This window comes from Streptomyces sp. PA03-5A (assembly GCF_033792725.1).
Lineage (GTDB): Bacteria > Actinomycetota > Actinomycetes > Streptomycetales > Streptomycetaceae > Actinacidiphila.
On the sequence record NZ_JARAVL010000058.1, the window covers coordinates 1 to 43,830 of the forward strand.

At 73.5% G+C, this 43,830-nt stretch carries 48 protein-coding genes, 2 tRNA genes, 1 other RNA gene and 1 pseudogene; 32 read left to right on the top strand and 20 right to left on the bottom strand.

The annotated features are described in order from the left end of the window. Both PV410_RS41475 and ffs read right to left on the bottom strand, forming a co-directional pair. Positions 1-1,330, bottom strand: a 1,330-nt coding sequence (locus PV410_RS41475; protein ID WP_500331849.1) for a DNA polymerase III subunit gamma and tau, incomplete at its 3' end; no start/stop codon positions are given. Positions 1,331-1,441: 111 nt separating this feature from the next. Next, an RNA gene (gene ffs / locus PV410_RS41480) (signal recognition particle sRNA small type) lies at positions 1,442-1,538 on the bottom strand. 72 nt (positions 1,539-1,610) lie between these two features. Here ffs and PV410_RS41485 point away from each other — a divergent pair. The 4 genes from PV410_RS41485 to PV410_RS41500 all read left to right on the top strand — a co-directional run bounded on the left by PV410_RS41485 (position 1,611) and on the right by PV410_RS41500 (position 3,904). After that, positions 1,611-1,698, top strand: a tRNA-Ser gene (locus PV410_RS41485). 261 nt (positions 1,699-1,959) lie between these two features. Next, positions 1,960-2,436 (top strand): hypothetical protein, encoded by a 477-nt coding sequence (locus PV410_RS41490; protein WP_500331851.1) that lies wholly within the window; start codon positions 1,960-1,962, stop codon positions 2,434-2,436. A gap of 49 nt (positions 2,437-2,485) precedes the next feature. Beyond that, positions 2,486-3,019 carry a SigE family RNA polymerase sigma factor gene (locus PV410_RS41495; protein ID WP_500331853.1) on the top strand — a complete coding sequence of 178 codons (534 nt, stop codon included), beginning with the start codon at positions 2,486-2,488 and terminating at the stop codon, positions 3,017-3,019. 9 nt (positions 3,020-3,028) lie between these two features. Next, on the top strand, positions 3,029-3,904 hold the full coding sequence (locus tag PV410_RS41500; protein WP_500331855.1) for a hypothetical protein: 876 nt from the start codon (positions 3,029-3,031) through the stop codon (positions 3,902-3,904). 76 nt (positions 3,905-3,980) lie between these two features. Here PV410_RS41500 and PV410_RS41505 read toward each other — a convergent pair whose 3' ends face one another. After that, entirely contained in the window at positions 3,981-4,829 is an 849-nt protein-coding gene (locus tag PV410_RS41505) for an alpha/beta fold hydrolase (RefSeq protein WP_500331857.1), read from the bottom strand. Positions 4,830-5,029: 200 nt separating this feature from the next. On the opposite strand from PV410_RS41505, the gene PV410_RS41510 reads away from it, so the two are divergent. The 4 genes from PV410_RS41510 (at position 5,030) to PV410_RS41525 (ending at position 7,510) form a co-directional block, all read left to right on the top strand. Beyond that, on the top strand, positions 5,030-5,533 hold the full coding sequence (locus tag PV410_RS41510) for a MarR family winged helix-turn-helix transcriptional regulator (protein ID WP_500331859.1): 504 nt from the start codon (positions 5,030-5,032) through the stop codon (positions 5,531-5,533). Between the two features lie 124 nt (positions 5,534-5,657). Beyond that, complete coding sequence (locus PV410_RS41515) at positions 5,658-6,209, top strand: SigE family RNA polymerase sigma factor (RefSeq protein ID WP_500331861.1); 552 nt, start codon at positions 5,658-5,660, stop codon at positions 6,207-6,209. Further along, positions 6,202-6,777 carry a hypothetical protein gene (locus PV410_RS41520; RefSeq protein WP_500331863.1) on the top strand — a complete coding sequence of 192 codons (576 nt, stop codon included), beginning with the start codon at positions 6,202-6,204 and terminating at the stop codon, positions 6,775-6,777. The genes PV410_RS41515 and PV410_RS41520 overlap by 8 nt, the downstream gene beginning before the upstream one ends. 97 nt (positions 6,778-6,874) lie before the next feature. After that, positions 6,875-7,510 (top strand): hypothetical protein, encoded by a 636-nt coding sequence (locus PV410_RS41525; RefSeq protein WP_500331865.1) that lies wholly within the window; start codon positions 6,875-6,877, stop codon positions 7,508-7,510. A 76-nt stretch (positions 7,511-7,586) separates the two neighbouring features. Here the strand turns inward: PV410_RS41525 and fmdA are convergent, their stop codons facing one another. From fmdA to PV410_RS41540, 3 genes are all read right to left on the bottom strand, one after another. Next, positions 7,587-8,834: a formamidase gene (gene fmdA, locus PV410_RS41530; protein WP_500331867.1), complete on the bottom strand. Its 1,248-nt coding sequence runs from the start codon at positions 8,832-8,834 to the stop codon at positions 7,587-7,589. A 76-nt stretch (positions 8,835-8,910) separates the two neighbouring features. Beyond that, positions 8,911-9,540: an AmiS/UreI family transporter gene (locus tag PV410_RS41535; protein ID WP_500331869.1), complete on the bottom strand. Its 630-nt coding sequence runs from the start codon at positions 9,538-9,540 to the stop codon at positions 8,911-8,913. Between the two features lie 137 nt (positions 9,541-9,677). Further along, positions 9,678-9,956 (bottom strand): FmdB family zinc ribbon protein, encoded by a 279-nt coding sequence (locus PV410_RS41540; protein ID WP_500331871.1) that lies wholly within the window; start codon positions 9,954-9,956, stop codon positions 9,678-9,680. 560 nt (positions 9,957-10,516) lie between these two features. Here PV410_RS41540 and PV410_RS41545 point away from each other — a divergent pair. Beyond that, positions 10,517-10,948 (top strand): hypothetical protein, encoded by a 432-nt coding sequence (locus PV410_RS41545; RefSeq protein ID WP_500331928.1) that lies wholly within the window; start codon positions 10,517-10,519, stop codon positions 10,946-10,948. Between the two features lie 139 nt (positions 10,949-11,087). On the opposite strand, the gene PV410_RS41550 is transcribed toward PV410_RS41545, so the two are convergent. Beyond that, entirely contained in the window at positions 11,088-12,197 is a 1,110-nt protein-coding gene (locus PV410_RS41550) for a hypothetical protein (RefSeq protein WP_500331873.1), read from the bottom strand. Positions 12,198-12,312: 115 nt separating this feature from the next. Further along, positions 12,313-12,714 carry a VOC family protein gene (locus PV410_RS41555; RefSeq protein ID WP_499513022.1) on the bottom strand — a complete coding sequence of 134 codons (402 nt, stop codon included), beginning with the start codon at positions 12,712-12,714 and terminating at the stop codon, positions 12,313-12,315. A 167-nt stretch (positions 12,715-12,881) separates the two neighbouring features. On the opposite strand from PV410_RS41555, the gene PV410_RS41560 reads away from it, so the two are divergent. Next, positions 12,882-13,232: a hypothetical protein gene (locus tag PV410_RS41560; RefSeq protein WP_500331875.1), complete on the top strand. Its 351-nt coding sequence runs from the start codon at positions 12,882-12,884 to the stop codon at positions 13,230-13,232. 33 nt (positions 13,233-13,265) lie between these two features. Here the strand turns inward: PV410_RS41560 and PV410_RS41565 are convergent, their stop codons facing one another. Further along, positions 13,266-14,537 carry a ferritin-like domain-containing protein gene (locus PV410_RS41565; protein ID WP_500331877.1) on the bottom strand — a complete coding sequence of 424 codons (1,272 nt, stop codon included), beginning with the start codon at positions 14,535-14,537 and terminating at the stop codon, positions 13,266-13,268. A 310-nt stretch (positions 14,538-14,847) separates the two neighbouring features. On the opposite strand from PV410_RS41565, the gene PV410_RS41570 reads away from it, so the two are divergent. Further along, a complete protein-coding gene (locus tag PV410_RS41570; protein WP_500331879.1) occupies positions 14,848-15,360 on the top strand; it encodes a cysteine hydrolase family protein in 513 nt (170 codons plus the stop codon). A gap of 81 nt (positions 15,361-15,441) precedes the next feature. Next, the gene (locus PV410_RS41575; RefSeq protein WP_500331881.1) at positions 15,442-15,747 is read left to right on the top strand and encodes an ANTAR domain-containing protein; all 306 of its coding nucleotides are present in this window, start codon (positions 15,442-15,444) and stop codon (positions 15,745-15,747) included. A gap of 14 nt (positions 15,748-15,761) precedes the next feature. Here the strand turns inward: PV410_RS41575 and PV410_RS41580 are convergent, their stop codons facing one another. From PV410_RS41580 to PV410_RS41595, 4 genes are all read right to left on the bottom strand, one after another. Continuing rightward, positions 15,762-16,622, bottom strand: coding sequence for a SigB/SigF/SigG family RNA polymerase sigma factor (locus PV410_RS41580; RefSeq protein WP_500331883.1), 861 nt, complete (start codon positions 16,620-16,622; stop codon positions 15,762-15,764). A 196-nt stretch (positions 16,623-16,818) separates the two neighbouring features. Beyond that, positions 16,819-17,109: a DUF3817 domain-containing protein gene (locus PV410_RS41585; protein ID WP_500331885.1), complete on the bottom strand. Its 291-nt coding sequence runs from the start codon at positions 17,107-17,109 to the stop codon at positions 16,819-16,821. A 2-nt stretch (positions 17,110-17,111) separates the two neighbouring features. Further along, positions 17,112-17,546 carry a hypothetical protein gene (locus PV410_RS41590; RefSeq protein WP_500331887.1) on the bottom strand — a complete coding sequence of 145 codons (435 nt, stop codon included), beginning with the start codon at positions 17,544-17,546 and terminating at the stop codon, positions 17,112-17,114. Positions 17,547-17,562: 16 nt separating this feature from the next. Continuing rightward, positions 17,563-18,231, bottom strand: coding sequence for a DJ-1/PfpI family protein (locus PV410_RS41595; protein WP_500331889.1), 669 nt, complete (start codon positions 18,229-18,231; stop codon positions 17,563-17,565). A gap of 178 nt (positions 18,232-18,409) precedes the next feature. Between PV410_RS41595 and PV410_RS41600 the strand changes: the two genes are divergently transcribed. From PV410_RS41600 to PV410_RS41610, 3 genes are all read left to right on the top strand, one after another. Beyond that, entirely contained in the window at positions 18,410-19,351 is a 942-nt protein-coding gene (locus tag PV410_RS41600; protein WP_500331891.1) for a GlxA family transcriptional regulator, read from the top strand. A 186-nt stretch (positions 19,352-19,537) separates the two neighbouring features. Next, positions 19,538-20,512, top strand: a complete 975-nt coding sequence (locus tag PV410_RS41605; RefSeq protein WP_500331893.1) for a lysylphosphatidylglycerol synthase transmembrane domain-containing protein — start codon at positions 19,538-19,540, stop codon at positions 20,510-20,512. Between the two features lie 164 nt (positions 20,513-20,676). Then, the gene (locus tag PV410_RS41610) at positions 20,677-22,050 is read left to right on the top strand and encodes an amidase (RefSeq protein ID WP_500331895.1); all 1,374 of its coding nucleotides are present in this window, start codon (positions 20,677-20,679) and stop codon (positions 22,048-22,050) included. A gap of 31 nt (positions 22,051-22,081) precedes the next feature. Here the strand turns inward: PV410_RS41610 and PV410_RS41615 are convergent, their stop codons facing one another. Further along, complete coding sequence (locus PV410_RS41615; protein ID WP_500331897.1) at positions 22,082-23,452, bottom strand: serine hydrolase domain-containing protein; 1,371 nt, start codon at positions 23,450-23,452, stop codon at positions 22,082-22,084. A 193-nt stretch (positions 23,453-23,645) separates the two neighbouring features. Here PV410_RS41615 and PV410_RS41620 point away from each other — a divergent pair, with 193 nt between their 5' ends. Genes PV410_RS41620 through PV410_RS41630 form a run of 3 tightly spaced genes read left to right on the top strand, consistent with a single transcriptional unit; the run spans position 23,646 to position 27,606 of the window. Further along, positions 23,646-24,338 (top strand): FadR/GntR family transcriptional regulator, encoded by a 693-nt coding sequence (locus tag PV410_RS41620; RefSeq protein ID WP_500331899.1) that lies wholly within the window; start codon positions 23,646-23,648, stop codon positions 24,336-24,338. Next, positions 24,335-25,747, top strand: coding sequence for a tocopherol cyclase family protein (locus PV410_RS41625; RefSeq protein WP_500331900.1), 1,413 nt, complete (start codon positions 24,335-24,337; stop codon positions 25,745-25,747). The genes PV410_RS41620 and PV410_RS41625 overlap by 4 nt, the downstream gene beginning before the upstream one ends. Then, the gene (locus PV410_RS41630; protein WP_500331902.1) at positions 25,744-27,606 is read left to right on the top strand and encodes a GMC family oxidoreductase; all 1,863 of its coding nucleotides are present in this window, start codon (positions 25,744-25,746) and stop codon (positions 27,604-27,606) included. The genes PV410_RS41625 and PV410_RS41630 overlap by 4 nt, the downstream gene beginning before the upstream one ends. A gap of 4 nt (positions 27,607-27,610) precedes the next feature. Here the strand turns inward: PV410_RS41630 and PV410_RS41635 are convergent, their stop codons facing one another. Together PV410_RS41635 and ctaD are read right to left on the bottom strand one after the other, a co-directional pair. Beyond that, positions 27,611-28,126 (bottom strand): PaaI family thioesterase, encoded by a 516-nt coding sequence (locus PV410_RS41635; RefSeq protein WP_500331904.1) that lies wholly within the window; start codon positions 28,124-28,126, stop codon positions 27,611-27,613. A 10-nt stretch (positions 28,127-28,136) separates the two neighbouring features. Further along, positions 28,137-29,816 (bottom strand): aa3-type cytochrome oxidase subunit I, encoded by a 1,680-nt coding sequence (gene ctaD / locus PV410_RS41640; RefSeq protein ID WP_500331906.1) that lies wholly within the window; start codon positions 29,814-29,816, stop codon positions 28,137-28,139. 95 nt (positions 29,817-29,911) lie between these two features. Here ctaD and PV410_RS41645 point away from each other — a divergent pair, with 95 nt between their 5' ends. Next, on the top strand, positions 29,912-30,454 hold the full coding sequence (locus tag PV410_RS41645) for a sigma-70 family RNA polymerase sigma factor (protein WP_500331908.1): 543 nt from the start codon (positions 29,912-29,914) through the stop codon (positions 30,452-30,454). Beyond that, positions 30,451-31,494: a CU044_5270 family protein gene (locus PV410_RS41650; protein WP_500331910.1), complete on the top strand. Its 1,044-nt coding sequence runs from the start codon at positions 30,451-30,453 to the stop codon at positions 31,492-31,494. The genes PV410_RS41645 and PV410_RS41650 overlap by 4 nt, the downstream gene beginning before the upstream one ends. 62 nt (positions 31,495-31,556) lie before the next feature. Here PV410_RS41650 and PV410_RS41655 read toward each other — a convergent pair whose 3' ends face one another. Beyond that, positions 31,557-33,776 (bottom strand): family 2 encapsulin nanocompartment cargo protein terpene cyclase, encoded by a 2,220-nt coding sequence (locus tag PV410_RS41655; RefSeq protein WP_500331912.1) that lies wholly within the window; start codon positions 33,774-33,776, stop codon positions 31,557-31,559. A gap of 143 nt (positions 33,777-33,919) precedes the next feature. After that, a complete protein-coding gene (locus tag PV410_RS41660; RefSeq protein WP_499513006.1) occupies positions 33,920-34,345 on the bottom strand; it encodes a DUF7144 family membrane protein in 426 nt (141 codons plus the stop codon). Between the two features lie 142 nt (positions 34,346-34,487). Between PV410_RS41660 and PV410_RS41665 the strand changes: the two genes are divergently transcribed. Continuing rightward, entirely contained in the window at positions 34,488-35,084 is a 597-nt protein-coding gene (locus tag PV410_RS41665) for an HhH-GPD-type base excision DNA repair protein (protein ID WP_500331914.1), read from the top strand. Positions 35,085-35,086: 2 nt separating this feature from the next. Here PV410_RS41665 and PV410_RS41670 read toward each other — a convergent pair whose 3' ends face one another. Then, positions 35,087-36,637, bottom strand: coding sequence for a helicase HerA-like domain-containing protein (locus tag PV410_RS41670; protein WP_500331916.1), 1,551 nt, complete (start codon positions 36,635-36,637; stop codon positions 35,087-35,089). A gap of 97 nt (positions 36,638-36,734) precedes the next feature. Between PV410_RS41670 and PV410_RS41675 the strand changes: the two genes are divergently transcribed. Then, on the top strand, positions 36,735-37,031 hold the full coding sequence (locus tag PV410_RS41675) for a type II toxin-antitoxin system VapB family antitoxin (protein ID WP_499513003.1): 297 nt from the start codon (positions 36,735-36,737) through the stop codon (positions 37,029-37,031). 132 nt (positions 37,032-37,163) lie between these two features. Next, positions 37,164-37,841, top strand: a complete 678-nt coding sequence (locus PV410_RS41680; protein WP_500331918.1) for a LytR C-terminal domain-containing protein — start codon at positions 37,164-37,166, stop codon at positions 37,839-37,841. A gap of 89 nt (positions 37,842-37,930) precedes the next feature. Here the strand turns inward: PV410_RS41680 and upp are convergent, their stop codons facing one another. After that, positions 37,931-38,563 carry a uracil phosphoribosyltransferase gene (gene upp / locus PV410_RS41685; protein WP_500331920.1) on the bottom strand — a complete coding sequence of 211 codons (633 nt, stop codon included), beginning with the start codon at positions 38,561-38,563 and terminating at the stop codon, positions 37,931-37,933. A 145-nt stretch (positions 38,564-38,708) separates the two neighbouring features. Here upp and PV410_RS41690 point away from each other — a divergent pair, with 145 nt between their 5' ends. The 9 genes and pseudogenes from PV410_RS41690 to PV410_RS41730 form a co-directional block, all read left to right on the top strand. Next, complete coding sequence (locus tag PV410_RS41690) at positions 38,709-38,918, top strand: hypothetical protein (protein ID WP_499513000.1); 210 nt, start codon at positions 38,709-38,711, stop codon at positions 38,916-38,918. A 221-nt stretch (positions 38,919-39,139) separates the two neighbouring features. Continuing rightward, positions 39,140-39,682 carry a tRNA adenosine deaminase-associated protein gene (locus PV410_RS41695; RefSeq protein ID WP_500331922.1) on the top strand — a complete coding sequence of 181 codons (543 nt, stop codon included), beginning with the start codon at positions 39,140-39,142 and terminating at the stop codon, positions 39,680-39,682. Between the two features lie 38 nt (positions 39,683-39,720). Continuing rightward, positions 39,721-40,176 carry a tRNA adenosine(34) deaminase TadA gene (gene tadA / locus PV410_RS41700; protein WP_500331924.1) on the top strand — a complete coding sequence of 152 codons (456 nt, stop codon included), beginning with the start codon at positions 39,721-39,723 and terminating at the stop codon, positions 40,174-40,176. A 10-nt stretch (positions 40,177-40,186) separates the two neighbouring features. Next, positions 40,187-40,273: transfer RNA gene (locus tag PV410_RS41705), tRNA-Ser, on the top strand. A 563-nt stretch (positions 40,274-40,836) separates the two neighbouring features. Then, positions 40,837-41,001 (top strand): hypothetical protein, encoded by a 165-nt coding sequence (locus PV410_RS41710; RefSeq protein WP_018558266.1) that lies wholly within the window; start codon positions 40,837-40,839, stop codon positions 40,999-41,001. 31 nt (positions 41,002-41,032) lie between these two features. After that, entirely contained in the window at positions 41,033-41,329 is a 297-nt protein-coding gene (locus tag PV410_RS41715) for a Dabb family protein (RefSeq protein ID WP_500331925.1), read from the top strand. Positions 41,330-41,490: 161 nt separating this feature from the next. Further along, positions 41,491-42,357 carry an RNA polymerase sigma factor SigF gene (locus tag PV410_RS41720; protein WP_499512995.1) on the top strand — a complete coding sequence of 289 codons (867 nt, stop codon included), beginning with the start codon at positions 41,491-41,493 and terminating at the stop codon, positions 42,355-42,357. A 169-nt stretch (positions 42,358-42,526) separates the two neighbouring features. Beyond that, positions 42,527-43,432 carry an RNA polymerase sigma factor SigF gene (locus PV410_RS41725; protein WP_500331927.1) on the top strand — a complete coding sequence of 302 codons (906 nt, stop codon included), beginning with the start codon at positions 42,527-42,529 and terminating at the stop codon, positions 43,430-43,432. A 65-nt stretch (positions 43,433-43,497) separates the two neighbouring features. Next, positions 43,498-43,830 (top strand): annotated as a pseudogene (locus PV410_RS41730) (hypothetical protein); the annotation flags it as partial.

Below are 43,830 nucleotides of genomic sequence, written 5' to 3' on the forward strand. Positions count from 1 at the left end.
GGGCCGGTGTGGATGCGGGTGCGGGTGTGGCGGGGGGTGCGGCTTCGGCGGGCCGGGCCGGTCCGCCCATCGCCGCGCGCGCCGCGGCGGGGCCGCCGCCGGGCGGGAGCGGCTCGCCGAACTCCACGACCGGGGCCGCCGGGCCGCCCGCGGGGGCCGCGAAACCACCGGCGGAGGCGCGGCGTTCCAGCCGGTCCAGGCGGGCCTGCAGCGACCGCTCGTCGTCGTAGGCCGCCGGCAGCAGCACGCGGGCGCAGATCAACTCCAGCTGCAGACGCGGCGAGGTCGCCCCGCGCATCTCCGTGAGCCCGCTGTTGACCAGGTCCGCGGCACGGCTGAGCTCCGCCGCCCCGAACACCCCGGCTTGGGCCCGCATCCGCTCCACGACGTCGGCGGGGGCGTCGATCAGCCCCTTCTCCAACGCGTCCGGCACCGCCGCGAGGATCACCAGGTCCCGCAGCCGCTCCAGCAGGTCGGCCACGAAGCGCCGCGGGTCGTGCCCGCCCTCGATCACGCGGTCCACGACCTCGAACGCCGCCGCGCCGTCCCCGGCGGCGAAGGCGTCCACGACGTCGTCCAGCAGCGCGGCGTCGGTGTAGCCGAGCAGCGAGGTCGCCATGGCGTACGTCACACCGGCCTCACCCGCACCGGCGAGCAACTGGTCCATCACGGACATCGAGTCACGCACCGAGCCGGCCCCGGACCGGACCACCAGCGGGTACACCCCTGCCTCGACCGGGATCGCCTCCCGCTCGCAGACCTCCGCCAGGTAGTCGCGCAGCGTGCCGGGCGGCACCAGCCGGAACGGGTAGTGGTGGGTGCGCGACCGGATGGTGCCGATGACCTTCTCGGGCTCGGTGGTCGCGAAGATGAACTTCAGGTGCTCCGGGGGCTCCTCGACCACCTTCAGCAGGGCGTTGAAGCCCGCCGAGGTGACCATGTGCGCCTCGTCGATGATGTAGATCTTGTAACGGCTGCTCGCCGGCCCGAAGAAGGCCTTCTCCCGCAGGTCGCGGGCGTCGTCCACACCGCCGTGCGACGCCGCGTCGATCTCGATCACGTCGATCGACCCCGGGCCGTTGCGGGCCAGGTCGCGGCACGACTGGCACTCCCCGCACGGCGTCGGCGTCGGGCCCTTCTCGCAGTTCAGGCAGCGCGCCAGGATGCGGGCGCTGGTCGTCTTGCCGCAGCCGCGCGGCCCGCTGAACAGGTACGCGTGGTTGACCCGGTTGTTCCGCAGCGCCTGCTGCAGCGGGTCCGTGACGTGCTCCTGCCCGATGACCTCGGCGAAGGACTCGGGACGATAGCGGCGGTACAGAGCGAGGGACACGCCTACGACGATATCGGCCCCCACCGACACCCGGGCCCCGCGCGTGTGACGGCCCCCACACCGGCGGCCCCCGCGGCCGCCCCGGGCCGCGTTCCCACAGGCCCGCGGGCAGCAAAAGACCCCTCACGCACCCGCCAGAGCCCACCTACCCTTGCTGCCTTCCGGCCCTGGGGGAGTTCAGCGAGATAGCGCCACGTGAGGGGCTACGCCCACCCTACCTGATCGGATCACCCGGGAACGAGTTCGCGAGCACTCCCTCCGGTCTAGTAATGTTTGCCGCGGAGGATTCGCCTAGAGGCCTAGGGCGCACGCTTGGAAAGCGTGTTGGGGGCAACCCCTCACGAGTTCGAATCTCGTATCCTCCGCCAGTGCCTCACCGGGCACGTTGTCGAAGGGCCCCACCGGTCGCGGTGGGGCCCTTCGACGTTCCTCGGTGTGTGGGCGTGATCAATGGCGGGTTGGCCCTACGTGCAATCGGCATCCCTTCCGAAGCCCGTTGTCGTGACCGTGCCGGCCCGCATGGTGCTCTCCGGCTGCGGCGCTCAGCGCGCCGCCACCGATCGGAGCCCCGCGGGAAGCGCGGGCTCCGTGCGTCCCCGCTCGGTACCGAGCGCAGCGCCGAACCGGAGATGCGGTTCCTGGAGCTGATCACCTCCGTCACGCAGAGCCGCACCACGGACGTCCCCGGCGACAAGGGTGAGGTGCCCGAGCCCGAGGACCTGCCCGGTCGAGGAGGCTCACCCGCGCCGAGGTACGGGTCGGGCGAGACCCCGCCGGGTGTTCCGGACGCCGAGGGCGACATGCCGGTGCCTTTGGACGATTCGGCGCCACCGGAGCCGGACCCTGAGTCCGCCGGGCCCAGACCGGTGGAGGTTCCGCTGACCGCCACCGAGACGTGTGGGGGCGGCGAGCACGCGGAGCGCGTCAACGAGGCGTTGGGGAACACGAAGCCCGGCTACCGGGCCTTGCGCGAGGAGCTGACGGGCATGGGCTACCCGGCGTCGCGCGTTCACCGGATGCCGGATGCCGGATGCCGGATGCCGGATGCCGGACCGTGCCGCGCGGTGAAATCCGCTTTCAACCTCCGGAGGGCGGCGGCGCTCTGAACACGGGTGACAGGACAGGGCCCCGTGCGGGGCCCCGAGAGGAGAGCAGATGCCGGAGAACGGCCGGGGCCCGGGAGCGGCGGCGGGCCCGCGGGCGCCGGAAAGCTTCGAAGCCTTCGCCCGGGCGAGTCAGAAACGGCTGTACCGGACCGCGTACCTGCTGTGCGGGGATGCGGACACGGCCCGGGACCTGACGCAGACCACGCTGGCCAAGCTGTGCCAGCACTGGCGGCGGGCGAGTGCCGCCGACCACATCGAGGCGTACGCCAGGACCGTGCTGACCCGTACGTACCTGGCCGAGCGGAGGCGGCGGCTGCGGGACCTGCTGGCGCACTCGCGTCCCGGGCCGGGGCCCTCGCCCGACCATGCCGACCTGCGGGTGACGCTGTTGTCGGCGCTCGCCGGACTGCCGCCCAGGGCCAGGGCCATGGTCGTGCTGCGCTACTGGGAGGACCAGAGCGTCGAGTCCGTCGCCACGCTGCTGAAGTGCAGCGAGTCCACCGTCAAGAGCCAGTGCTCACGCTCCCTGGCCAAGTTGCGCGCCCAGTTGGGCGAGGCCCACGTCTACGCCACGGGAAGCTGAGGGACCGCCATGGGAGACAACATGCCCGAGGACGAGCACGGGAGCGCCCTGCTGGTGAGGGACGCCATGGAGCACGCGGTGGCGCAGCTGCCGCCCGCCCACGACCTGGTGCCCGCGGCGGTGGTCCAGGGACGGCGCCGCAGGGCACGGGTCCGGGTCGCCGTCGCCGCCGGGGTCGCCTGTGCGGTCGGGGCCGTGGTGTTCGGATCCGCGGCGCTGCCGGGCGGGGACGGCGGGGGCAGGACGGTCCGTCCCGCCGCGAGCACCACACCCGCGCCGCGTACGTCCGAGGAGCCGGCGCCGTACCGGACGCCGGTCCACCTCGAACCCACCAGTGACACCGAGGAGTCCATGGCCGATCTGCCGCCCGCCGAGCGCGAGCGCCAGGAGGGGTTCCAGCAGCAGGCGGCGGTCCTCCTCGACGAGCTGCTTCCGGACGCGGTCGGCCTGATCCGGCCGGTCGACCTCGCGGTGTGGCACTACCAGGGTGAGACCGCGGGCGGGAAGGTGTTCACCGTCAGCCTGTCGGTGCGGCCCTCCGGCGGTGCCCCCGGGACGACCCGGCACGGGGCCACGTGCCCCGAGGACCCCGACTCCCTCAGGGGCGGCAGCTGCGCGCAGGGCACGCTGCCGGGCGGCGTCAAGGTGGCGGCGTACCGCCTGCTCGACGGCTCCCCGGACACGATGTACACCCGGGTCCGCTTCGTCTACGGCCACAGCGACGTGGAACTCGCCGTCTACCCCGACCAGGACACGAAGACCTCCGCCCCGGTCACCGCGGGACAACTGCTGGCGGTGGTGCGCGACCGGCGCTTCCTCGACCTGGTGCGGTACGCCGACGCGCATCCCGTGGAGAAGAAGCAGATCCCCGTCCTGGGCGGCTGAGCGGCGCAGCCACCGGGCGGCACGAGGACCCCGGCCGGGATCCGGCCGGGGTCCTTCGGGTCGTACGCGGGGTGGGTCAGCGGACGGTGGAGCGGGCGGCCTGCTCGATGATGCGGGTCACCGCGCCGGGGCGGGAGACCGAGACGGCGTGGGAGGCCTTGACCTCGACGGTGTGGGCGTGGGCCCGCTCGGCCATGAAGCGCTGGGCGGCGAGGGTGATGTTCTTGTCCTGGGTGGTGACCAGGTCCCAGGACGGGATGGTCCGCCAGGCGGCACCCGCGGCCTTCTCGTCGAAGACCGACGCGGCCACGGGGCGCTGGGTGGCGGCCATCTGCTCGGCGACGGACTTCGGCACGTCGGCGGCGAACTGGGCGCGGAACTTGTCGGCCTTGATGTACAGGTCGGTGCCGGTGCCCCCGCCGGGGAGCGGGAAGGGCACGGCGTTGAGGGTCTCGCCCAGGGTGCCGCCGGGGAACTTGTCGGAGATCTGCGTGACGGTCTCGCCCTTGTCCGGGGCGAAGGCGGCTATGTAGACCAGCGCCTTGACGTTGGGGGAGTCGGCCGCGGCCTCGGTGATCACCGAGCCGCCGTAGGAGTGGCCGACGAGCACGACCGGGCCCTTCACGCTCTTCAGGAAGCTGTGCACGTACGCCGAGTCGCTCGCCAGGCCGCGCAGCGGATTGGCCGGGGCCACAACCGGATAGCCCGCGTGCTTCAGGCCTGACACCACGCCGTTCCAGCTGGAGGAGTCCGCGAACGCGCCGTGCACCAGGACGACCGTGGGCTTCTTCTCCTGCGGGCGGTGCGCGGCCTTGGCGGCGCTGGCCGGGGCCGTGGCCGTCAGCGTGAGGGCCGCGACGCCGGCGGCGGCGCCCAGGACGGCGACGCTCTTGCGGGTGGGGCGGAGGACGGTCTTGAGGTTCACGGTGGCTCCTTGGCGTACGGCGCCCGGCTGGCACGCCGGGCAGGCGGTCGGTCCGGGGCGTCCGCTCCGGGCGATAACGAGAAATCTAGCGTCCGTTTAACTTGTGCGCAAGCTAATCGACTACGAGTTACTAGCCCGCACGGAAGGTGCGACAATGTCCGCCGGGAGAACCACCGACGACCAAGGAGGGGGAGGGAATCGTGAACGACGACACCCGCGCACCCGGGAACGGCGGCACCGCGGAGCCCTCGCTGCTGCTGGACGACCACTTCTGCTTCACGCTGTACGCGGCCTCGCGCGCGGTCACCGGCGTCTACCGGCCGCTGCTGGACGCGGTGGGCCTGACCTACCCCCAGTACCTGGTCATGGTCGTGCTCTGGGAGCACGGCACCGTGTCCGTCAAGGAGCTGGTGGCCGCCCTGCACCTGGACTACGGGACGCTCACGCCGCTGATCAAGCGCCTGGAGTCGCACGGCCTGCTCGAGCGGCAGCGCCGGGCTGACGACGAGCGGGTGGTGGAGGTGGCGCTGACCCCGGAGGGGACCGCGCTGCGGGAGCGGATCCGCACCGTGCCCCTGGCGATCGGGGAGGCCATGGGGCTGACCCGGGAGGAGATCGGGACCGCACAGGACCTGCTGCGCCGGCTGACGGCGAACGTGGACCGCCACACCACGGGCGCCGAGCCCGCCGCGACGACGCCGTAGCCGCCGTAGCCGCCGTAGCCGCCGTAGCCGCCGCTTGAGCGTGGTCGCCCTGGGCAACAGAATGGTCCCGCGGCGTTGATCACGTGTGTGCCGGGACGCACGGCGTCCGGCCGGGGGATGAGGTATGGGACTGCCGGAGGACCCTCCGGGGCGCGTGATGGGGGAGCGTGAGTTCGACACCTTCTACGGCGCGAGCGTGGGCCGCCTCATCGGCCAGCTGTACGCGATGACGGGCGACCTCGCGGAGTCGCAGGACGTGGTGCAGGAGGCGTTCGCCCGGGCCTGGGAGCACCGGGCCGAACTCGATCTGCACGGCGCGCCCGAGGCCTGGGTGCGCACGGTGGCGTGGCGCCTGGCCGTCAGCCGCTGGCGACGCGTGCGCACCGCGCTGACGCTGGCCCGCCGGCAGGGCCCGCCCCCGGTCGTGCCGCCGCCGGAACCGCACCACGTGGTGCTGGTCGAGGCCTTGCGGCAGCTGCCGGAGGGGCAGCGGCGGGCCGTCGTCCTGCACCATCTGTGCGACCTGCCGGTGGAGCAGGTGGCCGCCGAGACCGGCTCCCCGGTCGGCACCGTCAAGGTGCACCTCAGCCGCGGGCGGGCGACGCTCGCGCGGTTGCTGGCGCACACGGAACTGGACCCCGGGGCGGGCCGACTTCCGGAGGGGAAGCATGGCTGACGGGACCGAGCTGGGCAGGCTCCTCACCGAACTCGCCGAGTCCGGCCGGGGGCGGGCCGTACCGGCGGCCGCGCACCAGGTACGGGCCCGCGGCGAAAGGCGCCGCCGCCGCGCGCGGACGGTACGGGCGTCCGTCGTGGCGGTGCTCGCCTGCGCGCTGCTGGGCGGCGGCCTCGCGCTGGCCGGGACCGCCCGGGTACCGGAACCGGCGGCGGTCACCCCGTCACCGCCGCCCTCCCCCTTCGTCCGCCCGACCCCCGCACCGGGCGAGGAGTACGCCAGCGAACTGGGGTACGTCCACGACGCGGTGGCCCAGGGCGACAGCGTGCGGGTCACCGTGCGGCAGCTCCGGGCGGCCGCGGGCGGGACGCCGACGCCCACCGGCGTGGTGCACACGCTGACCCTGCCGCGCACGACGCTCGTGGAGACGCGCCGGCTGTCGGGCGGACAGCCCGAGGACCGTCAACTGGGTGAGCTGGTCGGCCGGCTGGCCGGAGGGCCGCGGTGGATGTTCGAGATCGACTACGACGGCGAGGGACGGGTGGAGTCCCTGCGGGAGGCCGGTTAGCGCGGCGGGGAGTTGTTACCGGTCCATGACATTCCCGGTGTAACCCGCGTGGCGGGCCGGTGCGTAGAGCCTGTGCACGCCACCCGTACCCGACCCGATGGGACCCACCGTGTTCGCCTCGTCCTCCCCGCGCCGCCGCGCCGCCGCCCGGATCACCGCCCTCGCCCTCACCGCCCTCGCCCTCACCGCCTGTTCCGGGGAGGGCAGGGACGAAGCGGATACCGCCCGTGCCGACGCGGCCGCCTCCTCCCCCGCACCGGCGACGGCTTCGGCCCCCGCCTCGCCCTCGGCGCAGCGCTCCGGCGCGCCCTCCTCCTCCTACTCCGCCCAGCCCCCGGCATCGGACGGCCCGTCGGACGCGCGGTCGCCGCAGGCCCCTGCGCGCTGGGCCGGCGGCAAGCAGTTCGTGCAGATCGACAACGCGTGGATCAAGGACGGGCGCACGTACCTCTCGGTGCGCTCCGCCCGCAAGGAACCCCTCACGGGACCGATCGAGGGGTGGGACATCATCCCCGGCAAGGGCCCGTACACGACGGTGCGCATGGCCCCGGAGGGCCGGGTCCTGCTGTCGGTCCCGCTGGGCGACGACTCCGCCCCCCACACCTACTCCCAGGCGCAGTTCATCACCCGGTGGTGGGCCCAGCCCGCCCCGGAACGCGGGTGGCTGGGCTACGACGTCAGTTTCGACCTGAACGGCGAGGTGGTCAGGCTCCAGTCGCTCTACCGCCCCTGAGCCCGCGGCGGCAAGGGTGTGCACGGGTCCCGGCCCGAGAACGGGCCGGGACCCGGTGCGCGCAGCGGCCCGGGGGTCAGGAGGTCAGCGCGGCCCGGCCGCGGTCCGCCCGCGTCGGTCCGGTGGCCGAAGGCCGCACGTCGAAGTCGAACATGGCGGTCGGCACGTACAGGGAGCAGCACGCGTTGGGGATGTCGACGATGCCGCTGATGCGTCCCTCTATGGGGGACGAGCCGAGCAGCAGGTAGGCCTGCTCGCCGCTGTAGCCGAACTTCTTGAAGTACTCGACGGCGTTGAGGCACGCGCGGCGGTAGGCGAGCGTCGCGTCGAGGTAGTAGTTGGTGTCCGTGTCGTGGTCGACGGAGATCCCGATGAAGGTGAGGAAGTCCGAGTAACGCGGTTCGACGTTGCCGGGCATGAACACCGGGTTGGTCGAGATGCCGTACGTCTCCATGCCGCCCTTGATCAGGTCGACGTGGAAGTCGATGAACCCGCCCATCTCGATGGCGCCGCAGAAGGTGATCTCCCCGTCGCCCTGGCTGAAGTGCAGGTCGCCGCCGGAGAGCTTGGCGTCCTTGACGTGCACCGGGTAGAAGACCCGGGAACCCCGCGTGAAGTTCTTGATGTCGTGGTTGCCTCCGTTCTCACGGGCCGGCACCGTGCGGGCGCCCTCCGCGCAGATGCGCGTGGCCAGGTCCCCGGTGGCCGTGCCGGCGAGCGCGTGGGAGGGGTCCGGGGGGACGGCCAGCGGCGGGACGCGTTCGGGGTCGGTGTCGATGAGCGCCTTCTCGCGCGCGTTCCACCGGCCCAGCAGCTCGGCGGAGGGGGCGGTCCCGAACAGCCCGGGGTGGGTGATGCCGGTGAAGCGGATCCCGGGCAGGTGCCGGGAGACCGCCTGCTGACCGTGGAAGTCCCACACCGCCTTGTAGGCGTCGGGGAAGTAGTCGGTCAGGAAGCCTCCGCCGTTGGCCTTGGCGAAGATGCCGGTGTACCCCCAGCCCTGGCCCGCCGCGTCCCCGCTCTGCTGGGGTACGGGGCCGAGGTCGAGGATGTCGACGACGAGCAGGTCGCCCGGCTCGGCGCCCTCCACGCCGATCGGGCCGCTGAGCATGTGAGGGATGGTGAGGTCGATGTCGCGGACGTCGTTGGCGGAGTCGTTGTTGCCCACCTGGCAGTCGGTCCAGTCCCGGCACTCCATCCGGAACTCGGCTCCGGGCTTCACCATGGCGGCGACAGGGATGTCAGGGTGCCACCTGTTGTGTCCTGGGGTGTCCTGATCGCGCATCGACTTGGTCTGGTCCACGCTGAAAACTACTTCGGGCATGACAGCCTCTCTTTTTCTGATCCGGTCAGGACGGTGCGCCCACGCCTCCGGCCCGACGGGCCGGGCGGGCGGACGCCTAACCCGGCGACCCGGACGACGCGGCGGCCCGGGCCTGTGCGCGCGACTTCCTGGTGAGCGGCCACAGCGCCGCGAACACGACCACTCCGAAGGCACCCAGGGCTATGGCGATCTCCGTGGTGTGCTTCCAGTAGCCGGACAGCAGCAGCGCCGCGGGGATCACACCGGTGACCCAGCCCTCGATCGCCGTCACCCAGCCGACGTAAGTGCCGAGCTCCGTTTTCCTGAGACCGAGCAGCAGGAAGAACAGACCCCACAGGAACGCCCAGTACAGCCAGATGACACCGAACGGGTAGTCCTTGAGGAGATGGAAATTGGCGAACGAGTACCCGAGGGCGACAATCGCCACGAACAGGGAGTACCAGCCGACGCAGACATTGTCGATGTTCGCGAGGATGACGATACCCACGTACAGGTAGGTGAATCCGAAGAGGTAAATCCCGGATGCCGCCAGGATCTTGTCCTGGTCACCGCCGGCCGTGAAGATGAGGTACGTCGGGGTCAGCACCTGCAGTGCACCCACGAAGAGGTTGAACACCGCCGCCGACTTGGGGTCGACCTTCTGCAAAAGCAGCAGGCCGTTCATGAAGAGCACCGCACCGACGAAGAGCAGTCCCACGTTCGCCACGGGGACGCACCTCCTAAGTCCGCGTGGGGACGGATTGCCGCCGGCGCGCCTGCTGGTCCCGCCTGGGCGGGAGGAGCGTCCGCGCTCCGGCGTCGGCCCCCCTGAGCACCTCTGACGCGCCGATCACCGCCCTCGGACTAGGGCTTGGGCAGCCGGGACAGCGCCGGATGGGGCCGCGGCTCCGGCCGCTCGCGCGGCGGTGGGGCGGACACGACGTCCGGCATCTCACGGGACTTCTCCTCCCGTTCGCGGGAGGTGGCGAGCCCGTGCGGCGTGAGGGCGAGGGAGGGCGAGCAGAACACGCGCCTGGACTCGCCCGCGCAGGCGGGGCAGTCGTACGCGTCGGGTGCGGAACCTATCGCGAGCTTGACGTCGAAAGGCCCGCAGTTGCTGCAAAGGTATTCATAGGTCGCCATGAAGTTGCCTCCGGTCGTCGGCGCACCCAGGTCAACCTCGACGTCTGCGACACACCCCGTTGAGCGCACGCCGGGGAAACAATCCCTATATCAAGGAGACGCCACGGCAAGACAGTTGTCAAGGTCGGCAGGAGACGTCCGGAGCGCGTCCGAGGGGAGTTCCGGAGTTCCCTTTCCGACGCCATCGGAAACACCGGATTCCATTCACTCGCCCTTCTCCCGGTCCGCTCGCCGGGAATACCTCATCGCCGGCGCGACCGCATTCCGGGTCTCGCGTAGGGGGCGCCGGGAGCCCTTCCCGGCGCGCCGCCCACCCGCCCGCCGGGGCCGGACCGTACCGGTCGCGCCGCCCTGCCCGGGGCGCGGGGCGCCCGACCCGGGCGGTATGACCGCTGTGAGGCGGTTCACTGCGCTTTTTCTGGACGTACACCACTCGCGGCTTTAGCGTTCATATGCATCGGCCTTTTCCGTGAATGCCGTGGCAATGGCGCCGCGCTCATCGGACGGCACACAACGCTTCGCACGGAACAAGGCGAACGCCGGAGAGGTGGACAATGAGCATGGACGCCGTGTGGGTCCGTGGCGTGAACGGGCTCCAGATGCACCACGTCACCGACCTCCAGGACGCCGGCAGGTTCCTGGGCAACGCAGCCATGGCCCTGCGGGCCGCCCACGTGCGGACCGGCGCAGAGCACTACGAGGGCCTCGCCGCCGAGCTCAAGGCCCTGGTCACCCGGGTACGGGAACTGGAGGACCAGGCCCGCTCCGCGATGCACGAGCTGCACGAGACCGACCCGGAGCGCTTCGTCCGCTGCCGCGAGGGCCACGAGCCCTGGCCCGGCGAGATCCAGGCCGGGTTCATCCCCCGCCACACCTGCCGCGACGAGTGCCTCTACCACGACCGCGGCGTGCTCGAGGCGATCACGCAGTGCACCTGCGGCAGGCCGCCCTGCCAGGCCTGCGAGATCGGCGGGAAGCCCGTGATGAACTGATCCACCGCACTTCGCGGCCGCCCGCCCGGGCGGCACGAGGGCCCCGGCCTCCGACGAGGCCGGGGCCTTCGTCATGCTCACCGCCCCGATCCGGAATCCCGTACCGCGACGCCCGGATCCTGTCGCGCGACCGGGCCGGCTACGCGAGGAGGCTGAGCAGCAGCACGAGGACGACCAGCGCGCCCGCCGCGATCGCCAGGCCGCGGGTGACCCGGCTGCGAGAGGGCAGCCCGAGCACCTCGATGCCGGTGGTCCCGGGGAAGGCGTAGAAGACGCGGTCGGGGTCGGTGGGGAGGGTGATGCGGGCGAGGGGCAAGTGACGCAGGACGACGCGGCGGTGGGCCTCGCCGGCGCGCGGGGCGAGGTGCGGGACGAGCGCCTCGGTGTGCGTGGCGTCGAGGTCGCCGGGCAGCGGGTCGTCACCGGTCAGCACCTCCTTGCGCCACCGGCCCGACCGATGGGTGCGGCGGCGGACGAGGAAGGGGGGCCGCTTGCGGGGACGGCGCACCAGTTCCTCGCGGCTGCGCTGCTCGATGAGGCCGCCGACCCAGGTGGTGACGACCCCGCTCCCCCCGCAGGCGTCGTGCGCGACGGTGCCGCCGCCCTTGCACTTGGGGCAGTCGACGAGTCCCGTCCCCTTGCACTGGGCGCACTGCGTGCGGCCCCGCCCGGCACAGGTGGGGCACGCGGCGTCGGGGCGCCGGCACTTGGCGCAGCGGACGCGTCTGGGGACGGTGCGGGACGCGGTCGCCGCCGCGGCGCGGTCGCCGGCGCGGTCCTTGCTACGCGGCCGCGGTCTGCCGGTGCCGTCGCACTCGGCGCAGGACTCCAGTCCGCGGCAGTCGGGGCAGGCCGTGGTGGGGTCACAGGGGAGCCGGCCGCGGCCCTCGCAACGCCTGCAGGCCCATTCGCCGTTGCCGCACTCGCAGGTGTTGTGGCGTACGGATCCCTCGCGCACGAGCTCGATCCGGCGCAGGGTGCCGTGCTCCCCGGGCGGGCCGGGCCGGTGGCCGTCGAGGTGCGTGTAGGTGGCGAGCGCGGAGAGGTCCTTGCGGCCCTTCTCGGTCCTGGCGGTCTCCGTGCGGGTCTCCGTCGTGCGGCGGATGCGGCAGTCGAGGAGGGAGTGCCAGGTGAGGTCCGCTCCGGCGCAGGAGCCGGGGCGGACGGCGCCGCCGTCCCCGGACAGGTGCCGCGAAAGGGCCTGGAGCATCTCGTCGTCGGACGGTGCACCGGACGGGTCCTCGGCCATGACGACCACTCCCCTCGACGGGCGCGAGGCGCGCTGTCGGCAGGGTACGGGGGACCTGACGCTCCATCAAGATCCGGGACGGGGAGGGATCTTGCGACCCCTCCCCGCCGCCCGCTCAGCTCTCGCCGGTGGTGCTGCCGCTCCCGTAGGGACGGGTGATGACCTCCATGCCGTGCCCGGCCGGGTCCATGAAGTAGACGCCGCGGCCGCCGTCGTTGTGGTTGATCTCCCCGGGCCGCTTGCCGTGCGGATCGGCCCAGTAGGTGAGTCCGGCCTCCTGGATCCTGCTCAGGATGCCGTCGAACGCGGCCTCGGGGACGAGGAAGGCGTAGTGCTGCATGACGATCGTCTCCGCCGGGACGGCGGCGAAGTCGAGGGTGACGCCGTTGCTCAGCTGCAGGGGGACGAACGGGCCCCATGCCTCGCCGGCCCGCAGGCCGAGGATGTGCGCGAGGAAGTCGGCGGATTCCCGGTTGTCCCGGGCGTGGACGATGGTGTGGTTCAACTCGACTGACACGGTGGGATGCCTCCGTAAGGCATTCTCACGGGCACCTCCATGCCTCACCCGGCCGGTGACCGGCACGCGATGCCGTGTCTTCGATCCTATGCCGGGACGTAATCCGGTGGGCCGGGGACCGTCGCGGCCCGTACGGTGGACGGCCGGACCGAGCGGGGAGGAAAACGATGACGGACACGGTGACGCTGTGGCGCCCCACCGGGCCGGAGGAGCTGGCCCTGGTCGAGGCGTCGGGGTGGCGGGAGTGGCCGCCGCGGCTGCCCGAGCAGCCGGTCTTCTACCCGGTGCTCGACGAGGACTACGCGATCCGGATCGCCCGCGACTGGAACGTCCCCGCCTCCGGCGCCGGTTACGTGACGCGCTTCGAGGTCGAGGCCGGGTTCGCCGCCCGCTACCCGGTGCGCCAGGTGGGCGGCCGGACGATCCTCGAGCTGTGGGTCCCGGCGGAGGAACTCCCTGAGTTCAACCGGCACATCGTGGGCCGGATCGAGCTCGTCCACGAGTTCCTGGGCACGTAGCGGCGGGGCCCCGGGCAGGCGCCGCCGCCGCGCTCACGCCCGGCGTCCGCGGGACCCGCTGCCCGCGGACGGGGGCTGCCCCGCATCCGGAGCGACCGGGCGGAACTGGGGGCCGTAGGTGTGGCGCCCGTCGCCGAGCGGGATCTCCATGAGGGCCAGGGCGGGCTCCTCCAGCTGCTCCATCGTCTTGATCGCGCGGTTGAGCGCGCCGTGGTCCGCGGACTGCCAGGCGGCCTCCAGGTCGCGCAGCAGTTCGCCGTAGGCGCTGTCGAAGCGGCGCAGCAGCGTCGCGGCCTCGCGCGGCGGGTGGGGCCAGCCGCCCCGGGGGACCACGCCCATGGGGTGGACGTCCGGGAAGGGGACGGGCGGCCCGCTGAACGCCCACACGCCGTCGGCCTCCTCCAGGGTGCGGCCGTGGTAGATCTCGGCGAAGGCGTAGTAGTGCGCCACGTCGCGGTGGCCCCCGGTGGCCTCGCCGGACGGCGCCTCGGGGGAGGCCGAGCTGCCCTCGCCCTGCTCCTTGATGATCTCCACGGCGGCGACGACGTCGTCCAGGTTCCGCATCGGACGCAGTTCGTCGGGGCCGATGCGCTGGCCCATCTGACCGCGGACGCTGAGCTCGGGGCGGTGGTCGAGGAAGGCGGTGACGAGACCGTCGTAGAAGTCGCCGATGGTCGGCGGCCCGGCGGACGGCTCGGGCAGCGGGGACTCCGGGGTCTCGATGGCCATGAGGACGTCCCGCACGTACGCGCGGGTGAGCCCGGAGAGGTACACCGTCAGGTTGCTGCGCACGCCGCCGGGCAGGGGCGCGGGGTACTCGGGGGTGACGGAGGCGATCCGCGGCCGCCCGCCCACGGCGACGAGCATGTTGCAGGCCAGCCCCATGTGGAACATCTCGTCGGTGACGATGCCGCGGATCAGGTTGGCGACCGTGTCGGACCGGTCCCGCACCGACCACCAGGCGCACAGGTAGGGCGGGATGGTGGCGAGTTCCAGCTCCACGGCCACCTGCAGGGCCTGCCGCAGCCAGTCGTCACGGCGGGACGGCGCGGGGACGGCCAGCAGACGGGCGACCATGCCGTGGGCGGCGGCCGCCGCGACGCCGGGAGCGGCCATCGGTGCCGCGGCGGCCGCGGCCGGGACCGCCGCCGCCGGCAGCGACGGTGCGAGCGGGGCCGCGTGGGCGGCGGTGCCGAGGACGGCGGGGCTGACGGCGGCCGCTGCGGCCGACTTGACGAAGCCCCGGCGGTCGAGGGTGACCGCGGTCCCGTGCTCGTTGTCCTGGTCGTCCACCGGTCCCGTCACACAGGTCTCCGTCCCCGAGAAGAATGGCGCGCGGGAGCCGGCACTCGGCGGACCCGCGAGGCTGGCGAAGCTACCAGCCGGGCCCCGGCCCCCGGGCCCGCGACGCCGCGCGCGCCGTGCCGTGCCGCCCGTGCGGCCCAACGGTCCCCGGACGCCGCCCGCCGACGGGCCCCACCGCCCGCCTGACCTGGGCGCCGCGCCCGGCGCGGGCTCCACGGCGGGGGCGGGAACGGGCGTACGCTGCCCGGCGCCCCCTCCCGCACCCGAGGACGCCCAGGCATGCACGACACCGGCGACGCGACCGCGCTCCGTGATCAACACCTATGAGCACGAGGACGCCGAACTGCTGCTCCCAGCGGTGCGCGAGGCGTTGCCCGGGGTGCGGCGGCTGATCTCGCGGGCCCGGGAGGAGGGCGTGGACGTCATCTACGTCAACGACAACTTCGGCCGCTGGCGTTCGCACCACGACGAGAACCTCGACATCGCCCTCGACGGCCCGCACGCCGACCTGGTGGAGCCGGTACGGCCCGACGCGGACTCGCTGTTCGTCGTGAAGGCCCGGCACTCGATCTTCTTCCAGACCCCGCTGGAGTACCTGCTGGGGCAGTTGGGCGTGGGCCGCCTGGTGCTGTGCGGACAGGTGACCGAACAGTGCGTGCTCTACTCCGCGCTGGACGCGCACATCCGCCGCGTGCCCACCGCGGTGGCGCCGGACGCGGTCGCACACATCCACCGGGACCTGGCGGACGCCGCGCTGCGGATGAGGGAGCGCAACATGGGCACCCTCGTCGCGCCTTCGTCCGGGATCGCGCTGCGCGCCTGAGCCCGGGCTGCCGGGTCATCACCTCCCGTACCCGTATGGGATCGTACATTCGGGGCATCCGGACCTCAGGAGGTGCTGACGATGGTCCCCCTGCCGGCCGGTCCCGAGGACGACGCGGAGAGCGAGATCGGGCGGCTGCGCGCGGAGAACGAGCAACTGCGTCGCGCCCTGGGCAGCCGGTCGGTCATCGACCAGGCCGTCGGCATGGTGATGGCGCTGACGCCCTGCCCCGGCGACGTGGCCTGGGCGGTCCTCGTCCGGGCCTCCCAGTACGGCAACGTCAAACTCCGCGACGTCGCCGCCGCGCTCGTGGCGAGCGCGGGGGGCCGGCCCCTGCCGGCGGACGTCCGGCACGCCCTCGGACGGGCCATGCGTCCGTACGGCTGACCGGGCGTTCCGCGTCAGGCCTCGCCGGCCGCCCGGGTGTTCCCGCTGTTCCCGCTGTGGTCCTCTGCCGCCTCGACCTCCTCGCGGAGGCGGCGGCAGGTGCGGCTGATCAGCCGGGAGACGTGCATCTGGGACAGACCCAACTGGTCGGCGATCTGGGTCTGCGTCATGTCGCGGAAGAACCGCAGGTAGAGGATCTTCCTCTCGCGCGGCGGGAGTTCGCGCAGCCGCGGCGCGACGGCCACGCGGTCCACGACGGAGTCCAGGCACGGGTCCTCGGCGCCCAGGGTGTCGAGGAAGGTGCGGCCCTCCGTGCCGGGGGTGGCGGAGTCCAAGGAGGCGGGGACGAAGCTGTCGAGGGCCTCCATGGCGACCAGCACGTCCTGCTCGCTCATGCGGGCGTGCGCGGCGATCTCGGCGACGGTCGGGGTGCGCCCCTTCGTCCCGACGAGTTCGTGGTGGACGGTACGGACCCGGCTCCGGAGCTCCTGGACCCTGCGGGGGACGTGGACGCCCCACAGGTGGTCGCGGAAATGACGTTTCACCTCACCGACGATGGTGGGGACGGCGAAGCTCTCGAAGGCGCTGCCGCGTGCGGGGTCGTAGCGCTGCACCGCCTTCACCAGGCCGAGCGCGGCGACCTGCCGGAGGTCCTCGGTGGACTCGCCGCGGTGCCGGAAGCGGCGTGCGAGCCGATCCGACATCGGCATCCAGGCGATCACGACCTGCTCGCGCAGCGCGTCCTTCTCCGGGCCGTCCGGGAGCGCCGCGATCCGCCGCAACGCCTCCGCGGTGTCCGGGGTGTCGTCATGCGGACGCGGGCGGGCACCCGGGTGCGGGTGCGGATGCCTGGTACGGGGCTGTCGGGCGGCCATGGCTGGTCCTGCGCCTTCCTGCGGGGGTCCGGGAGCCGCGCCGCGCAGGGCGTGCCGTACGGGAGGACACGCTCTGTGCTCCGGGGCCCGGCCGGGGCGCCCCGCGCGTGCGTGCCTCCCTTCCGAAGCACGGGGAGCGCCTGCCCGAGGCGGCGGGGCGCAAACCCCCGCACCGCGGCCCGGTGGTGATCGGCCGTCAGGGGGCGACGAGCCGCCGGAGCGCCAGCAGGCCCCCGACGCCGGGGACCACGGCGAGGAGCCGCACCGCCGTCGTCGAGCCCTCGGCGCGCACGGCGGTGAGGACGGTGAGGAGGTAGGCGCAGCCGTGGACGGGGCCCATCAGGGACGAGACGGGCCTCCAGTGCGCTGTGGCGAGGTTGACCAGCAGCACGACGAGGGAGAGCAGTTCGACGGCGGCGGCCGCACGCAGCGGGCGCGGCGCGGTCCTTGCGGGCGCGGCCGGGGAACCGGTCGGGGAGGAGGCCACGGTCACGCTCCCGTCGAGGAGCCGGGGCGGACGATCATCAGCACGGTGACGGTCGCCCACAGCAGGTTGAACATCCCCGTGGCCATGCCCAGTCGGGCGGCCGTGCGAGCGGACGCCGTCCCGTCCGCGAGCCCGGCCAGGACGGCGCGCTGCCGCGGCAGGACGACCCCGGCGAGAAGGGCGGCGGCCAGCGCGGTCAGGACGATCGAGACGATCAGCCACACGTCCCCGAGCACCCCCATGCTCGACGCGGTGGCGAGGCCGAAGACCGGGACGACCACGCCGACGGCGGCGTACACGCGGCAGATCCGGTGCAGCAGTCCCGCCGTGTCGGGGGCGCGGCGGACGGCGGGGGGAAACATGCTGGCGGCGACCGTGACGGGTCCGACGGCGACGATCGCGGCCAGGACGTGGACGGCGAGAAGGAACTTGGTCATGTGCGCTTCCCCCTCCTCACGCGCCGGCCGGGCCGGCGAGGACGGGGCCCTCGGCGCGCCACACCACGCCCCGGCGTTCGTGGGCGAGCAGCCGTTCCACGAAGTGGGCCACGCGCGGGCCGCTTTCGCGCTCCAGCAGGTGGAGGGCGAGGTCGAGCCCGGAGGTGACGCCGGCCGAGCTCACCAGGTCCCCGTCGTCGACCACCCGGGCGTCCACGACGGTGGCGCCCGCCGCCCGGAGACCGGCCGTCCCGAGGTGGTGGCCCGTCACAGGGCGCCCGCCGATCAGGCCCGCCATGGCGAGCAGGAGCGAACCGCCGCACACCGTGGCCACGGTGACGTCCGGCCGCTCCAGGGCGGTGCGCAGCAAGGGCGGCAGCCCGGTCCGCAGCGCCCGGGCGAGGACGGCCGGGACCGTGTCGCCGTCCTCGCCGTCGCCGTCCTCACCGTCGCCGTCCGCCGCGGGGATCCGGCCCGCCGCTCCCGGTACGACCACCAGGCCGCCGCGGCCCGGGTCGAACGCGGCGGCCGCCCGCAGCGACGGCAGCCCCAGGCCCGCGGGCACCTCGCGGGCCCCCTCCGCCGACACGAGCCCGGCGCGGATGCCGCCGGCGGTCAGCACCTCCAGGGGAGCGATGACGTCCAGGGGGTCGAACCCGTCGTACAACACGAACTGAGCGAGCATCTGGGGCCTTCCGGGAGCGGTGCGGGACGCTCCCGACGCTAGGCCCGGAGCCGCATCGCCAGAAGTGGCGGGATTGCCACTTCCCAACGGATTCCCGCCAGCCCTGTCATCAGCACGTGCGGGATGCCACCCAGCTCACAGGCTTGGCGGGAATTCGTCGCCTCTCTACCATGGAGCCATGCACACGGTGGTCGTCCTCGCCCTCGACCAGGTCATCCCCTTCGACCTGGCGGCCCCGATCGAGGTGTTCTCCCGCACCCGCCTGCCCGACGGCCGCCCCGCCTACCGGGTGCGGATCTGCGCCCCCTCGCCCGAGGTCGACGCCGGGCCCTTCGTACTGCGCGCCCCGTACGGACTGGAGGCGCTGGCCGAGGCCGACACGATCGTCCTGCCGGGCACGGCCGACCCCTCGGTGCCGGTGCCCGGGGAGGTGCTGCGGGCGCTGCGGGCGGCCGCCGCGAACGGCACCCGGATCGCCTCGGTCTGTGCCGGGGCCTTCGTGCTCGCCGCCACCGGGCTGGTGGACGGCCTGCGGATCACCACGCACTGGGTGGGCGCGCGGCGGCTGGCGGAGCTCCACCCGGAGGTGACCGTCGACCCGGACGTGCTCTACGTCGACAACGGCCAGTTCCTCACCTCCGCGGGCGCCGCCGCCGCGCTCGACCTGTGCCTGCACATGATCCGCAAGGACCACGGTTCCGCCGTGGCCGCCGACGCCGCCCGGCTGTCCGTCATGCCGCTGGAACGCGAGGGCGGCCAGGCCCAGTTCATCGTCCACGAGCAGCCCCCGGCGCCGGCCGGGACCACCATGGAGCCGCTGCTGCGCTGGCTGGAGGAGAACGCGGACCGCGAACTGGCGCTGGAGGACATCGCCGCGCACGCCGGGACGAGCACCCGCACCCTCAACCGCCGCTTCCGCGAGCAGACCGGCACCACCCCGCTGCAGTGGCTGCACCGGGCCCGTGTCCGCCGGGCCCAGTACCTGCTGGAGACCACGGACCACTCGGTGGACCGGATCGCCGTCCAGGCCGGGTTCGGCTCCCCCACCGCCTTCCGCGAGCGCTTCAAGCGGGTCGTCGGCACCAGCCCGCACGCGTACCGGCGGGCCTTCCGCGGCTGACCCCTGCCTCGCCGCGCCCGGCCCGCACCCGGCCCGCGCCCGGCCCGGCGCCGTTCCGCCATCCGGGGACGGGACGGACGTCAGCCGCAGGACACCCGCAGGTCGCGCGGACCGGGCATGAAGGGGCGACAACACCTGGCGACAACACCTGCGGACAGGCGCGCGACGCGCGGGGGCGAGCGGACCATGGGCATCACCACCACGACGACTCCACACCTCCTGAGCGGCGCGACGCTGCGCCGGATCGCCTGCCTGGCCCCGATCGTGCTGGTCGGGTGGTGGGTGGCCCGGCACTGGCAGCTGATCGCCGACGGGGGCCGCGGGCTGCTCGACGCCAACCGGGGCTGGCTGCTGGCCGCCGTGGCGGCGACCGGGCTGGCCTGGGTGGCGGTGTCGTTCATGCGGCAGGGCACCGTCCTGGAACGGCTGCCGGCGGGACGGCTGCTGGCGACGCAGTTCGCCGCGGGCGCCGCGAACCACCTGCTGCCCGCGGGCATCGGGGCGAGCGCGGTCAACCTGCGCTTCATGCGGGCGTGCGGGCTGCCACCCGCCCGGTCGGCGGCAGCCATCGCGCTGTACTTCCTGGCCGAGTGCGTGGGCCGCGCGACGCTGCTGGCCGTGCTGCTCGCCGCGTTCCCGCACGCGCTGCGGCTCGACGGACTGCTGCCCGACGGCATCTCCGTACCCGTCGGCCCGGCGGCGGGGGCGGCCGCCGGGGTCTGCGCGGTCGCGGCGGTCGTGCTGGTCGCCGTACCGGGGCTGCGGCGGGTGGTGGTCACGTTCCTGGCCACGGCGTTCACCGATGCGCGGACGCTGCACGCCCGGCCGTCGCGGGCCCTCGCGTTGTGGGGCGGCTCGCTCGCCTTCCCCGCCCTGCAGGCCGCCGGCCTCGTCGCGGTCACGATGGCCCTGGGCGTCCCGGTGCCCTTCGCCCACGTCGCCGTCGCCTACCTCGTGGCCAGCGTCGCGGCGGCGGCGCTGCCCACCCCCGGCGGCGTCGGCTCCGTCGACGCGGCCCTCGTGGTGACCCTCGTCGCCACGGGCGCCTCCCTCGCCGCGGCCACCTCGGCCGTGCTCGGCTACCGCATCGTCACGGTGTGGCTCCCCCTCGTCCCCGGCGCGCTGGTCCTGGGTGCGCTGGTCCGCCGGAAGGTCGTCTGACCCGCACGCCCCCGCGACGCGCGCCCCGTCCGCTCGAGCGCCGCCCGCCCGCGCAAACCCCGTGGTGGCGGCGGGGCGGCGCGTGCCAGGCTGGCCGCGGGGACGGGGCACGGGAGGGCGGAGCACTGGAGCTGCACGAGTACGCGGAGCGGGACGCGACGGGGTTGCGGGAGCTGATCCGCGCCGGCGAGGTGAGCGCGGGCGAGGTCGAAGCCGTCGCGCGCAGGGCCCTGGAGGCGGCGGATGCGGAGCTCAACGCGCTGACGCTGCCGCTGTTCGACCCTGCGCCCGCGCACCGGGCGGACGGGCCGTTCGGCGGTGTGCCCTTCGTGATCAAGGACGGTGGGCCCTTCGTGCGGGGCGTGCCGTTCACCCTCGGCAGCCGGGCCCTGCGGGGTGCCGTGGCGGATGCCGACCACGATCTGATGACCCGCTTCCGCGGGGCGGGCCTGGTGGCGCTCGGCCAGAGCACCGCGCCGGAGTTCGGCCTGAGCTTCGCCACCGAGCCGGTGCGCTACGGGCCGACGCGCAACCCCTGGGACCCGGGGCGCGGGGTGGGCGGGTCGAGCGGCGGGTCGGCCGCGCTGGTCGCCGCGGGGGCGGTGCCGGTGGCGCACGCCAACGACGCGGGCGGTTCGATCCGCATCCCGGCGTCCTGCTGCGGGCTGGTCGGGCTCAAGCCGAGCCGGGGGCGCACCCCGTGCGGGCCGCTCGCGGGTGAGGCGGCGTTCGGGCTCCAGGTGGAGTTCGCCGTGACCAGGACGGTACGGGACGCCGCGGCGCTGCTCGACGCCGTGGGCGGGCCCTCGTACGGCGACAAGTACCCCCTCCCCGCGCCCCCGTCGCCGTACGCGCGGGCGGTGCGCTCCGACCCGGGGCGGCTGCGGATCGCCCTGACCACCGCCGCCTGGACGGGCACGCCCGTGGATCCGCAGGTCGCCGCCGTCACCGTCGACGCGGGCAAGGTGCTGGAGTGGATCGGGCACCGCGTCGCCGAGGACACACCGCGCCTGGACGCGGACGACCTCGTGGAGGCCACCGCGCTGGGCGCGTTCGCCAGTGGCGGCGCGCTGCTGCGGGCGGCGCCGCGCCTGGACCGCTCACTGCTGGAGGCGGTGTCGCGAGCGGTGCTCGCCGAGACCGAGGCGTGCACGGCGCTCGGGCTGATGGCGGCGGTCGACGCGCAGCACCGCGTGACCCGCGCGGCGGGCCGCTTCTTCACCGCGTACGACCTGCTCGTCACGCCGACGCTCGGCGCGCTCCCCGCGCCGCACGGCACCCTCGGCCACGACGACCCCCGGCACACGGTGCGCTCCTGGCTGCGGGAGCTGTTCGCGTACGGGCCGTTCACGGCGGCCTTCAACGTCTCGGGGCATCCGGCGGTGAGCCTGCCGCTCGGCCAGAGCCGCGAGGGGCTGCCGGTCGGGGTGCAGCTCGTCGCCGCCCAGGGCCGGGAGGACCTGTTGCTGGGCGTGGCCGCGCAGTTGGAGCAGGCCGTCCCCTGGCGGGACCGCAGGCCGCCGTTCCTGGTCGGCTGACCCCTTCCCGCGCGAGCGGGGCAGCCCGCGCTCAGCTGCTGCTCGGGCTGGTGCCGGTGCCGTTGGTGGGCGGGAAGGCGTAGACGTGGCCCGGGGTGACGATCTTGGTCATCGCCTCGGCGAAGAGGCTGCTGGGCTCGTTGCCGCCCACGGCGGTGTCGGTGTTGAGCAGCACGACCATGGTCGCCTTGGCGTCGGGCAGGTACACGGCGGTGCTCTGGTAGCCGGGCAGCGATCCGTTGTGCCCGATCCAGCCGTGGTTGTCGAAGAGGCCGAGGCCGTAGCCGATGCCCGGGTACGAGGTGGGGAGGAAGGTCGTGCGCTGCGCCTGGGTGGCCTTGCTGAGCAGGGTGCCGTCGGCGACGATGCGGGCCCAGGCCCGCAGGTCCTGCTGGTCGGAGATCATCGCGCCGGCGGCCCAGGCCCAGGAGGGGTCCCAGTTGGTGGCGTCGCCTTCCTTCCCGTCCTTGGTCTGCCGGGTGTAGCCGCGGGCGTGCGGGTTCGGGAAGGCGCGCCCCGCGGGGAAGACGGTGTGCTTCAGCTTGGCCGGATCGAGCACGTCGCGCCGCAGGTAGTCGCCGAACGGCATGCCGCTCGCCTTCTCGATCACCAGGCCCAGCAGGACGGTGTTGGTGTTGGAGTACTGGAAGCGGGAGCCCGGGGTGGCCTGCGAGGGGTGCTGGAAGGCGTAGGCGAGCAGCTCGGCGGGGACGAACCCCCGGTTGGGGTCGGCCTTGAGGGCCTTCTGGAAGTTCGGGTCGTCGGTGTAGTTGTAGAGCCCGCTGCGCATCTCGGCGAGCTGCCGCAAGGTGATGGCGTCGCCGCCGGGCACGCCGTCCACGTACCGCGAGACGGGGTCGTCGAGTCCGGCCTTCTTCCGGTCGACGAGGGTCAGCAGCGCCGTCACGGTGAAGGTCTTGGTCTCGCTGCCGATCCGCATGTTGAGGTCGGGCGACATGCGCGCCTTCGACTTCGTGTCCGCCACGCCGAGGGCGCGTACGTAGGAACCCTTGCCTGGGGCCCACAGCCCCACGATCGCGCCGGGCACACCGGTCCTCTTCAGGGTGTCCGCCATCGCGCCGTCGAGCTTCTCGACGACGTCGCCGGAGAGCGCCGGGAAGTTCCCGCCGGCGCCCGGTGACCCGCTGGGGGAGGCCTGCGCGGGGGACGCGGACGCCGGGGAGGCGGAGGCCGGGCCCGCCGTGCGGTCCTCCTCCTCGGCCCGCGCGAGCGGCGAGGCCGGAGCCGACCTCGCCGTCCGGGTGGCCTCGGGGGAGCGGGTGGTGTCCGCGGGCCCGCCGCACGCCAGGGCCGTGGGGAGCGCGGCGGCGGCCAGGACCGCGGCGACCGCCTTGCGCACGGTGCCGCGGAGCCTGGGCGGACGGGCGCACGGGTGCGTCATGTCAGTGCCTTTCGGCCGTGGGGACGGGGCGGGGCGGGGGCACGCCATCGCGAACGTAAGCCGCCGGCCGCGGTGCGGCGACCGGGCGGCGGGCGGCGCGCGGCCGAGCGGGTGACGTCCGTTGCGGGGGCGGGTCTTGACGGTGCGTCGGGTCATTGGTTGAGTGGCTCATCCACTGACCCATGGAGGTGTGATGGAAGCGCTGCCGCGCACGTCGATCGTGGACGTCCTGGAGGACCGGATCCGCGAGGAGATCCTCACCGGCCGCCGTCCCGCGGGGACCCTGCTGCCGCCCGAGCGCACGCTGGCCGAGGGGTACGGCGTCACCCGCACCACCCTCAAGCACGCCTTCGGGCGGCTGGTCCAGGCCGGACTGCTGGAGACGCGGCACGGCGTCGGTACCAGGGTCCGGGACTACGAACGCCTCGGCGGCGCCGACCTGCTGCCCATGCTCGTCCGGCACGACGCGCGCTGGCTCTCCGAGATCTTCGAGGTGCGGCGCGGGGTGGGCGCCCTGATCGCCGGCGCGGCGGCGACCCGGGCGAGCGGCGCCGCACGGACCCGGCTGCGGGACCGGGTGGAGGCCGTGCGCACGGCCGGGGATCCGGACGCGGTGCAACTGGCGGACGCCGAGGTGCACCGGGCGCTGGCCCGCGCCACCGGCAACCGCGTCTACGTGCTCCTCACCAACACCCTGTTCAACGCCTACCTGCCGATGCGCCGTCACCTCGCCGGCCCCTTCCAGGACGCGGAGGAGGCGTACGGACGGCTGGCGCCGGTGGTCGCCGCGGTGGAGGAGGGGGACGGTGCAGCCGCCCGCGCGGCGGCGGAGGCGTATCTGACGGCGACCGAGGAGATCATGCGCGAGGGGCTGAAGTCCCGGTGAGCGCGGGACGGGGGACGGTCTTCGCCGAGACCATGACGGGGACCGTACGGCTGCGCGGCGAGGACCGGGAGCGGCCGGTACGGCTGGAGCTGACGGCGCGCAGCGACGACCTCTTGCTGCCGCACCGTACGACCGTGGCCCGCGCCACCGGTCGGCTGCGCATCGCGGGCCGCGCCGACGCCGCCGCCACCGGCACGCTGGAGGTCTCGCCGCTGGCCCGGCGGCGCATCCACTACCGGCTGGAGTTCGCACTCGACGGCGAGCGCTGCCTCCTGGAGGGCTGGAAGTCCGTCACCCCGCGGCGGCCGCTGGCCTCGATGACCACGCTGCCCTTCACCCTCACCGCCGGGGACGTCCCGGAACCGGCCGGCACGGGCACGCTGCGCTTCCGCACGGCGTCCTCGCTCGTGCCGTTCCTGGCGAGCTTCCGCTTCCCCCGCCGGGACGACCCCCGGGCGCAGTGGGCACCGCGCTGGGACGGCGCCGCGGGCCGCACCGAGGTCTGGTACACCACGGCCACCGACCCCGCGACGGGCACCGGCCTGTGGCTCCACCACGAACTCGTCGCCCCCGCCGACGGATCCCCCGCCTTCGCCCACGGCTGGGCCGCCGTCTTCCCCCCGGACGGCAAGGGCCCGGTGGAGCACGCCCGCTTCGGCCCGTCGCCCTGGCGTCCCGCGACGGGCGCCGAGGGGTTCACGGCCGACGGCGTCGAGGCCGTCCCCGGCCGGCTACGCGGCACGGCGGGCGACCTCGCCTGGGACCTCACCGAGGACGCCGGCGCCGAGCAGCCGCTGTACACCTTCCCGCGCTGGTCGTGGCGGCATCCGCTGCTGCCCGCCGCGCAGATCGTGCCGTCGCCCCGCGCCCGGTACACGGGCACCGTCCGCCACGGCGGGGGCGAACTCGGCCTGCGGGCCGCGCCCGGGGCCTCGGCCCGCATCTACGGCCATGGCAACGCCCGGCGCTGGGCCTGGCTGCACGCCGACCTCGGCGACGGGGACGTGCTGGAGGTCGTCGCCGCCGTCTCCACCCGCCCGGGCCTGGACCGGCTGCCTCCGCTGGTGTTCCTGCGGCTGCGCAGGGACGGCCGCGACTGGCCGCGCGGCGGCCTGCGCCCGGCCCTGGGGCGCGCCGGCCTCGGCCGCTTCACCGCCGAGATCGGCCTGCCGCGCTGGACGGTGACCGGCCGCGCGGGCGGGCGCCGGATCACCGTACGGGTCGACCAGCCGGCCGAGCGCACCCTCGCCCTCGACTACGCCGACCCCGACGGCTCTCCCGCCGTGTGCCGCAACAGCGAGACCGCCGACGCCCACGTCGTGCTGGAGCGCAGGGGCCGCGGCGGCTGGCGCACCGAGGCGGAGTGGACGCTCGCCGGCACCGCCCACGCAGAAGTGGGCGACCGGTGAGCGCCGCCGTCCGCGGCCTGGTGGCGGCGCTGCTCGCCGACGCGGGCGACGGCGACTGGACCACGGGCGTGCCCCACCGGCTGGACGGCCTGCTGGCGGCGATGCCCGCGCGGACCCGGCACGGCTTCCGCGCCGCGGCGGCCGCGGTGGACGTCTACGCGGCGGCACGCACCGGGCGGCGGCTGGACCGGCTGGGCCCGGGGGAACGGGAACGGGTGCTGGCGGGCCTCGCCGCGCGGCCCGCGCTGCTGCCCCTGCTCGACGTGGTGAAGGTGCCGGTGCTGCTGGCGGCCGGCACCGAACGGCTGCTGGCGCAGCCGCCCGGCGCCACGGCGCCCGTGGCGCCGGAGGACCCTGCGCTGGACTGCGTGCCCGCCGGCGAGTGGCCGGACCGCTCCCGCGCGGACGCCGTCGTCGTCGGCTCGGGCGCCGGCGGGGCGATGGCGGCGCGCACCCTGGCACGGGCGGGACTGCGGGTGGTCGTCCTGGAGGAGGGCCGGCGGCACACCACCTCGGAGTTCGGACGGCGGGCCCCGCTCGACCGGTTCGCCGAGCTGTACCGGGACGGCGGCGCGACCCTCGCCCTCGGCAACCCCCCCATGGTCGTGCCGACCGGGCGCGCCGTCGGCGGCACGACGGTCGTCAACTCCGGCACCTGCTACCGCACTCCGGACCGTGTGCTGGCCCGGTGGCGCGAGGAGCACGGGCTCGGGGACCTCGCGGACCCGGTGGCCTTCGGCGCGTACCTGGACGAGGTGGAGCGCACCCTGCGCGTGGCCCGCCAGCCGCAGGACGTGCTGGGCCGCAACGGCGCCCTCGCCCTGCTCGGCGCGGGCGGCCTCGGCTGGCGCGCGGCGCCCCTGCGGCGCAACGCCCCCGGCTGCCGGGGCTCGTGCCAGTGCGTGGTGGGCTGCCCGTCCGGGGCGAAGCAGAGCGTCCAGCTGTCGGTGCTGCCGCAGGCGTGCGCGGCCGGGGCCCGGATCGTGACCGGCGCCAACGTGCGGCGGGTGCTCACCGAGCCCGACCGGCCGGGCGGCCCGCGCGCCTGCGGTGTGGCGGTACGGCGGGCGGACGGCAGCGAACTGGAGATCCTCAGCCCGCTGGTCGTGGTGGCCGCGGGCGCCCTGCGCACTCCCCCGCTGCTGCGCCGCTCCGGCCTCGGCGGCCACCCCCGGACCGGCCGCAACCTGGCCGTGCACCCCGCCACCAGCGTCGCCGGGCGGTTCGCCGAGCCGGTCGCGGACGGCGGCCCGGCGGTGCTGCAGAGCGTCGGCGTGGAGGAGCTGCACGAGGACGGCATCCTCGTCGAGGCGACCGCCCCGCCGCCCGGCATGGGCTCGTTCGTGCTGCCGGGCGTAGGCCGGGAACTGCGCGCGGAGCTGGAGGACTCCGGACGGCTGGCCACGTTCGGCGCGATGATCGCGGACCGGCCCGGCGGACGCGTCCTCGGCCGCGAGGGCGGCCTGCTCCGCTACGACCTCGACCCCCGCGACGGCCGCCGACTGCTGCGCGCCGTCCGCGCGATGGGCGACCTGCTCTTCGCCGCCGGGGCCGAGGAGGTCCTCACCGGCGTCCCCGCCGCGCCGCGGGCCCGTACGCCACGGGAGTTCGCGTCGGCCCTGGAGGGGGTGACGGCACGGCAGCTGCACCTGTCGGCCTTCCACCCCACGGGCACCGTCGCCCTCGGCGCGGACCCGGAGGTGGCGCCGGCCGACCCCGCGGGCCGGCTGCGAGGTGTGCACGGGGTGCTGATCGCCGACGCCTCGGCGCTGCCCAGCTGCCCCGAGGTGAACCCGCAGCTCAGCATCATGGCGCTGGCCCTGGCCGTCAGCGAGGGCGCGGTGCGGGCGGCCGGCTGAGCGGTCAGCGGGGGCGCAGCACCGCGCAGGTCGTCGTGCCGTGCGCGTAGAGCTTCCCGTCGGCCGCGCCGGTCACCCGGGCCTCGGCGGTGGCCGTCGTCCGGCCGACGTGGAGCGCCACGCCCTCGCAGCGCAGCGTGGACGTCCCGGGGAGCACCGGCCGGATCATGTGCACCCCCAACTGCACGGTGGTGTACGCCGATCCGGCCGGGAGGTGGCTCATCACGGCCGATCCGAGCGCCGAGTCCAGCAGGGTGGCGAGGAAGCCGCCGTGCACCGTGCCCATCGGGTTGAGCAGGTGGTCGCCGGGGTCGCCCTCGAAGACCGCGCGCCCGTCGCCGACCTCGACGAAGCGGAAGCCCAGGGTGCTCATGATCGAGGACTCGGGGAAGCGGCCGTCGATCGCGCCCTGCAGGACCTCACGCCCGGTCAGCGCCAGGAGTTCTGGAGTGGGATCGGGGCGCGGCTCCCAGGTGTGGGTGCGCGAACGGGTGGCGGTGGCGGCCTCGTACGTCGTCATGGCACCGACGCTAGGCGTCGGCCCGGCTCGTCGGCAGTGGCGTATCCGGCAGCTTGGATACCGTTCCCGACACGGCCCCCGGCACCCCTGCCGCGCCGTGGCGCAGGTCGAAGGCGGGCGACTCGGACCTGATGCGCGGGAGCGTGAGGAAGTTGTGCCGCGGCGGCGGGCAGCTCGTCGCCCACTCCAGCGAACGGCCCCAGCCCCACGGGTCGTCCGTCCCGACCGGCTCGCCGTACTTGGCGGTCTTCCACACGTTGTAGAGGAACGGCAGGATCGACAGGCCCAGCAGGAAGGAGCTGATCGTCGAGATGGTGTTCAGCGTGGTGAAGCCGTCGGCGGCCAGGTAGTCCGGGATGCGCCGCAGCATGCCCTGCGTGCCCAGCCAGTGCTGGACGAGGAAGGTGCCGTGGAAACCGGCGAAGAGCGTCCAGAAGGTGATCTTCCCCAGGCGTTCGTCGAGCATCTTGCCGGTGAACTTCGGCCACCAGAAGTGGAGTCCGGAGAACATGGCGAAGACGACGGTGCCGAAGACGACGTAGTGGAAGTGCGCCACCACGAAGTAGGAGTCGGAGACCTGGAAGTCCAGGGGCGCCGACGCCAGGAGCACCCCGGTGAGCCCGCCGAAGACGAAGGTGACGAGGAAGCCGGTCGCCCAGAGCATCGGCGTCTCGAAGCTGAGCGAGCCCTTCCACATCGTGCCGATCCAGTTGAAGACCTTCACCCCGGTCGGTACCGCGATGAGCAGCGTCATGAAGGAGAAGAAGGGCAGCAGCACGCCGCCCGTGACGTACATGTGGTGCGCCCAGACCGTCGCCGACAGTCCGGCGATCGAGATCGTCGCCGCGATCAGGCCGGTGTAGCCGAACATCGGCTTGCGCGAGAAGACCGGTATGACCTCGCTCACGATCCCGAAGAAGGGCAGCGCGATGATGTAGACCTCGGGGTGCCCGAAGAACCAGAACAGGTGCTGCCACAGCAGCGCCCCGCCGTTCGCCGGGTCGAATATGTGCGCCCCGAACTTGCGGTCCAGCTCCAGCGCGAGCAGCGCCGCGGCCAGCACCGGGAAGGCCATCAGCACCAGCACACCGGTGAGCAGCACGTTCCAGGTGAAGATCGGCATCCGGAACATCGTCATGCCCGGGGCACGCATGCAGATGATCGTAGTGATCAGGTTGACCGCGCCGAGGATGGTCCCGAAGCCGGACAGCGCCAGCCCCATGATCCACAGGTCGCCGCCCACGCCCGGCGAGTGCGCCGCGCCCGACAGCGGTGAGTAGGCGAACCAGCCGAAGTCGGCCGCGCCCTGCGGGGTGAGGAAACCGCCCACCGCGATCAGCGAGCCGAAGAGGTAGAGCCAGTACGCGAGCATGTTGAGCCGGGGGAACGCGACGTCGGGGGCACCGATCTGCAGCGGCATGATCCAGTTCGCGAAACCGGCGAACAGCGGGGTCGCGAACATCAGCAGCATCACCGTGCCGTGCATCGTGAAGAGCTGGTTGAACTGCTCGTTCGACATGACCTGCAGCCCGGGGCGGGCGAGCTCGGCGCGCATCAGCAGGGCCATCACCCCGCCACCGCAGAAGAAGGCGAACGCCGTACCGAGGTAGAGCGTGCCGATGGCCTTGTGGTCGGTCGTGGTCAGCCATGCCACGGCGGACGCCGTGCGTCGCGGGAACGTGAGCCTCATGCCCGGTAGGTGTCCGGGCCCGCCCGCGGCGTCACGCGGGGAACGTCACAGCGGCGGGGTGTGATGATCGGTCCCGTGGCGGACACCAAGCGGTCATGAGCACGGACGAGACGCGGTCACAGGCGTTCGCCGCTGCCTACCGCGAGCACTACTGGGCGGTCAGCCGCTACGTCGCCCGGCGGACGGCCGGGCGGGCGGCGTACGACGAGGTGGAGGAAGTGGTGGCGGAGGTCTTCGCCGTCGCCTGGCGGCGGCGCGCCGAGCTCCCCTCGTACGCGCTGCCCTGGCTGTACGGCGTCGCCCGCAACTGCCTGGCCAACAGCGTGCGCGGGCAGGGGCGGCGGCGCAGGCTGCTGGACCGGATCGGGAACCACGAGACGGCGCACGGCACGCACCTCGTGCCGAGCCCCGGCACCGAAGCACCCGGCGCCTGGGTGCACGAGGCACTGGGGCGGCTCGCGGCGGCCGACCAGGAGGTGCTGCGGCTGACCGCCTGGGAGGAGCTGGACGTCGGGGAACTGGCGGTCGCCCTGGGCTGCGGGCGCTCCGCGGCCGCCATGCGCCTGCACCGGGCGCGCCGCAGGCTGCGCGAGCAGATCGACCGCATGGGGATGACCGTGACCCAGGAGGGGCCATGACCGAGCTGGAGCCGGAGCTGGAGCTGCTGCGCCGGGCCGATCCCGTGCCTGCCGGCGATCACCGCTGGCGCGACCGCCCCCTGGACGCGCGGGCCGAACTCGGGCTGCGGCGGCTGCTGGCCTCCGGACCGGCACCTGGAGCAGCAGCCGGAGCGGCACCCGTCCCCACGCCCCGACGGACCGCCCGCCGGGTGGGCGGCCTCGTCACGGGCCTGGCCGCGGTGGCGGCGACCGTGGTGGCCGTCCTGGTCGTCGTGCTCTCCGGGGCCGGCACCACCCCGGCGGTCGCCGCCCCCGTGGCGCTGCGTCCGCTGGCCGGGTCGCGGGAGGTCCCGCTGACCGAGGTGGCCGGCGCGGCCAGGGAGGCGGCGGCGCGGGGCGGCGGCCCGGGCACCCGCCGCGGGAGCCACGTGATGATGTGGAGCATGGGCATGGAGGCGGGCCCGGGCGGCCGCCCGCCCGTCACCCTGCCCGAGGAGCACCTCACCCGCTGGAACGCCGACGGCAGCGGCACCGAACTGGTCGTCGCCACCGACCCGCGGCATCCCGGGGAGCCGGTGATCAGCGACTCCGGCGGCTCCCCGCACACCGTCGCGGACGGCGAGGTGCTGCACCGCGCCGCGTACCCGCCGGGCACCCTCCCCCCGTACGGCCGCTCGGGGACCGAGCCCCCGGACTCCGCGGAGGAGCTGCGGGCGTACCTGTCCCAGGTGTACGGCTGCGCCTGCGCCGGCACCCCGGAACTGGTGGACGCGCTGGCCTCGCTGCTGCGGGACTGGACGCCGGGGCCCGCCGGCACCGCCGCGGTCGACGAGCTCCTCGCCGCCGCCCCCGGCCTGCGGCCTGCCGGTACGGTCACCGACCGGCTGGGCAGGCGGGGCCAGGCCTACGTCCACGACGCGGCCGGGCTGCGCCGCATGGTCGTCCTCGACCCGGCCGACGGGCGCGTCCTGGGGATCGAGGAGACGTACACGCAGGACCAGCCCGAGTACCGGGTGAAGGCCGGCGACGTCATGTCGTACCAGGCCTGGATGGACTGACGCCCGGGGCGCGCAGCGCCGGGACGGGGGGCGGGGCCCGGCGCCCCGCCCCCGCGCGGCGGTCAGCGCGCGGCCAGGACCGCCAGGCGCGCCGCGGAGGTGCCCAGTCCGGTCGGCCCGGTGGGCAGCCGGCCTCCCCCCACCGGGCGGCGCAGCTCCTCCTCGTCGTAGCGGCGGCAGCCGCGGTGCCAGGTCAGGATGCCCGCGAGCCAGTTCCGCAGCTCGCGCACATAACCGTCCAGCACCGCCCGCGCGTCCGTGCCGAGCCCGAAGTCCTCGTACAGGACCGGGAGTTCGTTCGCGGCGACGTGCTGGAACTGCCGCATGCGCCCGGTCATCAGGTCGTGGACGACGGCGAGCGAGGCCTGCTCGTCGCAGTCGAAGAAGTTCTGCACGACCAGCAGGGCGTTGTGGATCTCGCCCTCGTACTCGATCTCCTTCTGGTACGAGAAGACGTCGTTCATCAGGCAGGCGTAGTCGGCGGCGGAGTTCTCCAGCGACCGCATCGGCCCGCTGCGGTACACCTCCTCCGGCACCCGCTCGCCGTGGCCCAGCCGGCACAGGCTCATCGTCAGGTCGGAGCCGAAGGTGTGGCGGCGCATCTCCAGGTAGTCGACCGGGTCGGGGATGCGGTTCTGCGCCTGGTTGGCCAGTTCCCACAGCCAGCTGGCGGTCATGTTCTCGACGGCCGTGCGGAAGCGGCGCCGCGCCTGCGGCTCCATCGGCCCGGCCGTCCGCGCCCACAGGTCGGCCAGGCTCCGCTCCAGGGCGCTGACCGGGGCCGGGGCGGCGGAGCCGTCGACCGGCATGAAGGCCGACAGCCGCTCGTTGGCCGCGCGGGCGCCGGCCAGGTCGCGGGTGCGGCCGTACACGGCGGGGAACCAGTCGTCGGCGTAGGTGCCCCAGGTGAGCCAGCCGGAGGTGAGGTCCAGCCCCTCGGGGGTCGCGTCGGGGTGGATGCCGGCGGCGCAGAGCGGGAAGTCGAAGGCGGTCAGCTTGTGCTCGTCCCACACGTGGGAGTGCGGGACCCCGGGCTGCGGCAGCAGCAGGCCCATCCGGTGCGCCCAGTCGACGACGTGGCGCCGGGCGGCGTCCAGGTGCGGGCTGAGCGTGGCCGGGAAGGGCATGAGGAAGTCGGGCAGCGGCGTCGGCCCGGTGCGCCGCGGCACATGGGTGAAGCCCCGGGCGCGGGCGACCTCGGCGCGGCCGGTGGTCCGCACGGTGCCCGCCGACAGCCCGAGCCCGCCGGGCAGCGCGAACGGCGACCATCCGGCGTCCGCGGCCCCCGCCCCGCCGCCGTTCATGTAGCGGCTGGAGCGCATGTGCCACTCGTGGCCGCCGGACTGCCAGTCCTGCAGGCCCTTCGCGTACGCCAGCACACGCGCGCACTGCTCCGGGTCGAGCGCGTGCTCGGCGAACAGCGGCGGCAACTCGGTGAGCGCGGTGTTCTCGAACTGCTGCAACCGGGAGGTCAGCAGGTCGTTGACCGACTCCGCGGCCTCCTGCGTCGTGCAGCCGAGGAAGGTCTCCAGGACCAGCACGCCGTTGCTGAGCTCGCCCTCCTCCTCGGTCTCGCGCTGGTACGAGAAGAGGTCGTTGCGCAGGTGCACCGCGTCGGAGAAGGCGTCCCGCAGCACGAGCAGCGGCCGCGCCCCGGCGACGGCGGCCGGCACCTCGGCTCCGGCGGCGTACTCCACCAGCCCCGCCGACCAGGGCGCGCCGCCGACCTTGCGGCGCATCTCGATGTACTCCACGGGGTTGGGCACCCGGCCCGCGTTGATGTTGGACAGCTCCCACAGGGACTCGTTGAGCAGGTGCTCGGTGCTCTCGGCGAAGCGCCTGCGCCAGTCCATGGACATCGCCGGCACCGTACGCGCCCACAGGTCGGCGAGGCCCGCCTCCACCGGGTTCCGCGGCTCGGGCATGCCCTGCGCCAGGTCCATCGGCATGAAGGCGGGCAGCCGGTCCAGGTACGCCTTGCCGCCCTCGCGGTCCTGCGTGCGCTTGAACGCCTCCAGGAAGTGGTCGTCGAAGAAGAAGACCCATACGTACCAGTCCGTCACCAGGGACAGGGCCGGTCCGGAGCAGTCCGGGTGCGTGTACGCGCACAGCAGCGCGTAGTCGTGCGAGTCGAGGTCGCCGGTGTCCCAGATGCCCGAGCCTTCGAGCATCCCCATCTCCCGCGCCCAGCCGCGGGAATGCTCCCGGGCCCGCTCCACGTGGGGATTGAGTCGCGCCGGGTGCGGCAGGTAGAAGTCGGGCAGTTCAAATGGCTGCGTCACTCGTTCAGCGCTACCCGGGGCCGGGGGCGCTATCCGGCATGACGGACAACCCATACGAACGGGTGAAAACACTCCGGGAACACCCCCCGGGAACGGCCGGGGGCCGGCCCGTGCGCCGGGCCGGCCCTCGTCGTCCGCGGAGGTCAGGCCCGCTTCGGGTGCTCCCCCCAGCTCCTGCACAACGCCCAGATGACGAAGACGTCGATGGCGATGACGATGATCGCCCACACCGGGGTGTACGGCATCCACGCGAAGTTCACGACGATGTTGAACGCGGCCAGGGCGACACCGGCGACCCGGGCCCAGTCGGGGGCGTTCTGGAGCAGGGCGGCGCCGACCACGATGACGAGCACCCCGAGCACGAGGTGGATCCAGCCCCAGGCCGTCAGGTTGAACTTGAAGACGTAGTCGCCGAGCCGGACCCAGATGTCGTCCTGCGCGATGGCCGAGATGCCCTCGAAGATCATCACGACACCGGAGACGATGAGCAGCACACCGGCGAAGGTGGTACCGCCCGACGCCAGGCCCGAATGCGGGCGCCCGGTGACCGGCTGTGTCTGCTGGCTCATGAGATGGCTCCCGTCCCTCGCCGCCCGGGCTCGCTGCCCGGACACTCCACACGGTCCGCCCGGCCGGTGGGTACGGCCATCCGCGCTGCGCCGTCCGGGTGACCCACGGGCGGCAAACCCCGGCAGGCGAGATCATCGGTGCATGACGACCACACTCCACCTCGCCCAGCAGCCCGAGGCCGACGCCCTGCTCTCCCGCAGTCCGCTGGCGGCCCTGGTCGGCATGCTGCTCGACCAGCAGATCCCCATGGAATGGGCCTTCTCCGGCCCCTGGACCATCGCGCAGCGCATGGGCCGCGACGACCTCGACTGCGGGGAGATCGCGGCCTACGACCCCGAGGCCTTCTCCGAGCTGCTCTCGCAGAAGCCCGCCGTCCACCGCTACCCGGGGTCGATGGCCAAGCGGGTCCAGCAGCTGTGCCAGTACCTCGTGGAGCACTACGACGGTGACGCCGGGGCGGTCTGGCGCGAGGTGTCCGACGGCCGCGAGCTGCTGACCAGGCTCAACGAGCTGCCCGGCTTCGGGAAGCAGAAGGCGCAGATCTTCCTGGCGCTGCTGGGCAAGCAGCTCGGCGTGACGCCGAAGGGCTGGCGCGAGGCGGCGGGCGCGTACGGGGAGCGGGGCTCCCACCGGTCGGTCGCCGACATCACCGGCCCGGAGTCGCTGGACAAGGTGAGGGCCTTCAAGCAGGAGCAGAAGCGGGCCGCCAAGGAGGCGAAGGCCGCGAAGGAGTCCTGACCCTAACGACGGCGGCGCTTGGACGTGCCGAAGAGGGACCGGGTGATCTCCCGCCCGATCTGGGTGCCGATGGAGCGGGCCAGCGACTGGAAGACACCGCTGCCCATCACCTGCTCCACCACACCCGTCCCCTCCTGCGGGCGTTCCCCGCGCCCTCGCCCGGCAGGACCCGGTGCGGACGGCCGCACGGGCGCCGGCGCCTGCCGCCCGGCCAGCCGCTCGTACGCCGACTCCCGGTCCACCGCCTGCGCGTAGCGCCCGTACAGCGCCGAGTTCCCGATCGCCGCGTCCATCGCCGCGGGGTCGGCGGGACCCATCAGCGACCGGGGCGCCCGCAGCCGCACCGCGGCGACCGGGGTGGGGGCGCCGTCCTCGTCGAGGACGGTGACCACGGCCTCGCCCGTGCCGAGCCCGGTGAGCAGTTCCTCCAGGTCGTACGGGGAGGTGGGGAAGGTGCGGACCGTCGCCTTGAGCGCCTTGGCGTCCTCCGGGGTGAAGGCGCGCAGCGCGTGCTGCACCCGGTTGCCGAGCTGGCCGAGCACCTCGGAGGGCACGTCCTTGGGCGTCTGCGTCACCAGGAAGATGCCGACGCCCTTGGAGCGGATCAGCCGCACGGTCTGCGTGATGGCCTCCAGGAACGCCTTGCTGGCCCCGGTGAACAGCAGGTGGGCCTCGTCGAAGAAGAAGACCAGCTTGGGCCGGTCCAGGTCGCCGACCTCCGGCAGGTCCTCGAAGAGGTCGGCCAGCAGCCACATGAGGAAGGTGGAGAACAGCTGCGGCCGGTCCTGCACGGCGGGCAGTTCCAGCACGGAGACGACGCCCCGCCCGTCGCCGTCCGTCCGCAGCAGTTCGGCGGTGTCGAACTCGGGCTCGCCGAAGAAGGCCCCCGCCCCCTGTGCCTCGAAGGCCGTCAGCGACCGCAGGATCACCCCGGCCGTCGCCGGCGAGACCCCGCCGATCCCCTTCAGCTCGGCCTTGCCCTCGTCGCAGGTGAGGAAGGTGACCACGGCCCGCAGGTCCTTCAGGTCCAGCAGTTCCAGGCCCTTGGTGTCGGCGTAGTGGAAGATCAGGCCGAGCGACTGCTCCTGCGTGGTGTTGAGCCCGAGCACCTTGGACAGCAGCACGGGACCGAAGCTCGTCACCGTGGCCCGCAACGGGATGCCCCGGCCCATGCCGCCGAGGGCGTAGAACTCGGCGGGGCAGCCGGCCGGGCTCCATTCCTGACCCACCTCGGCGGCCCGCCGGGCGACGCGGTCACCGGGCACCCCCGGGGAGGAGATGCCGGAGACGTCGCCCTTGACGTCGGCGAGGAAGACCGGCACGCCCTGCGCCGAGAGTTGTTCCGCGACGAGTTGGAGCGTCTTGGTCTTGCCGGTGCCGGTGGCCCCCGCGACGAGCCCGTGCCGGTTGAGCACCGCCAGCGGGACGCGCACGGGCGCCTCCGGCAGCACCCGGTCCTCCCACAGCAGGGCGCCGAGTTCGAGGGCCGGCCCCGTAAAGGCGTACCCCTCGGCGATGGCCCGGGCGGCGCCGGGCGGGCTCGGCGTGGTCATGGGCTGCTCCACTGCTCCCGCTATCACCGTATTTGCCCACCATCGCACTCCTGCGCCGTTGCTGCGCCCGTACGCCCTTGCCCGGTAGGCTTTCCGTGTGATCTTCAAGCGCATCGGAAGCGGGCGGCCGTACCCCGACCACGGCCGGAAAAGCACCCGTGAATGGGCAGACGTCGCCCCACGTCCGGTCCGCCTCGACCAGTTGGTCACCACCAAGGGCAACCTCGACCTGGAGACCCTCCTCGCCGAGGACTCGACCTTCTACGGGGACCTGTTCGCGCACGTCGTGAAATGGCAGGGCGACCTCTACCTGGAGGACGGGCTCCACCGGGCCGTGCGCGCGGCGCTGCAACAGCGCCAGGTGCTGCACGCCCGCGTGCTGGAGATGGACTGACCTCCGGACCGCTCCGCGGGCCCGTCTCCGCCGGGGGACTCCTTCGCCCTTTCGGGTTCAAGTGCCCCTCATTGGCCCCGATTGGTTGATCGTTTAGTAGGCCCGGACGCCCGATCGCACTACGCTGCGCACATGAGCATGCTGACGCCCCCTGGCATGGGCGGAAAGTACCGGGTCACCGGGAACCAGTACCCGCGGATGCGCCGCCCCCGGAGCAGGGTGCGCATCGTGGCGGTCGTCGTGACGACCGTCGCCGTTGTCGGCCTGGCCGGCTGGGGCACGCTCCAACTGGTCGACGTCTTCGGCGGCAAGTCCACGCCCGCGAAGAACGCCGCGGCCAAGGCGGAGAACGCCGCCAAGGAACGCACCTGCAAGGCGGCCGCCGCACCGGGCTCGGCCTCGACGGTGCCCACCGCCTTCCCGGAACCCGGGGAGCTCACGGTCAACGTCTACAACGCCACCGCCAAGGGCGGCCTGGCCAAGGACACCGCCGACGAGTTCGCCGCACGCGGCTTCAAGGTGGGCACCTTCGGCAACGCCGACCCCGAGTACGACCGCAAGGTGCAGGTGGCCGCGCTGCTGATCGGCGGCCACGGGCCCAAGGCCGAGGCCGCGATGAAGCTGGTCGGCGCCCAGGTCAAGGGCACGGTCACGCTGAAGCCCGCGGCCGCCGGCTCCAAGCGCCCCACCGGCACGGTGGACATCATGCTCGGCAAGGGCTTCACCAAGCTCTCCGGCGACAAGGCCGTCGAGAAGGCCCTCGCCGCCCTGGCCCGGCCGAGCGCGGCGCCGAGCGCCGGCACCTGTTAGGCCCACGGTCCCGGTTGCGTTTGCGACGGGACCGGCCGCCGGGGCGTGGGCCCCGGCGGCCGGTTCCGCGTGTCGTGGGATGACCGGTGTCAGGCCGTGCCGTAGAGGCGGTCGCCCGCGTCGCCGAGGCCCGGGACGATGTAGCCGTGCTCGTTGAGGTGGTCGTCGACCGCCGCGGTGACCACGGTGACCGGCTTGCCGGCCAGCGCGCGCTCCATCGCCTCGACGCCCTCGGGGGAGGCGAGCAGCACCACGGCCGTCACGTCGTCGGCGCCCCGCTCGATCAGCAGGTCGATCGCGGCGATCAGCGTGCCGCCGGTGGCCAGCATCGGGTCGAGGACGTACACCTGCCGCCCGGACAGGTCCTCCGGCATGCGGGTGGCGTAGGTCTTGGCCTCCAGGGTCTCCTCGTCGCGGATCATGCCGAGGAAGCCGACCTCCGCGGTCGGCAGGAGCCGCACCAGGCCCTCCAGCATCCCGAGGCCGGCCCGCAGGATCGGCACGACCAGCGGACGCGGGTGGGACAGGCGCACGCCCGTGGTGTCCGCGACGGGTGTGCTGATGTCCACCTGCTCGGTGCGCACGTCACGGGTCGCCTCGTAGGCGAGCAGGGTGACCAGCTCGTCGGCCAGCCGACGGAAGGTCGGCGAGTCGGTGCGCTCGTCGCGCAGGGTGGTGAGTTTGTGCGCCACCAGGGGGTGGTCGACGACGTGGATCCGCATGTCCACGACTCTAACGTTCGGCCTGTCCCCCGGCCCTCCCGGTCCGTGCGGCCGGTCACGCTTCGAACCACCCGGTAGGGGGAATGCGTGCCCTTACGCCCGGGCTGTCCCGGCCGGGCACGTGGATCTCTAGGGGTGGTGCCCCATGGCGGAGCGCGGCAGCGACGGCGCCGGCGCGGACGACACGGGCGACGCCCGTACGCAGCAGGATCGCGACGCCGAACGCAGACGGCGGCGCGCCATGTTCCTGCGCGAGCTGAACGAGGCCAAGGAACTGCGCGACCGCGTCCAGCCACGCCGGGCGCGCGCGGCACGCGCGCGCCAGCAGATGAGGATGCGGACGTTCCGCTGGTAGTCCCCAGGTCGGCACAATGCCCCCACCTGGCGGGCGCCGAGGGGGTACCCGCAGGCCGCCACGCGGTAAAAAAGCCGGAAGGCCTCTCCCGACGCAGCGCGGAAGACCCTTCGCAAAGCCGAGGTTTCTGCCACGATGCCGAGTGTGGGCGGGGACCTGCGCCAGATCATTCGACTCCCGCCCGAAAGTCCGGACGGCCTGAGACCTGTGGGAGAGTCACGGTGTACTTCGCCGCACTGCTCGCGCGCACCGAGGACGGTTGGGAAGCGCGCGAGACCGATCTCGACGATGTGGAAACCCTCGGCGACCTGACCGACTTGGCCCGGGCGGCTTCAGCCGGGGAGGATACGGTCCTGGTCTTCATCGAACAGGAGGACGCCTGGTTCGGCGTCGTCCGCGTCGACGGGGAGGAGGACCCGCGGATCTACGTGTCCGACGCCGCCGCCGCGGCGCGCAGCTCGTACGGGGAGATCCTGCTCACCGACGAACTGCTGGGCCGCGACCCGGAGGACCTGGACGAGATCGTCGACCTCGACGGCACCGAGGAAGGTGACGCCGACGACCTCGACGACGACGTGGTGCCCGGCCCGACGGAGGTCCACGTCCCCGTGGGCCCGCTCGGGGACGCCGAGCTCCTCGCGGACTTCGGCATGAGCGACAAGGAGCTGCTGGCCCTCAGCGGCGACGGCGCGCTGACCGGGGAGGCGCTCGGGGAGATCGCCGACTCGCTGGGCTGCGCCGACGTGCTGGAGGCGGTCCGCTGACCGGGCCCGACCCGCTGCGCGACCCCTGGGTCCCCCCGATGCGGCTCGCCCTGGAGGAGGCCCGCCTCGCCCCGCGCACCGGCGACGTGCCGGTGGGCGCGGTGGTGCTGTCGCCGCAGGGCACGGTCATCGGGCGTGGCCGCAACGAACGCGAGGCGGTCGGCGACCCGACCGCCCACGCGGAGGTGCTCGCCGTCCGCGAGGCCGCGAAGGCGCTCGGGGAGTGGCGGCTGACCGGTTGCACGCTGGTGGTGACCCTGGAGCCGTGCACGATGTGCGCGGGGGCCGTCGTCGCCTCCCGCCTCGAACGCGTCGTCTACGGCGCGCTCGACGAGAAGGCCGGGGCGGCGGGCTCCCTGTGGGACCTCGTCCGCGACCGCCGGCTCAACCACCGTCCGGAGGTGATCCACGGCGTGCTGGCCGAGGAGTGCGGTGAGCTCCTCACCCGCTTCTTCCGGTCAAAGGATTTCGGAGCACACCCGGACGTCCGCTAAGCTCTCTCTCGGTAGCGTGTCCGAGCGGCCTAAGGAGCACGCCTCGAAAGCGTGTGAGGGGGCAACTCCTCCGTGGGTTCAAATCCCACCGCTACCGCTCTGAGCAAGCGAAGGGCGGCAACCGGGAGAACTTTCCCGGTTGCCGCCCTTCGGCTTTGCCCTCACGTGTGCCGGCGGGCGGTGTCGGGACCGATTCCGGGGTACTCGCCGGCGGACGACTGGTGTTTGCCCGCCGCGAAGCCGCCGCCCAGGGTCGGTCCGGTCCATGGTGCTGATGTCCCAGAAGACGTGCTGGCCGGTGAGAGTGGTGGAGCCGGGGTTGGCCACGGTGAGCGTGCCCTGCGCCCAGCCCCCTTGACGGTGACCGCGCCGGGCAGCGAGACCTTGACCGAGCCGCAGACGATGCGGTGGCGGTCGCCTGCCGCACCCCGCGCCCGCACCGAATGAACGTGCGAGCGAGCACACCCTGGCGACGGGTGCCGACCGCGGCCGCCGCGAGCGGTACCCGCCCCTTCCGGACCGGGCGTTCTCGGCGTTTTCCGGCCTTCCGAACCTGCTGTGGCGAGCGTCACGCACGGAGCGGGGCGGGCCCGTGGATCACCCGCAAGGAGGCTTCCGTCACCCGGTCTGATTGGGCCATCCGGTGGATACACTCCAGCCATGGCGCAGGCGAAGAAAATCACCATGTACGTCATCGTGGCTTTCGTGCTCTATACGATCGTGACATCGCCGGCCCGCGCAGCCGATCTCGTGCAGATAGGCTTCCAGGGCATATCGGACGCCGCCAAGGGCGTCGGGGAGTTCATGACCGCGCTGGTCAACTGACCGGCCGGGAGCCGGTGAGGAGCACAGCACCGTGATACGCCACCTGGTCCTTTTCAAGCTCGGCGAAGGCGTGGAGCGCGACGACCCACGGGTCGTGGCCGGCGTCGACGCCTTCGAGCGGCTCGGCGGGCAGATCCCCGAACTGGCCTCCTGGGAACTGGGCTGGAACATCTCGGACCGTCCGATCGCCTACGACTTCGCCATCAACTCCTCGGTGGCCGACGCCGACGCGCTCAAGGCGTACCTGGAGCATCCCGCACACCAGGCCGGGGTCGCGCTGTGGCGCGAGTTCTCCACCTGGGTGGTCGCCGACTACATGTTCGAGTGACCCCCCGCGGCGGCCCCTCGGGCCCCGCTCCTGCCGCACAGCCCTCCGCCCGCCGGGCGGAGGGCTTTTTCATCGAGGGCCGCGCCTCACTTGCACACAGTCCACATGAATTGTGATGCTATGACCGCTTTTGCCGGATGAGTGGACCGATGAGGAGTGGCATGTCCGTGTCGGCCCGACCCGCGTCACCATCGACCTCCGGAGACGGCAGCGGGACCGGTACGACCACCGGCGGCGGCAATCGCGGCGGAAGCACCAACAGCAACGCGGTGGAGGCGCGGGCGCTGACACAGGTGCTGTTCGACCAGCTGTCGGGGCTGGAGCCCGGCACCCCGGAGCACTCCCGGGTCAGGGCCGCCCTCATCGAGGTGAACCTGCCGCTGGTGCGGTACGCGGCCGCACGCTTCCGCAGCCGCAACGAGCCGATGGAGGACGTCGTCCAGGTCGGCACGATCGGGCTGATCAACGCCATCGACCGCTTCGACCCGGAACGCGGGGTGCAGTTCCCGACGTTCGCGATGCCGACCGTGGTAGGCGAGATCAAACGTTACTTCAGGGACAACGTCCGCACCGTCCACGTCCCGCGCCGGCTGCACGAGCTGTGGGTCCAGGTCAGCGGCGCCATCGAGGACCTGACGGTGGCCCACGGGCGCACCCCCACCACCGCGGAGATCGCCGACCGGCTCAAGCTCTCCGAGGACGAGGTGCTGGCCTGCCTGGAAGCCGGGCGGGCGTACCACGCCACGTCCCTGGAGGCGGCCCAGGAGGGCGGTGACGGGGCGCCCGGGCTGCTGGACCGGCTCGGCTACGAGGACCCGGCCCTGACCGGCGTGGAGCACCGGGACCTGGTGCGGCACCTGCTGGTGCAGCTCCCCGAGCGGGAGCGGCGGATCCTGCTGCTGCGCTACTTCGGCAACCTGACGCAATCACAGATCAGCGCCGAACTCGGGGTTTCGCAGATGCACGTCTCCCGGCTGCTCTCGCGCAGCTTCGCCCGGCTGCGATCCGCAAACCAGCTCGAATCGTAACCCTTAAGGACTACCCACCCCCCGGGAAATAAGTCGACATGGCGCTACAGCGCGTTGCCGACATGTGACATTCTGCGGGAACTGCGTTTGTCGCGGTCCGGCCTCCGGTATTCCAGTGGGGGAACGAACCGTCGCCCGCGACACCCGTCCGCGACCTCAAGGGGGTGGCATGTCCGTAGAAGTGGGCAGTCCGAAGGTGCTGAACTCCGACGCGCCGCACGATGCTCCTGACGACAAGGCCATCGACACCGCCGGCACCGCCGTCGCCGACACCGCCGCCGTCGACAGCACGATCGAGGCCATCGACACGAGCGTCGACACCCGCACGCTCTCCCGCTCGCTGTTCCTGCGGCTCGCCGAGCTGCCGGACGACAGCCCGGAGCGGGCGTACGTACGGGACACGCTCATCGAGCTCAACCTGCCGCTCGTGCGGTACGCGGCGGCCCGCTTCCGCAGCCGCAACGAGCCGATGGAGGACATCGTCCAGGTCGGCACGATCGGGCTGATCAAGGCGATCGACCGCTTCGACTGCAACCGCGGGGTGGAGTTCCCCACCTTCGCGATGCCCACGATCGTCGGCGAGGTGAAGCGCTTCTTCCGCGACACCTCGTGGTCGGTGCGGGTGCCGCGCAGGCTGCAGGAGCTGCGGCTGGCGCTGACCAAGACCAGCGACGAGCTCGCCCAGCGGCTGGACCGCTCGCCCACCGTCTCCGAACTCGCGGCGGCGCTCGGCGTCTCCGAGGAGGACGTGGTCGACGGCCTGGCGGTCGGGAACGCGTACACCGCGAGCTCGCTGGACTCGCCGCCCCCGGAGGACGACGGCGGCGAGGGCTCGCTGGCCGACCGGCTGGGCTACGAGGACACCGCGCTGGAGGGCGTGGAGTACCGCGAGTCGCTCAAGCCGCTGCTCGCCCAGCTGCCCGCGCGGGAGCGGCGGATCATCATGCTCCGCTTCTTCGCCAACATGACGCAGTCGCAGATCGGCGAGGAGGTCGGCATCTCCCAGATGCACGTCTCCCGGCTGCTGACCCGGACCCTGGCGCAGCTGCGCGAAGGCCTGACCGCCGAGCAGTAGGGCGGGGCCCGGCGACGGAAGGACCGGGCGGTTCATTCCTGACGGTTCGTCAGTACACTGGCGGGATGGTGCACATACCACCGGGCCGCCGGGGCGCGCTGGCCGCTGCCTCGGCGGCCGTCGTCTGCCTGGGTGCCTTCGCCGCGCTGGGCCCGGACTGCGAGGGCAACGGGCCGGGCTACGTGGCCGTCGGCGCCCCGGGCCCGGCGGGCGGCCCCGCGGTGAACGCCCCGCCCTCCGGCGACGTGGACCTGGTGCCGCTGGACGGCCGTACGGGCTCCCCGGCCGGGCCCGGCCGGACGGCGCCCACCGCGCCGGGCGCACCGGCCGGCAGCGGCGGCGCGGGCTCCTCACCTCCGGCGGACGTACCGGACGGGCCGGACGGGCCCGGCGCCACG

Bases quoted from the DNA above. Each gene is read 5' to 3' on its own strand.
- PV410_RS41490 (WP_500331851.1), top strand. From the start codon at position 1,960: ATGCGGTTCCTGGAGCTGATCACCTCCGTCACGCAGAGCCGCACCACG.
- PV410_RS41495 (WP_500331853.1), top strand. From the start codon at position 2,486: ATGCCGGAGAACGGCCGGGGCCCGGGAGCGGCGGCGGGCCCGCGGGCG.
- PV410_RS41500 (WP_500331855.1), top strand. From the start codon at position 3,029: ATGGGAGACAACATGCCCGAGGACGAGCACGGGAGCGCCCTGCTGGTG.
- PV410_RS41515 (WP_500331861.1), top strand. From the start codon at position 5,658: ATGGGACTGCCGGAGGACCCTCCGGGGCGCGTGATGGGGGAGCGTGAG.
- PV410_RS41520 (WP_500331863.1), top strand. From the start codon at position 6,202: ATGGCTGACGGGACCGAGCTGGGCAGGCTCCTCACCGAACTCGCCGAG.
- PV410_RS41525 (WP_500331865.1), top strand. From the start codon at position 6,875: ATGGGACCCACCGTGTTCGCCTCGTCCTCCCCGCGCCGCCGCGCCGCC.
- fmdA (WP_500331867.1), bottom strand. From the start codon at position 8,834: ATGCCCGAAGTAGTTTTCAGCGTGGACCAGACCAAGTCGATGCGCGAT.
- PV410_RS41540 (WP_500331871.1), bottom strand. From the start codon at position 9,956: ATGGCGACCTATGAATACCTTTGCAGCAACTGCGGGCCTTTCGACGTC.
- PV410_RS41545 (WP_500331928.1), top strand. From the start codon at position 10,517: ATGGACGCCGTGTGGGTCCGTGGCGTGAACGGGCTCCAGATGCACCAC.
- PV410_RS41550 (WP_500331873.1), bottom strand. From the start codon at position 12,197: ATGGCCGAGGACCCGTCCGGTGCACCGTCCGACGACGAGATGCTCCAG.
- PV410_RS41560 (WP_500331875.1), top strand. From the start codon at position 12,882: ATGACGGACACGGTGACGCTGTGGCGCCCCACCGGGCCGGAGGAGCTG.
- PV410_RS41575 (WP_500331881.1), top strand. From the start codon at position 15,442: ATGGTCCCCCTGCCGGCCGGTCCCGAGGACGACGCGGAGAGCGAGATC.
- PV410_RS41580 (WP_500331883.1), bottom strand. From the start codon at position 16,622: ATGGCCGCCCGACAGCCCCGTACCAGGCATCCGCACCCGCACCCGGGT.
- PV410_RS41590 (WP_500331887.1), bottom strand. From the start codon at position 17,546: ATGACCAAGTTCCTTCTCGCCGTCCACGTCCTGGCCGCGATCGTCGCC.
- PV410_RS41595 (WP_500331889.1), bottom strand. From the start codon at position 18,231: ATGCTCGCTCAGTTCGTGTTGTACGACGGGTTCGACCCCCTGGACGTC.
- PV410_RS41600 (WP_500331891.1), top strand. From the start codon at position 18,410: ATGCACACGGTGGTCGTCCTCGCCCTCGACCAGGTCATCCCCTTCGAC.
- PV410_RS41605 (WP_500331893.1), top strand. From the start codon at position 19,538: ATGGGCATCACCACCACGACGACTCCACACCTCCTGAGCGGCGCGACG.
- PV410_RS41615 (WP_500331897.1), bottom strand. From the start codon at position 23,452: ATGACGCACCCGTGCGCCCGTCCGCCCAGGCTCCGCGGCACCGTGCGC.
- PV410_RS41620 (WP_500331899.1), top strand. From the start codon at position 23,646: ATGGAAGCGCTGCCGCGCACGTCGATCGTGGACGTCCTGGAGGACCGG.
- PV410_RS41635 (WP_500331904.1), bottom strand. From the start codon at position 28,126: ATGACGACGTACGAGGCCGCCACCGCCACCCGTTCGCGCACCCACACC.
- ctaD (WP_500331906.1), bottom strand. From the start codon at position 29,816: ATGAGGCTCACGTTCCCGCGACGCACGGCGTCCGCCGTGGCATGGCTG.
- PV410_RS41645 (WP_500331908.1), top strand. From the start codon at position 29,912: ATGAGCACGGACGAGACGCGGTCACAGGCGTTCGCCGCTGCCTACCGC.
- PV410_RS41650 (WP_500331910.1), top strand. From the start codon at position 30,451: ATGACCGAGCTGGAGCCGGAGCTGGAGCTGCTGCGCCGGGCCGATCCC.
- PV410_RS41660 (WP_499513006.1), bottom strand. From the start codon at position 34,345: ATGAGCCAGCAGACACAGCCGGTCACCGGGCGCCCGCATTCGGGCCTG.
- PV410_RS41665 (WP_500331914.1), top strand. From the start codon at position 34,488: ATGACGACCACACTCCACCTCGCCCAGCAGCCCGAGGCCGACGCCCTG.
- PV410_RS41670 (WP_500331916.1), bottom strand. From the start codon at position 36,637: ATGACCACGCCGAGCCCGCCCGGCGCCGCCCGGGCCATCGCCGAGGGG.
- PV410_RS41680 (WP_500331918.1), top strand. From the start codon at position 37,164: ATGAGCATGCTGACGCCCCCTGGCATGGGCGGAAAGTACCGGGTCACC.
- upp (WP_500331920.1), bottom strand. From the start codon at position 38,563: ATGCGGATCCACGTCGTCGACCACCCCCTGGTGGCGCACAAACTCACC.
- PV410_RS41690 (WP_499513000.1), top strand. From the start codon at position 38,709: ATGGCGGAGCGCGGCAGCGACGGCGCCGGCGCGGACGACACGGGCGAC.
- tadA (WP_500331924.1), top strand. From the start codon at position 39,721: ATGCGGCTCGCCCTGGAGGAGGCCCGCCTCGCCCCGCGCACCGGCGAC.
- PV410_RS41710 (WP_018558266.1), top strand. From the start codon at position 40,837: ATGGCGCAGGCGAAGAAAATCACCATGTACGTCATCGTGGCTTTCGTG.
- PV410_RS41720 (WP_499512995.1), top strand. From the start codon at position 41,491: ATGTCCGTGTCGGCCCGACCCGCGTCACCATCGACCTCCGGAGACGGC.
- PV410_RS41725 (WP_500331927.1), top strand. From the start codon at position 42,527: ATGTCCGTAGAAGTGGGCAGTCCGAAGGTGCTGAACTCCGACGCGCCG.